We start from the raw sequence: 57,671 nt of genomic DNA, 5'->3' as shown, positions 1-57,671 counted from the left end.
CAAATCTGGTAAAACGATGCTTCGTGTTTGACATTGTAGATGACCTCCTGTGTATGTCTATCTATTCCTCTTCCGCCGGCGGAAGTTAAAACCCGTAAAGTCCTTTATCCCTTCACTGCGCCCAGCATCATCCCTTTAATGAAATAACGCTGCATGAACGGATATATAAACAGAATCGGAAGCGTGGAGACCATCAGCGTCGTCATCTTGATCGCCTCCGACGAAATCGTCGTTTTGTTTTGCGACATTCTCATAATTTGCTCGACCGTCGTCGCCTGCGACTCGAGGATGATTTTGTACAACAGCGTCTGAACGGGCAGCAGGTTCTGCTTCGTCACGAACAGCAGCACGTCGAACCACGAGTTCCACTGCGCCACTCCGGCGAAGATCGCCAGCGTGGCCAGAATCGGCAAGCTGGACGGAAGTACGATCCTGAAGAAGATCCTCGCTTCTCCTGCGCCATCCATGGCGGCCGACTCCTCCAGCGACTTCGGAATCTGGTCGAAGAACACCTTGGCCAGAAGCATATTAAACGTGCTGAACAGCGCCGGCAAAATATACACCCAGAACGAATTGGACAAGCCCAACTTCACGATAACCACATAGTAAGGCAGCAAACCGCCGCTAAAGAACATCGGAATCATGAAGTAGACGAGCCAGCCCTTCCTTCCTTTCAAATACCGCTTCGACAGTGCGTAGGCGACCATCGTGGTAACGATGATATGAGCCAGCGTACCGATGACTGTCCGGGCCACGGAGATGCCGAAGGCGTTCAGGATGCCGCTGTTCGTCAACACGACCTGATAATTGTACAACGTCGGCTTGACCGGGTAGAAAGTCAGCGTTCGGGCCGAAGCGGCCACGCTGTCGCTGATCGAATACAAGAACACGTAAAGGAACGGATACAGCATCAACAGGCATAAGACGGCAAGCGCCGCATAGTTGAAGATAGCGAACCATCTATCTCCGCGAGAATACGTTTCCATCTGTTTCACCTCGTTCTACAGCAGTTTGGTCTCATTCATTTTGTTGGAAAAGAGATATCCGATGACGACCAAAGCCGCCGCGATCAGCGAACGGGCAAAACCGATTGCCGTAGCGTACGAGAAATGAGCCATCTGCACGCCTGTCCGATAAATATACGTATCGATCACGTCCGCCTTCGACTGTACGAAGCCGTTCATGAGGTTAAATACCGCCTCGAAGTTCACGGTGAACAACGAGCCGAGCGAAAGGACGAACAAAATCGCTATCGTCGGCAGGATGCAGGGTAGCGTTATCGAGATCATCCTTTGGAACCTTCCGGCTCCGTCGACCATGGCCGCGCTGTGAATTTCGGGATCGATGCCCGTAATCGCCGCCAGGTAAATGATTGTATTCCATCCGACGCTCTGCCAGATCGAAGTGACGATCAAAATCCCCCAAAAGTAATCTGGGTCCTGCATAAAGTTGATCGGCTCCAGCCCCAGCTTAACGAGCAGCAAATTGACGATGCCGCTTTCCGACTCCAGCAAGCGATAAACCAAGCTGGAAATAAAAACCCATGTTATGAAGTGCGGCAAATACGTAATCGACTGCACCAGCTTCTTAACCCTCGTGCTTCGTACCGCATCGATCATCAAAGCAAGAATAATCGGCGCGGGGAACCCGAATAAGATCATCAGGCCTCCAATCGCAAGAGTGTTGCGAAGCGCGTTGTAAAACTCGGGATCGGACAGAAAATTCCGAAAGTGCTCCAACCCCACGAACTCTCCGCCCAGAAAACCTCCCGTCACCTTGTAATCCTGAAACGCGATGATCAATCCGACCATCGGCGCATAGGAGAACAACAGAACGGCAACCGCTCCGGGAAGCAGAAACAAATATAGAACCCGCTGCTTCCACAACATCCTCCAAAGCTCCAAACTTCTCCTCCTCCAGTACGACTTGTTGTCATACCGTAAGTATAGAGGCGGAGGGAGGGCGGAAACAGATCACGATTCACCGATCGGCAGTCACATTTCAACGCTATGAAAGCGCATTATTCAAGTGACGACTCGTACTCGGCAGGCAGCCGCAGCGTTACCCTCGTTCCCGCTCCCGGACGGCTCTCCACCTGAATTCCGTACTCTTCGCCGAGGCCGAGGAGAATCCGCTTGCGCACGTTCAGGAAACCGTAGCCCCGATAGCTTGGCCTGGCCTGTTCCGAACGATTGATACGGTCCGTCTGCTCCGGAGCCATGCCGACGCCGTCGTCTATAATCTCGACGATGATTCTCCCGCCTTCCTTCGTTCCGCGGATCAAGAGACTTCCCTGTGCCTTTTTCGGCCGTAGGCCGTGAACAACCGCATTCTCCACGATGGGCTGCAGCAGCAGATGAGGAATTCCCATCGCCATGATGTCCTCCTCGAACTCGATTGTCTCTTCGAATGCCATATTGTACGTAAACCGGAGAATCTTCGTATATTCGCCAATCAAACGCAGCTCCTGCCCGAATGTTGAACGACTGTCTCCATGATTCAGAAAATGCCTGAAAAAGCGAACGAGCGCCTCGCTTACGTCGCTGATTTCCAAGGCGTCCGCTTTCTTGGCTTTCCACTGGATCGTCGCCAAGGTGTTGTAGAGCAAATGCGGATTGATCTGTGCTTGCAGCAGCTCTACTTGCAGCGACGACTTCTGCACCTGCAAGCGCACCCGTTCTTCCGTCGTGATTTTCAAAGCCTGAATCAATTCGTTAAACGTAGCGTCCAACTGCCCGATCTCATCGCGCCCGGCAATGAGCTGCAGCGGTTCGTTCCAGTTCGATTTCACGCGGTTCATCTTGCGGATGACCAGCTGCAGCCTCCTTGTCGTCAGGTGGGCGATAAATACGATCAGCACGAGCCCCAGCAACAGACTGACGACAAGAATCAAGGCGACGGCGTAACCGATCGGCTTCAGCGGCTTGGTCACGTCCGAATAAGGCATCAGCGCCGCCAGATGCCAGCCGGTTGCCGTCGATTCGATCGACGCGAACAAGAACTCCTGCCCTTCGATCGTTCTTTTCTCGACTTGCTCGCGACTGTCGCTAGCGCGAAGCAGCGCGACATCCTTCTCCGGCAGCATAGCGCCGGATCGGCTGCGAATCTCGTCGCCCGAGTCGCCCAACAGAAACAGCACCGAGCGGGAACCCTCGTTATTTTGCTGAAGCAGCTTGACGAACACTTCTTCCGGAATATGAATCGATAGTACGCCCAGCTCTTTAAGATCGATGAAGGAGGTCAGCAGACGATGGATGGAAATGTATTTGCGGCCGCTCTCTTCGTGAACCCATTGCCACTGGTACTTTTCCTTGGATTGCCTGAGTTCCTGTACCCACGTTTTTCCTTCGATTTCCTTAATATCTTTAAGAATTCCGCTGTCCTTCGGCAGCGTCTCGTTCGGGGTATAGATCGTGACGTTGATCAGCTCGCTGCCTTTCGTAGAAGCGTAGGTCATATCCATTAGCACCGGCTCGAGCACTTTGGACAGCTGGTTCTGATAGGCGTCGTACACGCTGTACAGATCGCCGTATTGGGTTCTCAGGAAATTTTGCAGATGGGTGTTGGAAAAGATAATTTCCGATTTGAGGAAGTAGGAGTCGAGCTTGGAGTCGATTAACGCTCCCGTTTGCTTCAAGTTTTGCAGCAGAAGCTGCCTATTGGTCTGCTCCAAGCGGTTCTTGGAAATCGTGTAGATGATCAGACCGGATGTGACCACGACGAATCCGATGAGCAAAGCGAAAGCGAGGATTAACTTGTGCTTTAACCCCCAGTTTCGAAACCGCCTTAACAATCGATCGCTCATGTAAGCCACTCCTGTTCGTTCTGGATGCTAACGCTTGGACTTCTCTCGATATTCCTTGGGAGTCACCCCCGTATAATGCTTGAAAACGTTGCGGAAATACGTCTCATGGTTGTATCCGACCGCCGTCGTAATGTCGAGCACCTTCCTGTCCGTGTCCGTCAGCAGCGCTTTCGCCTTCTCAACCCGAACCTTCGTCATATATTCCAGAAGCGTCTCTCCCGTCTCCTGCTTAAACACTTGGTTCAAGTAATTGGGGCTATAGTGGAGGTGATCGGAAATTTTTTTGATCGTGATCGCTTCTTGATAATGCTGTTGGATATACGCTTTGGCTCCTTCCGCGATCCCGCCCGGCCCACCGCTGTCGCTTCCGATCAAACGAAGCACGGAAGTCAGAAAATCCGTCAGCCATTCCCTTGTCTCCTGAAGCGTTCCCGCGCGAACAAGGCTTTCCCAGGAAATCGATGCGTCGCCCCTTCCCGCGAACGGGTCGACCCTGCGCTCCCCGAGCCATTGACCGCAATACGCGATCGCCGCAAAACAAACGCCGCGGATTTCCGCTGGCGAATGGCGATCCGCTTGCGCGAAGAGCCGGCCGACAAAACGCTCGACCTCCTCCGCATCGCCTTCGTTCAAGACGCGAAGCATTTGCTCCCGCAAATTGACCGGCCAGCCGGCTTCCGGTCCGACCGACCTCTCTTCGATATCGCAAGCGCGAATCATTTGCCCGTATCCTCGATAAAATTTGTGCGACAGAGCTCGGATCGCTTGACCTACCGCTTCGTCGGTCTGCGCCAGCCGCCCGAACGGTTCGCCAATGACAACGGAAACGGCGACATTCTCGGCTTCCATACTGGCGATCAGCTTCTCGGCCCGGCGAAACCCCTCTTCCAAACCCATTTCCGGAGTCGTCTCGCGAGAAAAAGCGAGCAGTACGATCCAGCGCTCGTCTCCGTAGCCCGACCATAAGCTTGGGCAATCCGCAATGCTTGAGGCGACGAGCTCCCCAAGGCGCAGCGTTCGCATTTCGCGGGCGTCCGGCGCTTCGGCCGTTTCCGAATGCGGGCGGTCGATTTCAACCCCCATAATCAAATAAGATCCTTCCGGAAACGGCAAGGAGTAGAAGCTTAAGCTGTCCCGAATCCGTTCTTCGTTCCAATGCCGGCAAGCTCCCGAGAACAGCTCCCTCTTGAATTTGTCCGCCAGCAGCGGCAGGCTTTCGCGCAGCCGCTCCTTAAGCCGCATTTCCCGTTCGGCGGCTTCGCTTTCTTTCCGTTTCTTAGCGATAATCGAATTAAGCTCCGCGAGCAGTTCTTCCTTAAAGATGGGCTTCAGGATAAAAGAAGCGGCCCCGAGTTGCACGGCGCGTCTCGCATATTCGAATTTCTCGTAAAAGGTGAAAAAGATGACGTGAATATCGGGATACTGCAGCCGGATGCGCTCGGCCAGCTCCAGCCCGTCCATAAGCGGCATCTCAATATCCGTAAGCACGAAATCCGGGCGCTGGACCTCAATGGCCTCAAGCGCCTCCAGCCCGTCGTCGGCTTCGCCGGTGATGACGAGGTCGAGATCGGATTCCCCCACCATTTCCTTCACATTCTCCCGTTCCACGAAAAAATCGTCGACCAAAAGCAGCTTATAAGGTGCCATGTTTATCGCTCCAATCGATTCTATTTCGGGATGATTTCAAATAGCCGGGTTTCGTGCAGCTTCATGTGGATGGTAAATTCCGCTGCATCGCGGCTGATTAACTCTCCGTTCATCGCGTCATGCACTTCGTGAGGCTCATTTAGGTACAAGGTTTTTAAACCCGGCGTTGAGGCGTGGATACAGAGATAGGAAGCGCTTGCATATATGACGTCGTCCGTGTCCGTATAGAGGTGAACGCCCTCCCGATAGGCGATCGCACGCAGCAGCGACGAAGGCAAATCCGGGGCGGACGAGAAATAGCGGGTTGCTCCGCCGGACGTTTTGGCGGCAAGGCCGCAGTCGCCCGTTCCCTGAATTCGGCCTAGAGAGACCGCTTCCGGATCGTCGACGGCCCAGATCGGATCGATCGGCATACGCAGCCCGTATTCGTTGAATTCCAGCGGCACATTTGGGAAAAAGCGATCTGCCTCGGGATGCTTCTCAACGACGGCATGCGGATGGTTCGAAGAGTCGATTCGCTTCAATTGAAACCCGGTCCAACGGTTGATCTTGTCTTGCTCGCAAGCTTGAATATCCTTCGCAACAAATGCGGTCGAGTAGGTCCAAATAATGCATTTTCCTTGTCCGGCAATGCTTTCCGCCGCCTGCTCGAATTCGGGGGAAACGAGCATTGTATTCAGAAATAGATAGATTTTATAGTTCCGTTCACTAGCCGCGACCAAGTCCGAAATATCGTAAATATGATAGGGTGCCCCCATCAACCCAAGACCCTGGCGCTGCAGGTAAGTCCAAGCGTTGGCGAGGCCCGTACCCGGCCGAAGATAGGCATAGGCTTTCTCGTCCACAATTACGGCGATTTCCGCGCGAAGCCTTCGATCCGGAAGGTTCAAAGAGCTTTCCCCGATGCGCTGAAACTGCGCCATCATCGCCATGATCGCCGAATCGGCGAACCAACCGCCCCACATGTCGAACCACCACTGTCCTACTCCAGCCGTTAAGCATTTCCCGAAATTCTTAAGCAGCAGATCGAGAGAGGCTTGGAGCGTCGCAGGCCCTTCCCATACGCCTCCCTCGTATTTCCCCGGCGGGCAGATCGAGGGCCGGGCCTCGCGCAGCGGACGCGTGAGGAACGTGCGCGTATCGCATTCCATCCATAACATTTTACCATGCAAAGCGATAGATTCGGCGACGGACATAAACGGCCAATCGATACCGGGCCGCCTGACTCCGAGATAGCTGTTCGGGCTGCTGAAGAAATCGATGGACGGCTCGCGCAGCAAGCTCCGCAGATCGTGATGGCCCGCGCGCGGATCGGTGATCTCCAGCGAATAACCGTAGAAGACGCCTACGATCAGCCGATCGTTTAGTTGACGCTTGACCAGCCGGGCGAAATAAGCGATCGCGTCCGCGACCACTTCGCCGAGAAACAGCCGGTAATCGATGAGCAAAACCTCCTCAGCCGGGCTTAGCAGGGCGCTTTGTTCGTCATCGTCCGGAAGGGTCAATGCCGCGATAAGCTCTTCATCGGTTTGCGTAGTCCGTTCTCCATGCCGCTCGGGTCTCCACGCTCGGAAAGCCTCAAGCGCACGTGAACTGAAATCCGCGTTCGGCCAGCCGTGATACGCCCATTCCTCGGTTCCTCCCGCCGCGATCTGGTACCCGATAATGTGCCGACGATACTCGCTCTGCTCGAGATAACAGATGATTTTCGTCAAGGCGACGCCTGCGTCCTCCCTCCACCGTTCGGAAACGAACGATTGCCTTAGCTTGACGCCGTTCGCTAACCGGTTTAGTTCATTGGGACACTTCTCATCCCACCATTCGGGCATGTCCAGATCGATTCGCGGAAAGATAAGCGCCTCCGGATTCGCTGCCAGCACCTGTCTAAGATCGTCCTCCAATGGCGAGAAATTCAATTCCTTCTCGCAGTCCCATAGCCCCGTGCGAAACGGGCCGATATTGGAATCCGTATTGATTCCTCTTCCCGCAAGATACACCGGAACAGAGTAAATTCGGATACCCGCCGCCGCAAAATCCTCATAACGGGCGCGATCGTCGAGGTAAGATACATACGCATTGGCATATACCGGCTCTCCGTTCACGAACAGCGTCGGAACGCCGCCGAGCCGCTTGATTTCCGTATACATTCGTCGCTTCTCCTCCTCGCGCGGAGGCTCCTTTTCGGAGACCGTCGAACCTTCCGCGTCTTCGTGAAGAAAATGTACCACCACTTGCACAGTCGAACAACCTCGCAATCCCTTCGATTACCCTACAGATTCCACCGATCTTGCAGCGATTTACCGATAATGAGGAAACGCCTCCCAAAGCCGAACACGATGACGTGTTTCTTTGCGAGGCGCTTTTAGGCTATGAGTTGGAGGTTTTATAAAATCGGAGAAAGAAGCCGCGACACCGACTCTTTGATCCGAATCCTTCTGGAACGCTGGCCGTATTGTTCCAGCGTCAACGCTTCGGACACGTTGATGTCCTCTCTGAACGCATCCGCCAGCTTGCCGGAAACCTCCTTGTCGTAGAGGAAGGCGTTCACTTCGAAATTCAGCTTAAAGCTTCTAACGTCCATATTAGCCGTACCGACGGAGGCAATCTCCTCGTCAACGACGATCGTTTTGGCATGAATAAAACCGTTGCGGTACAAGTAAACGGAGACGCCCGCCTTGAGCATCACCCCGATATAGGACATAGTGGCCCAGTAAATAAACGGATGGTCCGGCTTGTCCGGAATCATGATACTGACCTGCACGCCTGACAATGTGGCAATGCGAAGCGCGTCCAAAAAGCCTGCATCCGGCACGAAGTAGGGCGTCTGAATGAAAATGGAATGCTTGGCGGAAGAGATCATTTTCACATATCCGTTCTTGATGTACTCCAGCTTCGACTCCGGGCCGCTGGCCACAATCTGCACTCCCGCCGCCCCGCTCTCCGCCTTCGCCTCCGACTCCGGGAACAGCTCCGTGCGGTAATGAACCTTATCGTGCGAGGCTTGATTCCAGTCCAGAATGAACCTCGCCTGCATCGCATGCACAGCTTCGCCCCGCATTCTCAAATGCGTATCCCGCCAATAGCCGAATTTCGGATCCAGGCCCAAATATTCGTCTCCTACATTAAAGCCGCCTACGTATCCGATTTTTCCGTCGATCACAACCAGCTTGCGATGATTCCGATAATTAAGCCGGAAATTAATCAACCTGAACTTGGAGGGAAAAAACGCCACCGCAATTCCTCCCGCATCGCGAAACTCCTGCAGACTGCGACGGTTCAGCCTTCTTGAGCCTAGCTCGTCATACAGCAGCCGAACGGTTACCCCGGCCCGCGCCTTCTCCGCTAGCGCTCGGATCAGCCGGCCTCCCAAATCATCCTTCTGAATGATGTAATATTGAATGTGGATATGGTCCCTCGCCTCCGCAATATCCTGAAACAGTCGGTCGAATTTCTCCCTACCGTCCAGCAGCAGCTCCACTTCGTTATTTTCGGTATATAACGCTTGCCTTGCTTTAAGATGCATCACGATCAAGTCCCGGTAATCGTTAGCCGCGGAATTGCGTATTTCATATTCCCCCGCGCCGACGCGACTAAGCTGCTCTATCGCCGCTTCCCTCAGGCCGGTTCGGTCGATCTCCTTCCACTCGAACAGCCGGGTTCTTCGATAATTTTGCGCAAAAAACAAATAAAGCACAAACCCCAGCAGCGGGATAAAGTAAAGCACGAGCAGCCAAGCCCACGTCGAGCCGATATCTCTTCTCTCGCGAAAGATGATTACCGTCGCAAGAGTCATATTCAATACCAAAATTGCAGTTAATAACCATGAAAGCACATTCATGTGGATAACCTCCGCGTCCCAACCTGCCGCAAATGCGGTCTTAATCGATATTAACAGTTACACTGGGGGAATATCTAGAATTTTCGTTTGTCCACATAGTTATCAACAAAATAGCCCACATATCCACAGACATTTCCACAGTTTACACACAGTTAACACTCGGTTTATGCACAGGAACTATACTTAACAATGTAATCCGCCTATCCCATAAATCGAACGCACGTCGCCTGTTCATAATGCCGCTTTTTTGGAGAAACGGGACTCCAAATGGTATATTATACATATCAAGCTCAAAAGGAACGGGATCGCTATGATATTTCAACGAAACGAAACGTTTAGAGGCTACTTGAAGGCTTATCCGGTAACTTCCTTCATTTTGGCCATGAATTTGGTCGTTTTCCTGCTGGACCATTGGGTTCTCGATAGGATGCTGTCGGAGTGGGGCGCCTTCGTTCAACATCCTTATTACGAAAGCTACGGTCTCTATGGTCTGGGCGAGCCTTGGAGATACATCACCTCCATCGCGCTCCATGCCGGTTGGGACCATCTGCTGTTCAACAGCTTCTCCATCCTGATCTTTGCCCCTCCGCTGGAACGATTGCTGGGCCATTTCCGATACATCGTCTATTATCTCTTGGCCGGAATCGCCGGCAATGCGCTAACCGCAATCGTCAACGCTGGCTCCGTATACGCCTCCCTCGGAGCGTCAGGCGCGATCTACGGCCTGTTCGGCGCTTATCTGTTTCTTGCTATCTTTCGTAAATTCGCATTGGACGAAGCCACCCGCAAAACGATCTTTATTTCCATCGTATTCGGCGTGACCTATTCGATCCTCGTCCCCAAAGTCAACATTTGGGCGCATCTCGGAGGCGCGTTGGCCGGATTCGGGTTGATGGGACTGTTCGTGGCGAGTAAAACGAGAAAATACAAGCGCGGAGTCTGACAAGTTGTGACAATTCGGTAGCGGTTCGCCGTTCGAGGGCGGAATGTCCGACGGATGCGGTTGAACAAATGTCGAATTATGCTAGAATATTGGTTGGCACTTTCTGGATGGACTATCTGCCGGAACGGATTATGACGAATTGAAAGGATTGCATTATGAGCCGTATCAACCATACGTTACGATTCTTCAAGGTTACGGGAGAACTGCGCAAGGATAAATGCGAATTCACGATCGATCCATGGAAACTGCTTCTGGAAACTCAACGCTACTACGAGATCAGACCCGAGAACGGCGCGGTAAAAAGGATCTACAAAGAAAAGCTTAATACGACGGTTGTCGAAACGAAACAATACGCGAACGGTTTGCTGTGCTGTTCGGCCTTCTGCACGGAGGACCGCATCGAAGATCTGCAGCGCCTCATCCTCAATCAGCTGCAGACAAGCATCAAGACGTATATGGAGGACCTTAAGTTGAATCTTGTGGCTCTGAGCCGCTATTCGTCCGGGCTCTAGCCGTTACTTAAAAATCCGGGAGGAATGAACTTTGGAAATCATCTACCACGGACACTCTTGCATTCAGATCGTCACAGAAGGCAAGTCGCTGCTGTTCGACCCGTTCCTGAAAGGCAATCCCCTGGCGGTAACACAACCGGAAGACATCAAGACCGATTACATTCTGCTCACCCATGCACACACCGATCATATTCTCGACGCGGAGCCGATTGCCAAAGCGAACGACGCCACCATCGTCGCTACCTTTGAGCTTGCTATGTACATGTCCCGTAAGCAGCTGAAAACGATCGACATGAATATCGGCGGCACGGTCGATTTAGGATTCGCCAAGGCGAAAATGATTCAGGCGTTCCACAGCTCCGGCATTTTCCTGGAGGAGGGCCAGATCATCTATGGCGGAATGCCGGCCGGCTTTATCGTGCAGGTTGAAGGTTTGACTCTACTGCATGCCGGCGACACGGCGCTGTTTTCGGATATGAAAATGATCGGAGACAGGCATCCGATCGATATCGCTTTCCTGCCGATCGGCGATCACTATACGATGGGCCCGGACGATGCGCTGCAAGCAGCCGAATGGTTCGGCGCGAAGCTTGTCATCCCGGTACACTACAACTCGTTCCCTGCTATCCGCCAAGACTCCGATGATTTCGTACGGCGTCTGGAATCGCAGGGGCAGCGCGGACGCGTGCTCGCACCGGGCGAGAAGCTGGAGATTACGGCGGCTTCACTGAAAAAGCTGGTTGCTCGAGACGGCAAGTAATTAGCGCCGTTAATCGCGGCAACAGAAGGCTCGGTCGGGGCGGGTCCCTTTAGCCCGCCTCGCGTACTTATTGGCACAACTCCGCTCCAGACCAACCACATTGGACCGCCACTACAGATACCTCAGATGTAATCGCAAGGTTTCCGAGGATAGCCCTAACTTTCCCGGAGTGACCCCAGACTTTGTACAGCCGGTTTCTACTTCAAACCAGCCTTGTACTCACCCGGAGTCATGCCGTTGTATTTCTTGAACACTTTGGAGAAATAAGTGCGATCCGAATAGCCCAGCTTCATCGACACCAGCTCCACCGTCTCCTCCTTGCTGCGAAGCATCTGCATTGCCAGCTTCATCTTAAAGCCATGCGCATAATCGATAAAGTTAAGTCCCGTCAGCTTCTTGAAATAACGGGAGAAATAGCTGGGATTCAAGTAGAGCTTATTAGCCATCGTCACCGACGAAATATGCTCCGTTAGATGATTCAGAATATACTGGTCGATCGCCTTAAGCTTCGGCTCCGGCAGCGCCGCAGGCGCGGAGCGAAGACGGACGAGCGCTGTCGCCCTGTCCAGCGTCAGCCGGGTCGTCTCCTCCCAGCGCGAGGTATGGCGAAGCAGCGAATGGAACATTTCCTGCTCCTGATCCGGCAGCGCATCCCCGCTCTCGTCCTCAAGCAGCCGTATCGCCTCCGAGCAGCTTGCCGTCCATTGGGCGGCCGGCATCCGGCTGTCCCGCGCATGCTCAGCCGCCTCCGCGATCAGCTCCGCCACCTCCCGTTCATCCCCTCGTTCGAACGCCGCAAGCATCGCGTCTCGCTTCTCGCGCAGAGATACGGACTCGCCCTCCGCTTTGTAAGCTTCGCCAGTGAAGCCGGCAATCGCTCTCCCCCGATTCCCGTCGTAATAGTGAGCGCCCAGCTCGGAGCGCAGCTTCTTCAACACTACCGGAAGCGACTGCACCCCCGAGAACAGCCCGCTGATTTCGTAGCGGGTATCCAGCTTCAGAAACGTCCGCGTCTTGTCCTGCAGCTCCGCCAGCGCGCTCTCCATCCGCTCGCTCGGGTTAACCGCCAAATCCCGTTTATAGTTGCCAATCAGCACGAGGCGTGTCGGGTCGTCCATGAACACGGAGGCGCTGCCCGTCTGCTCCAACACTTCGAGAGCGATGTTGTACCACGCGTATTTCAGCAGCTCGACGTCTTCCAGCCGATACTGCCCGCTCAGCGAAGCCAGATCCATATAGCCGAGGCCGACGATAAACTCCGAATGCCGCCATTCAATTCCCAGCTTACGACCCATATCCATCGCGATGCCTTCGCCCCTGTCCGCCTCCAGCTGGCGCAGAAACGTTCTTTTCAGCACATCCTTGTGCCGTTCGACCTCCTCCCGATAAGACAGCTGCACCTCGTGGTCCGCCATCGCCCGCGCCAATCGAATCGACTTCTTCACGCTGGCCTCCAGCTTATCCGCGGTCAACTCGTCCTTGATCAGATAGTCGTCGGCTTTAAGCTGTACAGCCTGCTGTGCGTAATGAAAATCTTCATGGCAGGTCAGAAAAACGATGCGAACCTCCGGCTGTTTTCTGCGAAATTCCTCGGCCAGCTTAATCCCGTCCATCTGCGGCAGGCCGATATCGGTAATGACCAGGTGCGGCCGGATCTCGTCAAACTGCTTCAGCGCCTTGACGCTGGAATGAACGGCTCCGGAGATTTGGCAGCCGATCTCTTCCCAGGCCAGCATTTTCTGCAAATAGCGGAGCATCGGAACATCGTCGTCAATCAGCATTACTCTGAACATCTGGTTGCCCCTTCCTAACGCATAGTTCCGAACGGGATTGTCAAGACGACCGAGGTGCCATCCTCGCCGCTTCGCAGCTCCATTTCAGCCTTTGGCCCATAAGTCAGTTTAAGCCGTCTTCTAATATTGCCGAGGCCGATGGATTGACTGTCCGCAGCGGCTTCCGCCGTCTCCAAGGAGGCCGCAACCTCTGCCAGCTCGCCGGCTAACATCCCTCTGCCGTTGTCCGCCACCTCAATCTCGAAGCCCGTCCCTCGATTACGCACATCGACCCTAATTCGATCCCCATCGCCGCTCTCCTCGAAGCCATGAATAATCGCATTCTCCACCAGCGGCTGAAGAATCAGCTTAGGCACGCTTACGGTCTTCAACTCGTCGGGCAGCTCGACGACAAGCCGAACCTGCATGCCGTTGCGCATGTTCATAATGTCCACATAGTCCTGAAGCAGACGGCATTCCTCCTCCAGCGGTCCCGGCTCATGCACGCGCATATACGCCCGCAGCAAGTGCATTAGAGCGTCGATCTGCCGGCCATTGTCTTGGTCGTCCGACATCAGCAGGTTGCATTTAATGGAGTTAAGCGTATTAAGCAGAAAATGCGGCCGGATTTGCGAAAACAGCGCCTGCAGCTCGATCATGCGTTTCTCTTCCTGCTCCTGCTCCACATTGGCGATCAGGCGGTTGATCTGATCCAGCATTTTGTTGAAGGCCGCTCCCAGTACCGCGACCTCGTCGCTGCCCCGGGTAGGAAAGCGCACGAGCCGATTGCCGCCTCCGAACTGCTCCGCCGTACGTTTGAGGCGGTGCAGCGGACGATGCAGCGACCTGGCAATAAACACGGAAATGGCGAGAAACAGCACGATGCACGCTCCCAGCAGCAGCGCAAAAAAGCGGAACAGCTGCGCAAACTCCCTCGTAATGTCTCCGCTGGACGTCTTGTGAACGAGGCGCCAATCGACTTTGGACACCGTTTTCTCGTATTGAATATCCTGTTTCTCCCCAGCACGGGTCTGAGCCTCTTCGCCGGCAGTCGAATAGAGAAGTTGGCCCTCCTTGTCGTACAGCTCGAACTGGCCGCCGTCTTGCGCCGCAAATAACGAAGCGAGATACTGCATCGGGATGCCGACGTACAGAGTGCCGAGCGCTTGGCCCGACACCGGGTCGGCAATGCTCCTCACCGCAAAATAGTACGTCTCCTTAAACGGACCATAGCTGATCTTCAGCGGCTCCGATCGGATCCACCTCACCGCGTTCGGATTGTCCGAGCGATCTACAGCCGCCCCCGGCTTCGCTAACCACCGCTTTAACGACTGGTATTCGAGCGGGTTGTTCACGCCATAAATAACATAACCGCGATTGTTGACGAGAAATACCGGCGCATTTAAGCCCGAGGTTTTAGAAAAGGCGATATCCATAAATTCCGAGATGTTCTGATGGCTGCGATACTGTGCGGAGGTAGCGATCTTCGCGACGTCCTTGAAGCTGCGCAGATCGGCCGTCAGACTGCTGCCGCCGTAGCCGATCAAATTCATGGCGTACAAAATATCCTCGATATTGCGGCCCAGGTTATCCGCCATAATGCCGACGACGTTCTGACGGGAATTGTTCACCTTGTCGACGACCAGCTTCTCTATCGTCCCGTAAGAGAGCACGGATACGGCCGCAAGCGGCAGCAAAATAAAAATCCATAGAGAGAGCTGAATTTTCGTGTAGTAATTGAAACGCCGCATGATCCCCATCGATGGACTCTCCCTTGAGGTTATTCGACTTCATGCCAGGGCGTGTCTGCATACTCCGAGGATAGCAGATTTTGCCGAATTTTTGTTCCATGCAAGGAACTTTTGTGAAGGCGTACCGGGGGTACGTCAAGCAAAAGTGACGCAGCAGGGGAGGTGAAAGATGCCCCCGAGCGGGTTTGCAGACACGCCCTAACGCCGCAGGCCGCCGGGGAAGCGCAAAACGGCGAAGGAAGGCGACCGTCCGGCCGCCTTCTCGCTTAATCTATTTTAATTTCTTCGCTTCGTCCATCATATATTGCTGAGCCTCTTCCACGGACAAATTATCCAGCAGGAACTTGCTCATTCCGTCCTCAAGCACCTTCTTCATTTGACTGGACGTAGGCGTAGACAAGCTTGCGTCGTAGATCGTCTTAACGCGGGCGTCGTACATGACGTTAACGAGCGAATCGACGTCGATCAAGTCCTTGTTGTCTCCGATCAGCTTGTCGATGACGAGCTTCGCATCGGCTTTTTTCCAGCCCGGCATATCGCGGATGACGTCCATCTGCGTCGACAGGTAGCGCAGGAACTGGTAAGATTCCTTTTTGTGCTTTGAGCTGGACCCTACAGCTCCAAAGTTGCCTCCGATGTAGGACAAGCCCGTCTCCGCATCCTTGGAGGATTGCGGAAGCGGCGCGAACACCGTCTTGAAGTCGTGCGGATTGTTCTCCCGATCCATCAACTGGCCGAGGAAAAAGGTTGCCGTCGGGACCATCGCCGCTTTGCCGTTCACGAACTCCGTCCGGTAATGCAGCTTGGCGCCAAGCGTGTCGGATAACGGGGCCGCCGACTTGTCCTCCTGCTCCATCGCTCTTCTCAGATTAAAAAATTGCGCGTACGACGGATCGTCGAAAATCGGCTGCTTATCGGCGTTGACGAACGGATGTGGTCTCTCCGTGTAGGCGATCAGATTGTCGTACTCTCCCCAAGTATGGAAGAACGCTCCGTAACGCTTCTGCTCTCCTTCGCCCTTCGTCAGCCGCTTGGCCAGGTCGCGGTAATCGTCCCATGTCCAGCCCCATTGCGGTACGCTCTCTCCGGCTTCCTTCAGAACGCTCTCGTTCAGCGCGACGAGCCAGAGCGAAGCCAGATCCTGAACGCCATAGATTTGCCCGTTGATCATCGGGTTGATGTAGTACTCAGCGGCAGGATCGACGCCCTCTTCCTTATAAAACTCGTCCAGAGGGGCGAGCACGCCGCGAGCGGCGCGTTCAAGCAGGAAGTCCACGTTCGGGAACGAGGCGATATCCACCTCTTCGCTGGCCGCCATCATCACGTCCAGCTTCTTCAAGTAGTCGGTGCTGTCTCCGTTCGTGACGAGCGGCACGTATTCCACCTTGATCTCCGGGTGATCGCGCTCAAAGTTGGCGATAATCAGACGAAGATCCTCTTCTCCCTTATTGTTCAGCCAGCTGTGATACTTGATCGTCACCGGGTCCGCAGCCGGGGCGGGCGAATCGTTCGAGGCGGAAGCGCTTGCTTTCTCAGACGGAGAAGACTCCGACGCCGGCGACTGCGAAGCCGCCCCGTTGTTGTTGCCGCAAGCGGCAAGCATGCTGAACACCAGCAATGTCGATAACATGACCCATAACCTTTGTCTCATTTCGTAACCTCCAATGGCAAGATGGTTGCAAAACCAGTATAGAGAATCAATTTTCTTGCAGGTGTGCATTTTTTTGCTATATGTGTGCAAGATTTTGTCTATCCTTTAACTCCGCCTACCGTAATCCCCTTTACCACCTGCTTCTGAAGCACGATAAACACGAGCAGCAGCGGCACGATCGCCGACAGCGACGCCATCATCAGCGCGGCATAGTTATCGCTGTATTGGTCTCGGAAGGACTGAATGCCCAGCGTAATCGTGAACAGCTTCGGATTGTAGAGGAAAATAAGCGGGCCCTGATAATCGTTCCACGTCCATAGAAACTTCAGAATGCCGACGGTCGCCAGAATCGGTTTGCACAGCGGCAGCATAAGCTGCCAGTAGGTGCGGAAATAGCCGGCTCCGTCGATTTTGGCCGCCTCCATAAACTCATGGCTGATCCCCAGCATATATTGACGCATGAGGAAGGTCAGCGGGATGGAGAAAGCGCCCATCAGAATCAACGATTCGTGCGTATTGTACAAGCCCAGCCATTTAATCATAATGTATCGGGGCACTAGTGTCGCTTCATTCGGGATTAAGAAGAAGGACATGAGCGCTGCGAACGCCATAGCTTTGCCCGGAAAACGAAGCTTGGCGAAGGAGAACCCCGCCATCGACGAGAACAGCAGCGTGCACAGCGTCATCAGTACGGACAGCTTTAAGGAATTCCAGTAAAACAGATCAAACGGCACCTTGCCCATCCATACGGTCTTGAAGTTCTGAATCAAATTCCACTTCTCCGGAATCCAGCGCACCGGATACGTCATCACGTCCTTGTCCAGCTTCGAGGCCGCCGAGAACATCCACAGCAGCGGCGCGAAGAACAGGAGCGAGAACAGACCCATAAGCGCGGTCAGCACCGCATTCGTCAATAGCTTCCGTTGCATTGCAATCCTCCTACTCCTGCTTTTTCTGAACTTTCCAGGTGATGATCGTGATGAAGGCGATAATGAGGAACAAGGCCCAGGATAGCGCCGAAGCATATCCCATTCTAAAACGTTGGAACCCTTCCTCGAAAATGTAGTACACCATCACGTTCGTCGAATTGTTCGGCCCCCCGGAAGTCAGGAATGCGATCAGGTCGAACACCTTAAAGGAGGAAACGATCAGCGTGATGCTGAGGAAAAAGGTCGTCGGAGCGAGCAGCGGAATCGTAATCTTCCAAAATTGCTGCAAGGACGTAGCTCCGTCGATATTCGCCGCCTCGTACAGCTCGTCGGAAATGTTGGTCAAGCCGGCGAGATAGATGACGATATTGTAGCCGATCGATTGCCATACGGCGATAATAATGATGGCCCACAGCGCAAAATCGGTATCCCCCAGCCACTTGGGCGGATCGGTGATGCCGAGCTTCATAAGCGTACGATTGATCGGGCCGAGCGAAGGATGGAACAGCGCCGACCATACGGCAGCCACCGCGACGGTCGTCGCGATGTAAGGAATAAAGAATACAACCTTGAAATATTCCTTGAGAAACAGCCGGCTATGAATAATGACCGCGAACACGAGCGCGATCGCCATTCCTACGGGAACGGTCGCTGCGGTGTAGACCAGATTGTTCGTCAGCGCCTTCATGAACTTGGTATCCTCAAACAGCGACTGGAAATTGTCCAGGCCCACGAACCGGATTGAGCCTAGTCCGCCAACCAGATCCCAATCGGTAAAGCTCAAATATAGCGAAAACAATAGCGGAAACGCGCCAAGCAGGACGATTCCCAGAAATTCAGGCAATACGAACAGCCAGCCTACAAGCGCTTCCCTGCGCGCCTGAGTCCATAGCGGACGAACAGCGCCGCTGCGCCCCGCTCGGTCGGACATCTGTGGAGACGTCATGCGCTCACCCCTTATCAACTTCGATTCTAGATTTGATTATAGGGGCGGCACAGCAACGTGAATGCGGACGATTTGTACCAGAACGTGCACTATTTTGACCTTCGCTTTGGGGAAGCCTCCGGAATGATGACAGGCAGCGGATGCCGCAAAGCCGACACAAAAAAAGCCGTTGTTTTGTTGTTGATGCCAACAAAACAACGGCTTTTCCCGTGCTCAACTGTCGAGAACAATTCGCCGTTGGCGTATCGTTCGCGTTACCCTTCCGTCCGGCGCAGAGCTTCCGCAAACAGCAGCAGCGTCAATCCTTGACCGTATACAGTAGGAAATATCGGAACCTTGTTGTACGCCGCTACACTTTCCAGCACCGGCGTTCCCCCGGAAGCTCCGCGAACGGCGCCATTGTCGCTTATGTACGCAACCATCGCCAAGACCGTCCGGTCTGCGCTCTCTTTCAAGGAGGCCGGGGCAAGTCCCATTCGAGCAGCCTTGTAAATGCCGCAGGCAATCCCCGCCGAGCCCGACGTTTCCTCATAAAAATCGGGGCGATCCAGTACGGTAGGCCACAATCCGTTTGCATTTTGGCGTAGCGCAAGAGCGTCAATGAGCCGCCGGTACCTTATCTTAATCTCGGTCAGCGTCTCATTTTCGCCGAAGTCGAAGCCGCTGCTCGCCAGCTCCTCCAGAATCATCGGAATCCCGCAAGCGTTCCAGGCATTCGCTCTGTTCCAGCGCGCAGCCGACATCCAGTCGCCCGCCTCGCAGTTCCATCCGTGGAAGAGCAAGCCCGTCTCCTCATCCTGCAAGGCGCGAAGATGCAGCAGCACCTGTCTCAACGCCTCGTCTGCCATCCCGCGATCCGACAGCAGCCGCGCGGCGCGGGCAAGAAACAGAACCGCCATGAAGATAGTATCGGCCCATATCTGTTCGCGGAACGAGGCCCTCTCCGTCACGGTATGCTCGAAGGCGCCGTTTCTCGTACGAGGGGACTGCGCCGCCATCCACTCCGCGATCTCTTTTGTTTTCTCTCTATAGTATGGATTGTTCTGCCTATTGTACAATTGCGGAAAGACGGCGAAAGGCGCCATTGCATTGATCACCCTGACAGCTTCGGACTGATCTCGATTTCGCGTTACCCAAGCCTCGACCTCGCCAATGACACGCTCCTCTCCCGCCGCTCTCCCGTATTCGGCTGCCGCAATAAGGCCGACCCCGGCATTCCAATCCCACCGATCGATATTCATCGCCCAGTCGATCCATTCATGATTGCCCCACTGCGTCCGTTCGCTGTGCATCATATATTGATAGACTTGACGCGCCTTCTTCTCCAAGGTTTCTCTATTCATGCCAAGCTCCTCTCTCCCCATCCCCGTTACAATAGTTGGTTGCGATACTCCGTGGGCGTCAATCCGTAATGCTTTTTGAAGCTCTCTCGAAAATGATCCAAATCTGTATAGCCGATCCGGCCGCAAATCTCATTAATCCGATTCGCAGGATCTTTTAATAACCGGGCAGCTTCCTCCATCCGAAGCCGAATGATCAGATGGTTGATCGTCATACCCGTCACTTCTTTAACGAGCAGGTTCATATATTTCTCGCTTAGTCCGACGGCAGCAGCAACATCGGATAAGGCCAAATCCTTGCGCATATACTGCTCCTTCACATACTGTACGGCTTGCTCGACCAACTTTTTCTTCTTCAAGTTGCCGGACAATTCCCCGCCATGAAGAAGCTCGGACAGATTCGGCAGCTTATTCCTGGATACCCGCTCCGCCAAATCCAGCTCTCGGCGTTCCTCCCGTTCTTTCTTCAGCGCTCGCACTGCGCGCGCCAGAACTTGCTCGATCTCGGCCGGGTCGATCGGTTTCAAGACGTAGTCGAGCACTTGAAGCTTCAAGGCCGTTCTTGCATGCTCGAAGTCGTTCAGCCCGGATAGGATGATACACCGAATATCGGGCTTGCGTGCTTGCACCGCCTGAATCAGCTCCAAACCGTCCATCTTCGGCATTCCGATATCGGTTAAGAGCAGGTCCGGCTCCTCCGCATCCAGACGGGCAAGCACCTCCTCTCCGTTGCTGAACGCACCGCTCATGACAATCCCCAAGCTATGCCAGTCTATAGCGTGTACCAGCGTTTCGCGTACGGTTTTGACATCCTCGGCAATAAACAGCTTATACATTCGCCAACTCCTCCTGACCCGGTATTCTCTCTGCTATACGGAAGGGCATCTCAATCTCGACGCAGGTTCCCGTATCTGCAGCCACGTATCGCAAGCCGTAAGCCTCTCCGCAATGCAATTGGATTCTCCGATGCACATTCAGCGTGCCGTAGCCGGATCGGACTCCGCCTGCTTTCCCGCCGGAAGCAATTCCCGGGTGATCGCGCAGCAGCCGATTCATCCTGACGGGGTCGCAACCTTGCCCGTTATCTTCAACGCGCAGCACAAGCCCCTTATTGGTCCTGCCGGCCGTTATTCCGATGCAGCAATTCGAGACTTGGCCCGCAAACCCGTGCTTGATCGCGTTCTCCACGAGCGGCTGAAGGGATAAATGAACGACACTGGCCGACATTAGCTCGTCCGGCACCTGAATATCCACTTGCAGGTTATCCATCATCATCTGCTGAATATGAAGATAAGCCTCTACCTGGTTCACCTCGTCCCTCAAGGAGATCCAGGCCTCTCCCCGGTTCAGGCTATGGCGGAAAACATTGGCCAGCGAACGCACAATGTGGCTCGACTCCCGATCCCCGGCCATAATCGCGCGGCAATTGATCAGATCCAGCGTATTGTATAGAAAATGAGGGTTGATCTGAGCGTGCAGCAGCTCCAGTTGAAGCTGGCGGCGTTCCATTTCCTCGACGAAGGACTTCTCGATCAGCGCATGCAGCGTAACGAGTATAGACGAAAATTTCTGGCCCAGCTCGTCCACTTCGTAGATCCCCGAATTTTGTTCCGGCAGCGGCTCCTTAAATTCCAGCACCTCCGGACGATGCATCGCCGAGACAAGCCGTGTAATCGGAACGGTGACTCTGACGACGATTCTGCGAAGAATAACGCCTGCGACGAGCAGAGCGGCAATCGCCGTAGCCGCGCCAATCGCCGATATGGCGAACGTGTATTGAGTAAAATGACTTTCCGGCACAACCGTCAGCAGCTTCCAGCCATTCGTGAACGTATCGAACATGACGCGATGCTGCTCGCCGTCCACCTTCGCCACCTGCGATCCTTTAGCGCCTTCCAATTCGCGAATAAACGGCAATTCTCCCACCGATTCCAGGAAGCCGTACCGCTCGCTGTAGATGACCCGATTGTTCTCGTCCAGGAGGAGATGATAGCCCTTCTCCAATTGCGCATTCTCGAATACGCTGCGAATACTGCCCGTATCCGCGCCGACGATGACGACTCCGACGCTGCGGCCGTCTTTAATGCTCGTCTTTATTCTCGCGGAATAGATCATCGCAGAATTGGATTGTCCCGTCCGCTGCCCCCACCATTCCGTCTGCCGTGTCCCGCTCTTCAAGCTGCGATACCAGATTTGGTCTTGCAAATCTTCATATTTGTAGATCCCCGGTGTCGGATCGAAATGATCGGTTGCGATGCCGTATAACCCGCTTCCCGGCTCCAAGGCAATCGAGATGGCATAAGACTTCTGGGCCGTACTGCGCGAACCGGTATCATTCAGAAGAGATAGCAGGGACAAATTTTCCAGATTCGTCTGCAAAGCGAAATAATCCCCGACCGCATCGTAAGCTTCCTCGTATCTGCGATCTAGCAACCCCTCAATAGAAGGATTGCTCAGAATAAAGCCTGCCACATTATTCATCGTTTCGAACTGATACCAGATGTTTCTGTAGACGAATTTCATTGATTGATTCGCCATATTTAACGTATGGTCATTCTGTACCCGAATAAGAATGTAACTGGCTGCCGTAGCGAAAAAAGCGATAATGATAACGATCAACGCAAATATAGGAAGACTGAGCCGCGATAGCAGCTTTGCATGACGTGCGATCATCCTGACCAGCCTCCTTAGCCAGATGCGATTGTAGGAGCCCCCACAGCCGACTTCGGCCGGATGAGGGGCTCCCTACTTCATTATCCGTTAATTAAATTGTAAATCACTTGCGCAGCCTCCGCGCGAGTTGAATTGCCCTTCGGTATGAATCTACCTGACGCACGGCCTCGAACCAGCCCCAAAGCCGCCGCCTCCTGTACATCTTCAACCGCCCAGCCCGAGATTTGCGCCGCATCCGTAAATGCCGCACCCGTATCCTCCATCGCTCGACCGCCGATCATTCGATAAGCCTTCATCGTCATCACGACCATCTGCTCCCGCGTAATATTGCCGTTGGGATTGAATGTAGCTGCGCCCGTGCCGTTGACGATTCCCGCTTCGTATGCGATGGATACCGCCTCCGCATACCACTTATCCGCGGGCACATCCCCGAACGGCATGACGCCTGTCTTCGTCAGCTTCAGCGCTTTCACCAGCATCGCCGCGAATTCCGCCCGCGTAATCGTCCGGTTAGGCTCGAACTTCCCGGCGCTTGTTCCTTGAACGATCTGCTTTTCCGCCAATTCCCGTATGATGGCATAAGCCCAGTGACTTGGCTTCAGATCGGAGAATTCCTTCGCGGGATTAGCAGGCGTTTCAGTGGTATTCGTGCCGTTACCATCAGGCTTAAGGGGCGTCTCCGGTTCAGTTGTCGTTACAGACCCGGAAGACGCCGGAGGCTGATTCCCCCCCGATGTCGGAGGCGTTGTGGATGGATTGCCGCCCCCATTGCCGCCATTCCCTTCGCCCTCTCCGCCGCCTGGAGTCGACGGATGGTGATCGATGAATTCGAATCGATCGTAGAGCGCAGGACTTTTCGAGTCGGCCGTTCCCTGCGTCCACTGGATAAAGTTGTCCCGTCCGTTCTGGTAGTCCGCATCGTTGACGGCGACATTAAAGCCGATCGTCTGACCGAGCGCCGGACCCAAATCCTTCACGTAGGCGCCCGGAATCATTAATTCATAATAGGTCATGCCCGCCGCTTCGTCCCGAATCGCTTCAAAAGGGACTTGTCCGCTTACGTCGCCATTCGGATTGGGCGGGGCCGAATAGAAAATATTCACCAGATGTCTGCCGTCATCCCCGAGCGCAAACCCCCATTCGGTATCGGCGGCGCCGTAAGGGGATTCCCGTCTATTCAACGGATCCAGACTGATCTGGATGGAATCGTTCTTCCACAGGTTCGCTGCATTCTCGGATTGCTTGTGTACATTGTCCCGCACAGCTATAGCGAAATACATCCCGTCATCTGTCCACTTCGCATACGCCGTCGCCTCAAGGCCGTTCGGGTCGTGGAACCCTGCCGCATTCTGATCATTCCTGCGCAAGTGTACAGGATAGGCATCGCTCCAGTCCTGCAAGTTTCCATCCACCGTGATATCGCCCGACGACTGAATCAAATTAAAGTCCAGAGGCATGGCCTCGTCGTGGAAAATGACTTTGCCGCTCGCCGACTCGTTCACCTGCAGATCGACGAAATAGGCATTAAAAGCCGCAGGCTGACGATACGTCCAACGGAAATCCAATTGTATGCGATCACCCTTCTTCAGACCGCTAAACGTAGAGGAGGCGACCGGTTCTAATAAAGTGCCGTCCGGCCCTTTCAGGGTAACTTCCCCCGCCTTCTCCGCAGAGGATGTGCCCGTCAACACTACGGATACAACATCCAGATTTTCAATCGTCTGTTTAACTGGAAGAAGCTTCGCGGCCAGTCCTTCCTCAACGGTTAGCTCCACTTTCTTCGTGTCGAACGCCGATCCGTTATGCACGATCGTAAACTCAAGCTCATAGCGCCCTTTAACAGTTCCTTCCGGCACAAGCACTTGCAGTACCTGTTCAAGCTCGCTTTGCGCAGGAATCGTCAGATCCAGGCTATCAAGCTCGGTTTGCGCAGCTTCCCATCCATCCGGCAGCTTTATATGAACCGTTACCGGCTGCGGAGCGTTCGTACTGTTCACGAAGGATAGATTAAACACCGTCGTATATCCGGCTTCACCGTTCACCTGGGTCGGCGTAACGTTGGCCAGCACTCCAATAAATTTAGCCGGCTCGGATCCGACCATCGTCTCAACTGTTCCCGCAAATTCCCGCGCCAGCAAATTATAGGCATAGCTTTCCGCATAGCTGCCTCGCGCGAAAGCCGTTTCCGCCAGTCTGCCATATCGGTTCAGACGAAGCACCGCCGATTCGGATACGGGCATGACGTTATAATCGCCTTTCTTGGCATGGAATACAGCAGCCGCAGCTTCCGCTGCATGACTGTAATCCAAGCTATTCGCGCCTATGCCGGAGAGCGCGTACACTAACGCGACCGAAGCGCTCTCCGCCCAATTATATAGGGCCTCCAGCGCAACATAACCGGGAGCGCCTTCGATGGAGCCATTCTCGATCTGTCCGGCGATTTGCGACATAAGCGAATACACGGACCGGATGCCCTGCTCCAATTCCGCAGCCTGATCTCCATTGCCGGCTACCGTCTCGAATTGAGCAGCAATGCGCTCGATTTCGGCCACATCGTCGGCAATAAGCGCAGCGTTTTCCACAGTCTGTACCCGGTTCAGCTTGGTTACGGCTTCTTGTTTCTTGTCTTGCAGCAGCTTGGCCGCAGCCTGGAATACAAACTCGGCCGGCGCTCCCGTCACATAGACCGGCGAACCCGATACATTCAGTTGTACGCGGCCGGCAGCCTCCGATACGGGAACGTCAACGCCGTTAATATCCGTCACCTGCACACCCGCCGCGCCGAAGGGAAGCGTTAGGGTCGCGGTTGGCGGCTTAATCGCCGGGTTGTCCTTATGGTCCACCTTCTTCCAGGCTGTAAGGACGGGCTGTCCGTCATTCAGAAATAGATGAACGGCAACATCCGGATTACCGGTATCCCAGGTTCCGATGTAACGCGCTTTATCCAATTGGGTCATCAATTGGTTAACTGCGGCATAAGCGAGCTTCGGCCGCCCATTATTGTCGGTAATTCCCCAGAAAATATCGTAATAACGGTCGTCGGTTCCGTCGTTTTTGTAATCGTAATACTCGTATGCCTTCACCTGGTCCGTGATCATATAATTCAGGAAGGCGCGAACGATATAGTCTCGTTGAACCTCTTCCGATACGGATGGATAACCGCTCTTCGCAGTCGGCCAGCCGCCCTCGGTCAAATAGTAATCCTTCCAGCCGCCGTAAGCGTCTACCAGGCCTTTCACGGCGTTAACGAGATTTTGCAAGTTGCCGTCCGGCATGGAGTTGTATACATAGGGATGATAAGAATAAGCGTCCGCATAATCGTATGAACCCAGTTCAAGCTCTTTCGGCAGGACGCTCAGTACGCTGGAAGTATGATCGCCGGCGAGCAGCATCGCATTCGGATCGGCTTTCTTCATGTTGAGATAGGCAATCTTCTGCAGTTGAACGAATTCCGCGGGAATGTACGGCTTGGAGAAAATCTCCGGCTCGTTCGGCATTTCCCATTGCCTGATCCTGTCCTTGTATTTGGCAACGACATTCGTCACGAAATCTCCCATCGCTTTCAAGGAGTCCGTCCTATTGATCGTGCCGGACTGATAGTTGGCGTTCTTGTCGATCGACAGCACGGTGATCTGATTGAATCCGTAGGAGAACAGCTTGTCCAGCTGCGGCTCCACTCGGCTGTAATCGTAGATGGGCGCTCCCGATAAATCCTTTACGTTTCTGTCCACATCCTCCCACGAAATGCCGGAGCGATGATGCCGGGCTCCCATCTTGCGGGCTCCATCGATAATATCGTCCTTCCAGTTCAGCGCATAATGAGTGTTTAATCCGAACTTGCTTTCATTGTCCAGATCCAGCTCTCCGATCGGCGCCGCGTTCTTGATAACCGCAAGTCTCATCCGTTTCGACAAGTCCGGCCGAATCGCGCCATCCACTATGAAATCGGTCGAGACCTCATAGGTTCCAATGGCATACAACTGCGGGTCAAACGGCAATACGTCAAAGCTGGATGCATAGGCAGCCAACGGATAGCTTTTCGTACCGGATGCGACGATCTCCCGGGCCCCATCCGCGCGGTTCACCGTATAATCCATCTGCACAACGTGCGCTTGCGATCCGGAATCCAAAGCGAGCGCTAGACTGGGCACTTCGTCCTGCGTGTAAATTCCCGCATAATTGCCCGACGGCTGAAGGTCCACTACGAAAGGCGACTGCATCGGCTCGATCGAGAAGTCGTCGATCATCAGGTTAATCCCGCCGACTACGTTCCACTGAAAATAGCCCTTGATAGGCGCGAGCGCATCGGAATCCTCGCCGCTGGCGATTTCGACGCCGTCAATGAACAGCTTGTGCGTAATTCCGCTTACTCGAAGCTCGTATTCGTGCCACTCGTCCAGCAGCGACTTGACGTAGTTCGCCACGTAGTAATTGCCGCCCAGCGTCGTCTTGCGCATGATAAAATACTTGGAATTATGCGTCGCCCATTCCATCGCATTGTTGTTCGCGTCATCCGTTGCCCGGTAACGGAACCGCCATGTATTTTGCACCGCATCGCTTGTTCTGGCATATTTCACTTTGAATTTGGCGATGAAATTGTCCACGTTCTGGTACACGGGAAGGTTCAGCTTGGCGCTGCCCGATCCGTTCAGATTAAGCACCTTATTGCCGTCCGACAGCTCGACGACTCTTGTATTTCCCCCCACGGTCCAATCTGCAGGAACCGTATTCGCCGGCACAGCGTCGAAATTGTTCAGGTACGGCTCAATCTGTCCGACGGCGACCACAACTTCTCCGGACTCCGGATAGCGTGCGGCATTGCCTTCCTCATCCTGAACGGCAATAAAATACCGGATTTTATCGGTTCGGTTCGAACCCGGGATCACTCCGGAATAGACGCCTTCCCCAATCTTAGGAGGCTGTAAAACAAGATCGAGCGAATCGTCACCGTAGCCATAGTGGATTAACGCTGTCGCAGAGGCTGTAGCATTCGCGACGGTAAAAGCTACAGGCACGTCGGCATTGTAGGGTACCTCTATCATCGGCGTGTGCGAGATTGAGTATGGGTCTGTCGCTGCGGCAACCGGCTTAACCGATACCTGCTCCACGTTGAGATAGACAGCTGTGCTCGCTGTCAGACTTTTTAATGAAAAGCCGATTCCCCCGGAAAGAAGAGAAGCATCGGAGAAAACGGTTACAAGAGAATTGTCGATATAGAGCTTAAATTCAGCTCCCTTCACTTCAATTCTGTACTGGTGCCAATCCGTCAGATTAAAGCCGGGCAGGACAGCGCCGATGTTCACAGGCGCTCCGACCATTTCTGTTGCCGAGGAGTTCGGATATTTCCACAACTCAACATAGCTGGCATTTTTGAATTCCAGAAAATAATAGCTTGTGCTGGACGAATAGCGGAACATCGTCCTGAAGCGATCGCCTTGCGCCGTAAATTCGAGGTTGTAATCCGCGGCCGTGTAAGGCAGCTGCGTCTGCTTCACTACGGCACGCTGAGGCCCCGTCAATGACGTCGATCCTTGCAACTGGGCTTCCGTTCCGGTTCCTTGAACCTGCCATGCCGCGCTGCCGAACAAATCCCAATTGCCCAGCCCTCCGGCAAAATCGTCTTCGTACAGCGAGGCCGGATCCGCCGCTTTCGTCGCAGCCGGGAGCATCGGCAGAATCATAGCAACGATGACCAATATAGACAGGCTCCGTATAAGCCTTCTCATCCGTTAACCCCCTTGAATAATAGTTTGAATGGGACTGTCCCATAAGCAGAGTTGCTTGAAATGATCGATGGATAAAGAAGGGGTATGTACCTCCCGGAGACTGCCTCATACGCTCCTGAAATCACCTTGCAACGGGTTTCCCAATTCAAATTTCAGGAGCGTATAGCATCGGAGGGAGGTACATCCCCCTGTCACCTTGTTCATCGATTATCTTTCTGAGCAACTTGGTTGGCTTATGGAACAGCCCCTTCGTTCAAGCTGTTATTTTCCCGACTTCACTTTGAAGGAGGCTTCGAGCTCGCTCAAAATTTGCGAACCGCCTTGCGATTTCCACTTTTCCACGAAGTCGTCGAACTTCTTAATATCGCCGCCCATAATGATTTGCGTAAATACGGAATCGCGCATCGTGTTCAACTCGACCAGCTTGGCGATTTTCGTCGGAGATTCCAAGTAGTTGGAGGCGTCTCTGATCTGATACTTGTTATTGATCGCCGTGCCCAGCGATTCTGCAAATCGCAGCGGCAACGACTCCAGATAACGCGGCCAGCCGTTCAGCCCTGGAGCGAACAGATAGCTCTGGATGCCGCGGAAGTGTCCGTCCGGATCCTTCATCGTGGTCGGATCGACCAGATCGGTTACCGCCTTCATCGTGCCGTTCTCGACCTTGTAATCTTCCCCTTCGATACCCCAAACGGTCAGCATTTGGTTTTCAGGGGATAGCGACTCCTCGATAATCGCCAGCACTTTCTTGGGATCTTTCGTCTTCACGCTGATCGCGTTCATCTGGGAGAACGGCGCTCCGGCCGGCGCCACCGCATTCCCGTCCGGACCGACAAGCGAATCCGTCAGCGTCAAATATTTGTACGGTTCGTTGGATTGATCCGGGAGCGTGCCGTCCGCCTTGAGATCGCCGCTCTTGATCAGCATATTCGTCTCGATCTGCGTATCGTATCCGCCCGGCGTAGACCACCAGCCCATCCAGGAGAACAGCTTGCCGCTGTACAGCTTGGTTCGCAGCTGCTCCTCCTTGATCGTCGCAAACTCCTTGTCGATCAGCCCTTCCTTATACATTTGCTGCAGGAATAGAAGCGCTTCTCTCATTTGCGGCTCAATGTCATAGTTGCTGAACTTGCCGTCCTTCTCCGTGAAGAAGCCCGGAGTGACGCTGAATGCGCCGAAGATGTTGTCAAAAGAGTTGTTGGCGTATTTCACGTCGCCGATCTGTGCCGTATATCCGCCAAGCGGAATGACGTCCGGATACTTCGCTTTGATCTGCTTTAGAACGTTGTAATACTCATCCAGCGTTTTCGGAGTCTCGGCGCCGATTTCCTTCAAATAATCCGTTCGCATGACCAGGTCCCAACGGTAACCCGCTCCCGGCCCGCCTTGGTAAGGGATACCGTAAATTTTGCCGTTTACCTTCGCCTGCTCGAACGCTTCCTCCGATACTTCACGCATAATGTTAGGCGTATCCGTCTCATTGATCAGATCCGTCAGATCGACGAACGCGCCCTGCTGCGCATACTTCTGGAAATCGTCGGCGAAATCGATTCTGACGACATCCGGAATATCGCCGCCTGCCATCTTCAGATTAAGCTTCGTTTTATATTGCTGGACATCTACCATCTCGGGAATAATTTTAATGTTGAGCTTTTCCTCAATCGCTTGCTTAACGACATCTTGCGCAGGATCGTAAGGCTTGGAAATATCTTGCGCCTTCAGCCACTTCAGCTCATAAGGCTCCTCCGCTTGGGGCGTTTCCGACGCCGAGGCAGACGGGGAAGACACCGACGATGCCGACGGCGACGGAGTCGCGGACGGCGAAGCGTTGCCGCTGTTATTGTTGCTGCATCCCGTCACCATCAGTACGCCGGTCAGTGCGGCAGCAACGACGCCATAAGACCATTTTTTCTTTTGCTGAGACATGAACAATTGACCTCCTCATATAAAATCCGCTTGATTTATATTTACCCTTGTGGGGATAAACCGGAAGTACGGTAATACGGACGAACAGTTAACCTTTTACGGACCCGATCAGCATCCCTTGTTCGAAAAAACGCTGGACGAACGGATAAATCACCATCATCGGCAGCGCCACGATTACGATTGCGGCCATCTGAATGCCGATTGTGGGCGGGGGAGCCGAGCCGGCCGCCTCTAGCAGTTCCGGCGGAAGGCTGGAGCTGGCGATGATGGTTCGCAGGACAAGCTGAACGGGCGCTTTGTGCCAATCCGATACGTAGAGCAGAGCATTGAAGAAATCGTTCCAGTACACGACCAGGTAGAGAAGTCCGACGGTTGCAATAGCCGGCATGGATAAGGGCAGCACGATCCGCCATAAAATGGTGAACTCGGAAGCGCCGTCAATGGCAGCCGATTCTCGCAAGCTTTCGGGAATGCCTTCGAAGAAGGTTTTCATAATAATCATGTTGAACGCGCTGTAGGCCATGACCAGGATGAGCACGATATTCGTATTCAACAATCCCAATTGCTTGATCGTGATGTAGGTAGGAATCATTCCGCCCCGAAAGAGCATCGTTAACACAAAGTACACCATGATGATCCTTCGTCCCGGCAGCTTCTTCTCTGCCAGCGCATAAGCCGAAGTCACGGTAAGAAACAGCGCCAGCGCAACTCCCCCGACCGTGTTCCGGATCGTATTTCCATAGGACTGATAGATCATCGAGCCTTCCTTCAACAAGTACTTGTAATACTCCAAGCTGAAGCTTGAGGGAAAAAGGATCATGCCGTTCTTCTCGCTGAATTGGGAGTACGGCGTAATCGACACAGTTAGGACATACCAGAAAGGAATCACAATAATTAAAGTCAACAGTGTAAGCACAACGTAGTTGGAGGCGACGAATGCGGATTCCCCTCTTGTTAGCTTCACGGGTTCCCCCTCCTTGTCAGAAAATACCGGAATCATTGACTTTCTTGGCAATCTGATTGGCGACGAGCACCAGTACGAATCCGATGACGCCTTTGATGACGTCGGCCGCGGCGGCAAGGCTAAGGTTGAACTGCTCGATCCCTACCCGATAGATGTAAGTATCGAGAATATCCCCCACCTCGAACACCATCGGATTGTACAAATTGATGATCTGATCCAATCCGGCGCTCATCACGTAGCCGACCCTTAAAATGAAGATGACAATGATCGTCCCGGTAATTCCCGGCAAAGTAACGTGAAGCATCTTCTTAAACCTCGTTGCCCCATCCACTGTCGCCGCCTCGTACACCTCCGGGTTAAGTCCCGCGATCGCTGCGATATAGATAATCGCCGCCCAGCCCATCTCCTTAAGCGCATCCGTAACGACCAGAATCGTTCGGAAGTAATTAGGTTCAACGAGCAGGTAGGCCGGCGTACCGCCGAAAAACTCAACCGCCTTGTTAATCAAGCCCGTTTCCGGGGAGAGCAGAATGGTAACAATCCCTCCGTATACGACCCAGGACACGAATCTTGGCAAGTAAACGGCCGTTTGCAGCGTTTTCTTAAACCAGCGCTTGCGAATTTCGTTTAGCGAGAGCGCCAATACGATCGGGGCCACGAACCCGCTGATCATTTTGTACAGGCTGATAATCAACGTATTCTTAAAAGCGTTGCGAAACATTTCGGACTCGAAGAGCGCATTGAAATGCTGGAATCCGACCCAACGGCTCGCCGGAAATCCCTGCACGATGTTGTAGTCCATAAACGCGATTCTGATCCCGTTAAGCGGGAGGTAATCGAAAATGAACACCCATGCAAATGCGGGAAGCAGCAATAGATACAGCAGCTTGTACTTCCAAATCTGCTTGAGCCTCCGCCTCGGCAGCGGCGTTTGTTTCTTGGATATCCCGGCGGCAACTCGCTCCATCTTGCTTTCCTCCTATCCTCTCTCTTAAGCCGTCTCCGACGTCATGAAAGTGTTTACAGTGCTAGCTTATCTGAAAAGATAGGGCCGGAAAACCGGAATGGAGAACGATAATACCCGTGAAAAATCCTATTTATCGGATCGGCCGGCCGCTAGAATCATGACCCCTGCGGGAGGAATCTCAAGGGCATGAATGCCTGCGGACAACCGCAATTCGGAGCTCTCCACAACGTTGCCCATGCAATCTTTGATTTCCATCGTCCGACTCTCGATTTCCGTCATAAGCTCGATATATACGCCCCCGCTCCTCGTTCCGTTAACGATGATCATCGCCTGCGACTCTTCAAGGTCAATCGTAAGAACCGTACGGTGGTAAACAACGGCAATCCGCTTGTTCGCATCGCTTGCGACAACGAGCGGGTATAGCAGCTCGGGGTGATACGGCTCCAGACGGCCATTCAACAGAACGGAGCGATACTCGCGCCAGAAGGGCAGCCAGTAGGCGATCATCTTGACATGGTCCGCCGGCAGGCGATCCAGCTTGACGGAAATTTGCGGCACCGCAAACAACACGTTGATCAACTGCAGCGCTGCGCTTTCCACAGGGTCTTCCGGATGCCACATCAGCATATCGGCGTGAACCGCGGTATTTCCGCTCAACAGACGGATGTCCAGGGTGCGCACTCTATTTTCCAAGGAGTCGTTCGGACAGTCCGCCGCCCTGAACATATTGCCGTATTTGCGCATATAGGGCCCGATATAGCTCTGGCGAAACTCGATCATGACCTCCGGGTTAATGGCGCGAAGCCGCTCCATCACGTCGGACATCAACCGATCGACCGCCTCCGGCACGGAAACAAAATCCCGTCCGCCTCCGACTTCGCACTGCTTGCCCTCTGGCAGGTTAAAACTGTCAACAAAGTCCAGCTTAAAGCCGTCCAGCCCCCATTCCCGCATCGCCTGCTCGTAGATTCCGATCAAATAGCGCCTGATCTCCGGGAAACGCGGATCGACGACTCCCCAGCCGCGCGATTCGACCGTGTATAGCATTTTGTCGCGGAATCGTTCCCAGGCTTTGCTGTGCATGCCCACATAGGGCACGGAATACCACAGCATGTATTTCATACCAAGACGATGAACCCGATCGACATGGGCTTTCATATCGGGTATTTTGTCCGCGTTAACCTCCCAATCTCCGCAGTAGGCATATCCGCGCGCATTGTTGGCGGTTTGCCAGCCGTCGTCTACGATGACCGTTTCGCAGCCCAAATCTTTTGCCAGCCGGCACTGCTCTTCGATGGACTCCGGCTCTACGTCTTGATGGAAGCTGTACCAGGTTGAATACATCGGTTCATAGGCAGACTGTGGTACAGGTGATGGGAGTAATCCCGGAAGTCCGCTCCACCATTGCTGAACCTCGCTCAAGCAGTCGTAGTAGGGCAGATCCCGGTAATCGACTCGCAATGTCTCTTCATAGCAATCAATTGGCGGCGTCGGCTCTTCGAACAGACGGATCGCGCAGTGAAACTCGGCCGATTCCTCATGGACGCCGGCTTTGCAGACAATCGGGTTAAGCGTGTCCGAGAACGCAAAGGTCATTCGACTGCGTCCATTGCCGCTGAACAAACTGACGACAGGCGCCGAATTTGTTGAATTGCTTTTATAACCGCCTGTCCAATCCGGGGCCAACCCGCGATTGCGATAACCGTTCGGATGCCATACGCCGTGAATATCCGCAATCGGATGCTTCCAAATCAATTGGAAAACGGGCGGCGTCTCCGGCTCGCTCGCCGTTACCCGGATATGAACAAGAACGACGCCATCCTCGGGCGACTCTACGTTAACCGTTGCCTGAAAATTGCCCCCGCCTCCGGTCAGTTGATAAGCATCAGGTCTTAAATGGTTTGAAATTGGCATACTTGCGGTTCCTCCAGCCTGTTTTAGACAATAAGAAAGTTAGCCCGATTGCAGCATGGCTTCATCCGGCATCGTTTGAATGATTGTGGAGCGGATGCCTCCCCTAGCGAGGATGGCATCCGTCCTAATTCTATTGCAGGCTGATCAGCCCGTAAATCATTTGTGCGGCTTCCGCGCGCGTCGAGTTGCCCTTCGGCATGAACCGACCTGACGCCCGGCCTCGAACCAGCTCCAGCGCTGCCGCCTCCTTCACGTCCTCAACCGCCCATCGCGAGATTTGCGCCGCATCTGTGAATGCCGCGCCCGCGACTTCCGCCGCTGGGCCGTCGATCATTCGATACGCCTTCATCGTCATTACAACCATCTGCTCCCGCGTAATATTACCGTTGGGATCGAATGTCGCTGCGCCCGTTCCGTTGACGATTCCCGCTTCATAGGCGATAGACACTGCCTGCGCATACCACTTATCTGGGGGCACATCTCCGAACGGCATAACGCCTGTCTTCGTCAGCTTCAGCGCTTTCACCAGCATCGCCGCGAATTCCGCTCTCGTAACAGTCCGATCAGGCTCGAATTTCGTCGCGCTCGTCCCCTGGATAAGCTGCTTTGCCGCCAGTTCCTGAATCACCTTGTACGCCCAATGCGCGGGCGCCAGATCCGCAAAGTCCTTCTTCACTTCAAGAACGGCGTATTTACTGAAGTGATGAATAAGCGCGGTCATCTCGCCATTGGCGTATTGTCCGCCGATCCATTCAAGCTGACCCTCGTCGGCGATGTAATAAATGCCTGTCAGCTTCGGATTCATCGAAGCTTCGACCTTCAAGCGAATCACGATCGGCTGATCGAATGTCGTCAGCTTCTTGGTTGTGCCGCCTGCCGTTGTAAGGGTCAAGCTCAGCTCGTATATAGCGCTGCCTTGTTGGATGGCTGCGTTAGAGAATGGCTGCCCCTTGGCAAGAAGCTGTTGCCCATCGGAAGGCTTCAACGGCTCAAGCTTCAGCGAGATGACGCTGCCTTGCAGCTCTGCAGCAGAAATTTGCCCTGCCAACTGCTTGAACAGCCCTGAGGGAATTTCAAGAACCAGCTCATCCGTCTTCACTTCAAGCTTGTTCTCCCCCAGAAGCGCTGCCGCATTCGAGGGAAGCTTAACCTCCGTCGTATTCGCCGGCAGTTCAACGACGCTTCTGCCATTGGAGCCGTTCTTGAGCGAATTCGCCGGAACGGTTACGATTCCTTCGGATGCAGCCGGAGGTGCCGACGGAACGGTAGTCGTTCCAGTCGCAGGCCCCTGAGGAGTTGACGTCTGACCGCCTCCCGTTCCAGGCGTTTGCCCCGAACCGTCATCCGGGCCTTCGTTTCCGCCTGGCGAGCTATCGTTTTTAGCCGTTACGGCGACAACGCAGGTTTCTCCGAATTCGCCGTCGACTGTCGTTACCGTAACCTCGGCAGTACCCGCACTAACAGCGGTTACTTTGCCGTTGCTGTCCACGGTTGCAATCAACGGGTCGCTTGTCTTCCAAGTAACCGCTTTGTTCGTTGCATCGGCCGGATTGACTGTGGCAAGCAGCGTCGCCGTATCGCCCACATTAAGCGCTAATGTATCTTGATTCAGCGATACACCGGTCACCTCAACCGTCACCGGAGCTGCGACAATCGGCATAATGCGAACCTCGTCTACGAGCAGGTTAACTTCCGGGCCGACGCTTTTCAGAGCGTATCCAACCCCTCCGGCTTGCAGCGATGCATCGTTAAAAGTCGCGATCAAAGTATCGTCAATAAATAGCTTGAACTCGTTCCCGTACACTTCGATCTCGTATCGATGACTCTCCGTCAGATTAAAATCCGGGATCATCGCTTGGATATCCACAGTCGTCCCCACCTGAGACGGGCTGGAGGAATCCGCGTACTTCCACATTTCTACAACATCGACGTTCACGTTTCTCTTGAATTCCAAGAAATAATAGTTCGTTCCGGAAGTATATCGGAACATCGTCCGGAAGCGATCCGCGGTTGCAGTGAACGCAATGCTGTAATCCTGCGTCGTGTAGGGCAGCAGGGAGGCTTTCACCATGATGCGCTGAGGCCCCGTGAGCGTTGTCGAACCCGCTAGCTGAGCTACTGCGCCGCTGCCCTTGATCTGCCATACTGTGCTGCTGTACGACTCCCAATTGGCGAGTCCCTCTTGAAAGCTGTCGTCCAGAAACGGTTCCAGGACTACAGTGACCGTACAATCCGCAGTGAAGGAGCCGTCTTCCGTCGTTACCGAAATAACTGCCATTCCCGGCGCGATCCCCGTCACCTTGCCGCTTGCGCTAACTGTCGCAATAGACGTATTGCTCGAATTCCAGGTTACGTTTCTATTCGTGGCATCCACCGGCTCGAAAATGGCTTTTAGGCTCGCCGATTTCCCTGCGGCTAACATAAGTGTCGAGGGGCTCAGCGTAACGCCGGTAGCATCGACAATGACATTCGGATCTTTATTGGAGATCGTCCAGCTCGCAAAATCATAAGTTAAGGCCTCGCCGCCCTGACTTGCGGTAAATATCTCCGAATCGATATCCTGCTGCAGCCACGGCGTGTCAAAGAGCTTAAACGAAGCATAGTCGATCGCCGTTCCGTCGATCTTGTGCGTATTGTTGTAAGATCCCGAAGCTAAGTCAAACGTAATGTCCATGACATGTCCGCTTAAGTTCGTATACATGAGCCGCGGGTTGGCATCGTCGATGTGCGAGCTGTCCAACGTCGTCCTCGTAAGAATCGCATTCTTGAAGCTGTCCAAGTCCGGATATTCCGAGGCATCGGCCGTCTCCAGCACCCAGCCGTTCTTGTCCGCCTGACTGCGAAGAATGTTGTAGCTGTAAGACAGCTGCGCGGTCGGATGCAATTGAGCCGTCGTCTTGACTTTGTTCGACGGATCGGTAGGCGTCTGATAATACCAGGAATACGGCTTGATCATCTTAAAGGCAAAGTACATCGAACCCGTATCGCTAAACACCCATCCGGATTGCTCTTCCTTCTTCTTGATCGACCCCGTATCCGGGTACATGGCGTTAAGGAAATTGTCCGTCGCGCCCGGTGCGCTTAACGATTTGAACACGCCCACAGCCGCTTTTTCATCCTGCATAATTCGGTGGTTCTCCGGCTGGTCGTAGTTCCCGATCGGGCTGGTGCCCTGATCGGCGTTAACTCTGAATAAGGAAGCCGGCGAAGAGGAATGCCAGCGCAAGGCGACCGGAATATCTTCGATCCAGTTGTCCACCCGGTTGTACGTCACTTCCGTCGCCAAGCCCCAGGTCGGCTTAACATACGCTTGGCGGTAAGTTTTCAGATTGCGACCGCTCGAGTTTTGCAGGTTCGTCTTGCGGTAAGTGTAATCTTTGTCCGCCAGCTGTCCGATTCGAATCGCCATATCCGGCGGCGTATAGGTCATGCTTGGCGCATAAACCATGCCCAGATACTCGAGATACGGCCGGTAAGCGGAGGGCACCATCGCATCCGACTCCCCGATCGTTTCCTGCGCGCGGTGTGCGCCGAAGTACATCCAGGACAGAGCCGTATGGTCAACGCCTCTCCAGGACGGATCGCTTACGGATACGCTGTCGCCTTTGGCCCGATTTGACGTGGAAATAAACTGGCCGTCGATCCAGTCGTTCGCCCACTCAAACCACATCACGTCCATGGCCATTTTTACCTTTTGCTTAAAATCCGGCTCATCCGTATATTGGTAGATTGCGTTCAGGCAAAGATAGGTCATAAACGTGTATTCCGGACTCTCGTATTCCGCCCAGCCATCATGTACGCCCGCGTCTATCATCTCTTCTATATTGGCTCTGTTCATCGCTTTCAGCGTTGCCCCCGAGTTGCCTCCCCCTTCGTTATAAGGAACGGTCCGAGGGTAGGCGCCTACGAGATCCACAACGTCCGGCAGGTACTGGCCTACGAGATAGCCCGATACATAGTTGCTCATCCTGAGATTCTCAGTCTGGTTCAGCTTGGCGTATTTATATCCTGCGAAATAATCTTTGACATGCTGCATCATCGTGCTGTCGAACTGATCTCCGACCAGCAGATAGGCATACATTTTGGAAACCGTCTTGTACTCCTCCCAATCGTGGGTTTTGTACATGTCGTCCAGCTTCTTCAAGTTTCCGGCTACATTCTGGCCATCGAGAATTTGCGCCACGTACTGAACAATGTTCATGGGTCCGCCGACTTCCGACATCGCCTTGGTTTTGTTCCATAGCCATTGCTTGCGGGTTTCGATCGTTCCCGGAAAAGGGGAATAATTGCTCTCCTGCGGCGGTACGTCTTCGATGCTGACATCGCTGAATTCCGTCACGCTCAGCCGATTAACGTCGTGACTCGTCAAAGCCAATCCGAAGTAAACGGTTTCAGGCAAACTGACGACTTCTTTCTTAACCAATGTCCAGTTCTCTCCGTCTGCGGAATCGTACGCGCTGATCACATTGCCTATACGAACCAGCTTCACCCAATAAGGAGCCGGCGCCGCGGCGCCCGTCGTTAAAGTCGAAGCTCCTCCTGGCGTTAAGCGATCCTCGAATACAACGCCGTTGGAAGGCGAGACCGCCATCATAGCATGACGGGATTGAGGCGATATGCTTTCGCGAATCATGACGCCGGCCTTGGTCCATGCAACCGTGTTCTCCATATTGGCGACGCGCGCAACGATTTGTCCGTCGCCTACCCATGGTCGGTACATATAATGGAAGGAATCGTCAGTGCCCCATATGTCGGCTCCGGAAGCTTTAAGCGTGAACGTTGCTGTAGACTCATCGTAAGTCGCGCTTCCCGCCAATCTGACGCTGCCGATGTCCAAATTACCGAACGGCTCCGGCAATCCGCCAGCGGAAGGATTCGTCGTCACCGAGATTTCATTGCTGGCACCCGAGATGTTGGCGACCGCGTCTCTTGCCTTAACCGTATATTGATAGGTCGTATTCGGAGTTAACCCGCTTGCGGTGTAGCTGGTCAGCAATCCGCCCACAAAGCCGATCAATTGGCCGTTCTGGTATATATCGTACCGGGTAACGCCGACGTTGTCCGTCGCTTCCGTCCAGGTCAGATTAACGCTCGTATCCGTCTTGCCGGACTCCGTCAAGTTGGCGGGCGCCGTCGGCGGCTCGGTATCGACCTCCGCCGCATCCTGCATGACTTCATATACAGCCAGGTCGGTGACCGCAATCGCTTCATCCGTGCCGCCCGAATTGACGCGGACGGAAAATTCCAGCTTGAAGGTCGAGATCAACCTCTGACCGCCGTTCGGCACGATTGTCATCCGGTAGCTGGCGATATCGCTATCATTCACAGTCAGCATTTCATTCGGCGCCGCGTTCTTGTAGGCCGCCGTATTTGTTATGGTCGACTTGTCCGGTACAGGGAAACGGGGAATCAGCACATTGTCGTAATTGCCGAATTGCACCCGCGCGTAAATATCGTTGTTGATCGGTTTATCGCTGGCAGCGGTGCGTTTGAGCTTATATTCCAATACAAACTCAACCGGCGCGGACCCGACCGGCAGCGCATAAACTTGGTTGATCCGGGAGACAAGCGCCCCGCTAGCCAATTGGTAATAAAAATAGCCGCCCTGGTTTTCGTTGTTCACCGACGAATCGCGAAATTCAACGGCATTTTTGCCATCGATCTGCACGATTTTCTGAGAACCGCCGTTTGCGCTGTTTTCCAAGGTAAAAGGACTCGTTCCGCCGGCAAATTGCGTATCCATATCTTGAGCGAGCAAATTCACCCATATTTCGGACTCGCCCTTCGCGGCTTGCAGCGCAGGCATATTGGCGAATGCAAGCACAAACGCCAGAAGCGCGCTTACGATTTTCCTGCTTTTCATAACCATCCTCGAGTTACCTCCATTGTTTAAGAGAATTAGGGTAAAACGAATGATAAGAAAGCGCTTTACAAATTGCTTGAGGCTGGCTGCTCTACACCTCCGATAGGAAGTTGAGTATTCGCTTGATCAAGCCGAATACTCAACCTGCCATCTCGATCCGTCTCTATTTCTTCAGAAACTCGTCGATTTGCTTCTGAAGCTCGGTCTGGATTTTCTTCAAGTAGCCTTCCCCTTCGGATTTCAGCTCGTTCCAGGTTTCCGTCGGGTCCATCACTCCGTTAAATAAAGCCGAATAATACTTGTCCTCGATTGCGCTGTACAGAGAAACCTCGTTCGCGACAGGCTCCGGATCGAAGGAAAAGCCGGTCAATACGCTTGCGATCAAGTTGTCTGCATTGGCGTTGAACTTGTAATGCTCAATCGACACGGGGTCGAAGCCCGCATTCAAGCGATCCAGCGTCGGGTTCCATACCCATGCATAAGGGAAGAAGCCGTATTTGCTATCCGGGAGAGACTTGTATTGGTCGTCGCCAATCGCTTCGTAGTTCCTTCCCTCGATCCCATAAGCAAGCAGATCGTAATTTTCCTTCTTGGCCGTCCAGTTCAAGAACATCATGGCGCGTTCCTTGTTCTTGCTCACCTTAGGAATCGCCTGGAAGTTCGCCTGCTTAAAGTTTGTCGTGACTTTGCCCTTCTCCAGCGGCATGAACGTTACGGCTTCCACTTCGGCGCCAGGCGTATTCTGCGAGATTGCCGTCGAGATTTTGGTAGGCACGCCGAAGTCGTTCGTGGCGTAGATCGCGATATTGCCTGCCTCGAAGATCGTATCGGCATCCTTAATCGCCAGCACGTCCGGATGAATCAGCCCTTCCGTATACAGCTTGCGGGCCTCTTCGATCCATGACCACACCATAGGGTCCATCTCGTCGAACAAGTTGTACACCTTGCCGTCATTGTTTTTGTAATGCAGAATAATGCTCTGTCCCAAAGCGTCCGATCGCAAAATCTCGGGACTGAAGGTCATGAACGATCTGTACGCGCCCCACGCCTGATCCTTCTGTCCGGGAAGACCTTTAGCCAGAATCGGGATGATATTCTTTTCATTCTGTTTGATCTTGTACGCAAAATCGATCAGCTCTTCATAGGTTTTAATTTCCGGCACGCCGTATTTTTCTCTCAAGTCTTTGCGAACCAGATAGGTTCTTCCGTTCAGATGCGAGTTGCCGAGCGGAAGCGCGTAGATTTTGCCCTGGAATTTGTTCGCATCGAACATTTGCTGCGATCTGACGGCTACGGCGTCTTGTCCGTACTTCTCAAGCAGCTCCTCCAGCGGCTCGTAATAGCCCGCGGCAATCATTTGTTCCATGTGCAGCCACGGCGCATCGAAGATCAAATCCACATTCTCGCCGGATGCCAGCATGACCTGCGTTTTCGAAGCAAGATCGGACCAAGGTATGAATACAATATCCAGCTTCACGTTGATCGTGTCCGCCATTCTTTTCTCGGCTTCGGCAATAACCAAATCCATATCCGCAGGGCGATCCCCCGGAATGATGATCTTCAGCGTGACCGGGTCAAGCTTCGCGCCTTCGACGGCAGCCGGGCTTCCCGTCTGTTCGGCATCGCTTTCGTTGTTCGAGCTGGAGCTGCAGCCGAGCGCGATCTGGACAAGCAGCAACATCATGAGTACTGCCGCAATTGACTTCTTCATCTTGCGTATTCAACCTCCCATAATAGTTTGTATCTATGCTCAACCGAACGATCTCGGTATAAGCCTACCCTTTTAGCGCGCCAATCGTAATGCCTTTCACAAAAAAACGTTGAATAAACGGATACAGGAAAATAATCGGCCCAATCGTCAAGCACACGGTCGCCAACTGCACGCCGTATGTCGGTATGGCCTGGGAGTAAGTCGTCTGACTTCCTCCGACGTACGAATTGATATTTACATTCGAGATGATTTGCCGAATCATAATCTGCAGCGGATGGAGATTATGGTTGTCGATAAACAATAACGCCAGATAGAAATCGTTCCAATATTGCAGCGCATAAAATAAGCTCACTGTCGCGATAACGGGCTTGGATATCGGAATAATGATTCTAAAAAAAATGGTCAGGTCGTTGGCCCCGTCGATTGTCGCCGCCTCGTTGATCTCGTAGGGCAGGGTGCGGAAGAACGACACCATGATAAAGGCGAAAAACGGGTTCAATAGATAAGGAAGAATGAGCGCCCATAGCGAGTCCTTCAATCCGAGCGTATTCGCGACCAGAATATAGAAGCCGACGAGCCCGGCGCCGAATACCATCGTAAAATATGTCATGAAGGATAAGTAATTGCGGTATTTCACTTTCTGGTGGGCCAGTACGTAGGCGTACATCGATGTGATCAGGATGGCCAAGCAAGTTCCTATTAACGTCACCGAGACTGTGACCGCATAGCTGCTCGCGATCTGTTTGCCGGCCATCGTGTATTGGTATGCATACAGCGAGAAGTCTTTGGGGATGAGCTGCATCCCGTGCAGTTTAATGCTGCTTTCCGTTGCAAACGAGTTCACTACGACCAGCCAGAAGGGAATGAAGCAAAGAAGAGCGAATACGCCCACGAATACGTAAATGCCGTACACAAAGCTTCTTTCCCACAGCGATCGATCTTCTTTCACGCGATTCAAATTCATGGTGCTCCCCCTTAGAACAAGCTCGAATCCTTGTCGATCTTCTTGGCGATTTGATTAAAAATAACGATTGTAATCAGGCCCATCACCGACTGATACAGCACGACGGCGGAGGATTTGCTGAAATCGCTCAATACGCGCAGCGCCCGATAGGTGTACGTATCAATGACATCGGTCGTTGAGTACAAGGCGCTATTGTCGCCGATGATGCCGTAGATCATCCCGAAATCTCCGTAGAAAATGCGGCCCACGCCAAGCAACCCGAGCACAACGACAACATTGCGGATTAACGGGAGCGTAATGTGATAAATTTGCTGAAGCCGCGTCGCGCCGTCTATTCGGGCGCTCTCGTAATATTCCCCGGAAATGCCCGTTATCGCGGCCAGAAAAATAATCGAATAGTAGCCTGCGAACTTCCACACGTAGATTAGCGTCAAGATTCCCGGCCATACTACAGGCTTCAGGTACCAGTTCACAGGGTTTAAGCCGTATGTCTCCAGGGTTCTGTTAACCACGCCATCCGTCGTGTTCAGGAAGGCGAACGTCATCATGCTGACGACGAGCCAGGAAATAAAATAAGGAATGAAGATGAACGATTGGGCAAGCTTCTTATAGAGGAGATGGCGAATTTCGTTCAGAAACAAAGCCAGCACAAGCGCAATCCCCAGACCGAATACGAGGAACAATCCGTTCAGGAAGATCGTGTTTAACGTTACTTTGTACCAATCGCTGCTCATAAAGAAAAACTTGAAATTGTCCAACCCGACAAATTGACTTCCCCACAACCCGTCCGCCAGCCTGTATTTCTTAAAAGCGATTAAGTGCCCCGTCAGAGGCAAATACGCGAATACGATCAGGAAGATCAGGCCCGGCAGCGCCAATGCATACAAATACTTATTTTGTCTAATCTCTCTAAAAAAGCTCATCGTGTCACACCTGCTTCAGTATGTTGTGTGTGTCCCTCGTCAGGCTTAATCATAGGCCGTCATGCAAAGCAGCGTACAGTCCTCATCCTGGAATTCGGTGCTGAAATCGGCGAAAATACGGGTTCTGATTTCGGAAGCGAGGTTGTCAGAACGGAAATCGGCCTTGAACGGCAAACCAAAAAAGCGCTCTGGCTCTAGGCCGGACACGCTTTTGAGGGTGGTGCGTTGATTTGGACTACTGTCTTTCGCGATACTGACTTGGGGTCATCCCGGTTGCTTTCTTAAAGGCGGTAAAGAAGTTGCTCTTCGTCTGGAAACCCGATCGCTCGCCGATATCGGTTACAGTCCAATCGGTCGTCTCCAGCAGTCCTTTCACTCGGCTAATCCGTTGTTCCATAATATAATCCGACAGGGTGGTCTCGAATACTTCCTTGAACAGCTGCCTAATATAGCGCGTCGACAGCGATACGTGCTCCGATATCTCTTCGATCGTCAGCATCGGCTCATGCAGATGCGTCTTCACATAGTCTACAATTTCCGTCACAATCTCATCGCGGCGGCTTGAACCCTTCTTATTGCTCAAGTCGTCCATCATTTCCTTTAAGCCCTGTCCAAGCCAGCCCCTGATTCCGCTTAACGTATCGAATCTCTCCAGAATATTCTCGATCCCTTCTACCGATTCGACCGATGGCAGCTTATTAAACGTTTTGAACAGCGTATACAAAATCAATGACAACTGAAACTTGCTTTCGGCATAATGCATCGTTTGCAGATGTCCGAAGATTTGATCCAGGCTTTTGGTCACCTCGTCCGCTTTGCCCATCCGGATTCGCTTGATCAGCTCCTCCAACATGTTATCGTCCGGCAGCGGCTGAACGCGCTGCATATAAGCTTCAAAATCCTGCTCGAGATAGACCTTATCTTCTCCGGATATGAATTTAAGCATCGTCAGTTCGTGAACATAGTCGTAGATGCCGCGCAGATCGTCGCCGAACGAATTGGCCCCGCTTAAAGCAACCGTTACGCGAACCCTTGTCCACTTGTCGATCTGTTTCCCGACCTCCTGCATGACCTCGTCAAGCTCCTTCATCGAAATGTCGGACCCGGATATCAGCAGCGCAAGATGATCGCCGCCCATATCTACCGATTCCGCCTGCCAGTGCCGATTAAGGATTTCCTCGGCAATGTTGCCGATTGCGTATTTCATCAGCTTGCGGGAGGCGAAATTGTAGCGCTCCTGAAATATGCTGTATTCATTAATTCGCAGAACGCTGAGATGCAGCTTCTCTCCTCTGAACAACGCCGTCTCTTCGTGAAGATAGCGCTCGACCGGCGCGATCAGCTTGCCTTGGACGATCCATTGTCTAAGATACTCCGTCTTGATCAAGCTCTTGTGCTCCCGCATAGAGATGTCCAGTTGGTCCACTTGATTCGTCAGCAGCTCGATGCCATACCGAATGACCTTGTATTCTTCCCGCGGACCGTCATTGGTCTCGCTCTTGAGCTTTAAGCCGAATTTCATCTCCAACTGATCGGCTAGTTGGGCATATGGACGATAAGTACGTCTCGAGTTCCAGAACAGAATCCCCAGCAAGAGGACGGCGAATAAAGCCGCGATCAGAAGCATCCTGTTCCGAAATGAATTGAAATCGGCAAGGATTTGCTTATACTTCGCCGTATTGAACAGCGTCCAGCCTTGCGGCTCGATATGGGCGTATTGAACGGACAGCAGCTCGCCCTTGTAGGTGTGCTTAAAGCTGCCGGCCGTGAATTGTTGGGATTTTTGGGCCAACTCGGCGTACAAATCCTCGGAACCGTTCGCTCCGAGTACGGTTTGCCCGTCGCCGTCCAGAACGAACGATTTCGTTCCCAACTGCTGGTCGTCCTTGAGCAAATATTGCTCCAGCAGCTTGTTATCCATCAGCATAACCAAATACCCGAACGATCGCTGTCCGGACGGCACGGTCGGAATGATCAGCGCCAGCATCTTCCGGCCCATCGTTTCGTGCACAATAAAATTCAGATAGGATTTTCTCGGCTGCTGAATGATCGCCAGCATCTCTTGATCGGAGAACCGCTTGAACGAGGATATCCCGTATTTTAAATTGATCGCATTTTCGGTGCGCATATTAAATAAATAAACATTGGCGATGAACGGTTCCGTGGACATATAGTTCGTTGCCGATTCGATCGCATCGACCTGGTGCGCGGAATTCTCGGTCATGTCCGTCAGCCACAGATTAATGCTTTTATTCTGGTACATATTCAGGCCGTATGCGATCATTTTCTTGAACAGAAACTTGGCGTTCTCTTGCGAGTGAACGACCTCGGTCTGACTGGCTTTATCGATTTGCTTCATCGCATACGCGGAAAATTGCCGGGAAATCAAATAAACAAAAGGAATAGAAACAACGGAAAAGAGAATGCAAAGCACCAGGAAAATCCGCACGTATTTCTGCTTCGGAATTAACCGCTTCATTGCTGCCACTCCTCGGATATCGGATGCCAAGCTCGGTTATCTCCGAAAAAGTATAGATTGTCCCCATTAAAGTTACAAGTATTGATACCGGAACTCCGGTCCTCATTGCGGAACTTTCCGACGTTCAGGAAGCCGTACCGGCGGTTGAGCCTTCCGGGAACAGCAAGAGGACCGTCCCTCTAAGCTCCGGGACGGTCCTCTTGCTCTTTATTGCAGCGTCTCCTCGCGAGTCGCCCTGCGCTGGCCTCCGGGGCGAGCCTCCGCCGGGACGATAACGGGAGCGCTCTCTCCCGCTTCGGTCATTCTGCGGAGCAATCGGCCCCGCATCGCCTCGGCCACCTCGGCGTGGGAATCGAGGCCGATCAGATTGGTTAGCTCGTACGGATCGGCCTGAAGGTCGTACAGCGACGTCTCCGCATAGCGATCCGACCCGCCGTCGGCGAAGCCGTCCTTGTCCGGCGCCGTGACGCCGTATTTCCAGCGCTGCGTCCGCACGGCGCGACCGACCTCGGTCTCGCTGATCTGAACGAACACCTCCTCCGGCCATGACGCGGCATCGCCCGCAACAAGCGGCTTGATCGACCGGCCCTGCATAGGCTCCGGAACGGGAATGCCCGCCCCGTCAAGCAGCGTCGGAGGCAAGTCGACCAGGCTGACCAGTTCGCGAACTTGACGTCCTCCGGTAAAGCCCGGCCCGGTAATCAGTGTCGGAACCCGGATCGAGGCGTCGTGCAGGGAACGCTTGTATTCGCCGTTGCGCGTCTTGAAGTGGCAGCCGTGATCCGAAGTGAACAGCACGATCGTATTGTCGCGCATGTCCAATGATTTGAGCGCGTCCATCAGGCGGCCGAACGCCTCGTCCAACCGTTTGACCATGCCATAGTAGCCCGGTAGATGCTGGTGTGCGGTGCCCCCGAGCGCCGCCAGGTCGGGCGGCAGCCAACCTCCCGTATATCGCTCCCGATACCCGTCCGGGGCCGGATAGTCGTCGAGATGGTTCTGATGGTGGGGCTCCAAATAAGAGAGAAACAGATAAAACGGATTGTCCTTATGATCGTCGATATAGCGAATCGCGGCATCGGTAATCGCGTCCACCCGATAGCCCGGCAGCTTCACCGGCTCGTTGTCGTTGTTGTACATGACCGTATTGTAGGCGTCGGAGGAAAACTCCAGCACGTTGGAGGCCAGCCAATACTCGTAACCCCCGCGATACTTCTCGCTTACCGGCTCCTCCGGCGCTAGATGCCATTTGCCGATATAGCCCGTATCGTACCCGGCCGCTCCGAACGAATGAGCCAGTGTCGGCATATCCTCGGGAAGATGAATGCCGTTGGCGTAACATCCCGTCTCTGTCGCATATAGCCCGGTTTGAAGACAGGATCTCGCGGGCCCGCATACCGGCTGGCACGTGAAGGAATGCGTCAGATGCGTGCCAAGCAGCGCCTCCCGGTCGAAATTCGGCATCAGCCCCATCGGATTGCCGTGCAATCCCGACGTATCCCACCGCTGTTGATCCGTGAAAAACACAATGACATTCGGTTGCTTGGACATCCCCTATCATCCTCTCTACTCTTTGACTCCGCCGGCGGTAAGCCCTTCGACCATGTAGCGCTGCAAAAACAGAAACGCGATCAGCAACGGCAGCGTCGCCGTCACGGCCGCGGCCGTCGCGCCGGACCAGTTGTACGAATACTCCCCAAGGAACGTAAGCGACAGGCCCGGGCTTAACGTTCTCTTGTCGAGATCGCTTACCAGCGTCAAGCCGAACAGGAAGTCGTCCCACGCGATCAGAAAAGTATAGATGGCGATCGCCATAATGCCCGGCTTGGAGAGCGGTACGATAACGGTGAACAGCACGCGGAACCGGGAGGCTCCGTCGATCTCCGCCGCCTCCTCCAACTCGCGCGAGATGCTGTTGAAGAAAGTCCGCATCAGCATGACGCTGAACGGCAGCGCCGTCGAAGCCGCCGCCAGCACGAGCACGAACAGCGTGTTCAGCAGGTTCATTTTCTGATACTGGGAATACAGGCCGATAACGAGCGTAACGGTCGGAAACATCTGCGCCGACAGCAATAGCAGCGCAATGAGATTGCTCCCCTTAAAGCGGAATCTGGACAGCGCGTACCCCGCGAAGATCGATACGATGATACACATAACCGTCGCTCCGGCCGCAACCAGGAACGTATTTTTATAGAAGGTCAGAAATACGGAAGATTTCAATATATCGACATAGCTGCTTAAATCGATATTAAACGGAATCCACTTCGGCGGCAACTTCATCAGCTCGCTGTTGCTTTGCAGCGACGTGACGAACATCCAATAGACGGGGAACAGAAATCCGACCATAATGACGAGCAGCGCGACATACGTCAGGCCTTCCTTGCGGAACAGCAAATATTTGACTCTATCCATAGGCTCTTCTCCTAATGCTCCGAGTTTCGATTCATGTAACGGGTGAACAACACCGAGAAGACGAACAGCAGAATGAGCCAGATCACGCCGATGGCCGAGCCTTTGCCGAGCTCATATCTGGAGAATGCCGTCTCGTAGGTGAGAATGGCGAGCGAGGTCGTCGAACCGGCCGGTCCTCCGTTCGTTAAGGTAAAGAACAAGGTGAACATCTGAAAATTGTTGACGATCATAATCAGCGTAACGCTTGTAATGACGGGCTTTAGCAGCGGAAGCGTCACGTGCAGGAACATTTTCCAGCCGCTGGCCCCGTCGATTCTGGCTGCCTCGTACAGGCTGGCCGGGATGTTCTGCAGTCCGGCGAGCAGCATAACGCTGACCAGCGGCGTCTGCCGGAACACGGCCACGACCGTGATGGCCGCCAGCGCCCAGTCCATGCTCTGAAGCCAGCTTACGTTCTCGCTCATCAATCCGGAGCGAGTCATCATATAGTTCAACACGCCGTAATCCGGCTGGTAGATCCACAGGAAGATCAGCGCGGTTACGATCGTAGGAATGGCCCAAGGGATCATGAACAGGCTGCGCAGGAAGCTCCGCATCCGGATGTTGCGGTTGAGCAGCACCGCCGTAAGCAGACCGAGCAGCAGATCGATCGTGACCGCGGCCGCGACGTAAGTCAGCGTAATTCCGAACGAATGGTAGAACTCGGACGAGCCGAGCAATTCGGTATAGTTGCGAAATTGGTTCCAGGAACGATCCGGGTCCATCAGGGAATAGTCGGAAAAGCTTAACGCAATGGCGCTCACCAGCGGAGCGATAATCGTCAGCATCATAATGACGAATACGGGCAGCAGCAGCACGGTTGCGAACGCGATATTTCTCTGCGTCCGGCTTAGTCGGAAGAACATCGGCTTCACCTCATTTTTCATGTTGTCGTCGAATGGAGAGGCTGTCTCATAAGCAAAGTTGCTCTAGATGATCGATAAAAAAGAGGGTGTATATACCTCCCGGAGACTGCCTCATACGCTCCTGAAATCACCTTGTCACGGGTTTATCTATTCAGATTTCAGGAGCGTATAGCAGCGGAGGGAGGTATATACACCTGATATTATCGATTATCTTTCCAAGCAACTTGACCTGCTTATGAGACACTTCCGCCTATTGGTCGTACAAGGCTTTGATCTTCGGCATGACGAGCGTGATCGCTTCTTCCGTACTTTTGTTTGAATCGGTCACAAGCACGATCATGTCGGACGACTGCTTCATCGCGTTATCGAACTTCGGATTGGAGGCCGGAAGCGGCGAAGCCGTCTTCATCTGCTCGTTGAACACGCTGGCATAGTCGTCCTCGTTCATCTCCGGCAGCGAGGCTACCGATGTCAGCGAGGACATGATGCCGTTCAGTTGATGGTAGATCAGCATCGCGTCCTTGGATACGAGATACTTCACGAATTCCGCGGCCGCTTCCTTATGCTTGCCGCCTGCCGGAATAATGAGCTGATGCTCGGTGAATACCGTCTCGCTTCTGCCCGTCTTGCCCGGAGGAACGATGACGACTCCCCATTCCTTGTCGAAGGCCTCGCCTTTGCCGCTCATATTGCGGAAGTTCGTCCGACCGAAATCCCCGTCGATCAGCAGGCCCATTGTGCCGTTGGCGAACATGCCGCGCAGCGACTTCATATCCGAGCCTTTGGGCGAAATGCCGCCGCCAATCATTTCCTTCATATAGCCGAGCGTATCCGTCAATGCAGTCCCTTCGTCCCAGACGATCTTGCCCTGCTCGTCGATGAACTTGCCGCCATACGACAACGATGTCCGCAATAGCATGTTGCCCGTATAGGAGTCCGTGGCGGCCGTCTCCCCGATGCCGTAGATCGGATTGCCGTTCTCGTCCTTGCCGAGAGCAGCGACGGCTTTGGCGGCTGCGATCATTTCGTCCCAAGCCGCCGGCGGCTTCTTGGGGTCGAGGCCCGCTTTGGCGAACAGGGTTTTGTTCCAGAACAGAGCGCTCGGATGCGGCGCCCAGGGCATCGCCATCACCTGTCCGTCGTATGTCACTCCGGAGCGGCTGCCTTCCACGATGTCGTTCACGAGGTCCGCGCCCACCAGCTCCTCGATCGGCGACGCCACCTTCGCTCCGACGAAAGCGGCGGTGAAATTCTGATTGGCCATCGACACGTCGGGGGCGTTGCCTCCGGCCGAGTTGACCAGCACCTGGTCCTTGAACTGCTGGAACGGAATGCCAAGCGATTTGACCTTGATGTTCGGATGCTTGGACTCAAAATCGGCAATCAATTGTTTATAAGCTTCCTTCGTTCCATCCTCGACCGAAATCCAGTTCGCGAACGTAATTTCCGTCACTTCGCCTTTCGGCGCTTCCGAAGCGGAGGAAGACGAGCTTGAGCCGGCTTCCGGCTTCTCGTTCGATCCGCACGCAGCCAGCATCGACACCAGTCCGACCGTCAACATCCCTTGCGCGAGCTTTTTCCACGGTTTCATACAGCGACCACCCTTTTCAGTGATAATGATCATTGACAGCTGCGACTGCCTTGATATGAGTATATAAGCATCCGCTTTTGGCGTTTTGCCATATGTTCGGGTGATTTAGTCCTATTTTCGTCACTGACAAGCAAAAGCGCCTTTGGCGTCCTCTAGACGCAAAATCGAGTTTTTGTCGGCGATGATTCAGATAAATATAGCGAATTTTATACTTTCTGAATTACGGAAAGAGACCCCGTCGGCTCGCAAACTCGCGAAACCGTCGGCGCCTCCTATTTGTTCGCGCTCATTTTATACTCCAGCGGAGTCATCCCGGTTGCCTTCTTGAACACCTTCGTAAAATAGCTCGCATTCGGATAGCCGACCAGCTCCGCGAGAGCCCCCATCCTCGCTTCCCCAGCGCGGATCAGCTCCTTCGCTTTACCGATGCGAACGTCGGTCAAATAATCGTTAAAGCTGATGCCGGTCTCCTTCTTGAACAGCTCGCTTAAATACGTCTTGTTCAAATGAACATGATCCGCCACCTGTTGCAGAGAGATGTCCTCGGCATAGCTGGCGGCCAGATAGCGGAACGCCTGCCGAATCGGCTCGCTGTAAGGCGGACGCAGCCGCTTTGCCTCCCGGAGCAGCTCGGCGACTTGGCCGGCCAGCCAAGCTTTGACCTCCTCGAACGTGCGAAGCCGATTCAACTCCTCCGCCGGAGAGAACGACTGGTAACGCGCGAGCGTCTCGGATTGCGGATCGAGCTTCCGAACCTTCTGCAGCACCGTATAGAGCAGCTCCAGCCCGAAGGCTTTGAACCCGCTCTCCGACAGCTCTCCTGCGCGCAAGTCGTTGTCCATACACGCATGCAGCGCTCGCAGCGCCTCGTCATAGCTTCCCGTCTCGACATAATAGGCGATGTCGCTGACGATCGCATAGGCCGTCTGGGAAGGCTCGCCGAAGCCGGTCAGCTTCGTATCGGGAAACCAGACGATATTCCGTTTGCCGTAGAAGCGCTGGCGTCGCAGCGCTTCCATGCCCTCGCCAAGCTGCCGACCCAGCGCGGACAAATCGGGATACGGCTCGCTAATGCCGACCGACGCCGGTACGCGCAGAAATTCCCGCAGATTGTTGGACAGCCGGTGCGCGCAGCGCAGCGACTTGTCGCGGATCGATTTGCCGCCGAAGCCGTCCGCGTTGCACGCGACGACAAACAGATTTTCCTCGTACAGGAAGCTGCAGCCACCCCCCGTCTCCCCGCGGACCGTCTCGTCCAGAATATTCAGTATCGCCGACTCAAGCAGCTCGGGCGTGCGAATTTTTGCCTCGCTCAGGCAGCTCGGATAATCGTCCAAACTAACGGTCATCAGCATCGGATGCTTGTCGGACAAGGGAACGTCCAGCCAGATCATTTTGTCGCGAAACTCGCGCATCGCAGCGGGCTGACCCTTCAGCAACTCCTTGAAATAGATCGCCCGCAGCGCATAGCGATTCTCGTTCAGCCTGCTCTTCAGCGAATGAACCTCGTCCTCGCGCCGACGCTCGACCGCCATCTGCGCTTGAAGCTTGCCGATGACCTCGCGCAGACCGTCCACCGTCACCTCAGCCTTCAGAATGTATTCGGACGCTCCCAGCTTCAACGCTTCGGAAGCGTATTTGAATTCGTCGTAAGAACTAAGAATGAGCGAGCGGACTCCCGGCTGGCGTTCGACCAGTTGACGAATCAGCTGCAGACCGTCCATCACCGGCATTTTAATGTCGGTAATGACCAAGTCCACGGGATGTTCCCGACAGAACTCCAACGCCTCCTTGCCGTTGCCGCAAGCGCCCGCCACGTTGATGTCCAGGCCGGTCCGCTGCAGCAGCGTCTCGAACCAGCGCCGAATTTGCGCCTCGTCATCCACGATTAAAATATTCATGCCGTTAATTCCTCCGGTCCCCGTATCGCGGGCAAAGATAGCAGCACGTCCGTTCCGCCCTCCGCTCGGGCAATGACGATCAGATCCGCGCTTGCGCCGTAGTGCAGTCTCAGGCGGTCGCGGATGTTCCGTAAGCCCATACCCGAGCCCTGCTCAATCGCCAGCGCCGTAATGTCCGTATCGACTTCGGGCCGAGGAAGCTCGGAATAACCGACTCCGTCGTCGCGGATTCGAAACCAAACCTTGCCGTCGCTTAGACCGCCCTGCACAAGCACCGTTCCCGGCGAAGCCTTCGGCTCGATGCCGTGGAAGATCGCATTCTCCACGATCGGCTGCAGCAGCAGCTTTAACGTCTTGAGGTGCATCATTCCCTCGTCCGCTGCGAATTCCACCCGCAGATGCTCGCCCTGCCTCGCCTCTTGGATTCGCACGTAATTGCGCAGGTTCTCCAGCTCTTCGGAGATCGGGATAAACTCGCCTTCCTCCGTTAACGTTCGCTTAAGCAGCCGAACGAGCGCCACAATGATCGAATCCACCTTTTCCGGAGGTTCGGTCGGCAGCATTGAGCGGATCGAGGCAAGCGTGTTGTACAGAAAATGCGTATTGATCTGCGACTGAAGCGCGCGGATTTCCGTACGCCGTTTCATCTCCTGCTCGGCCAGTACGCGGTCGTGCAAATCCTCGATTCTCCCTACCATACTGTTGAATTTACGGGCCAGCTCGCCGATCTCGTCGCTGCCGGACACCGCCGAGCGCTCCTGCAGGTTGCCCATCTCGACCTTCTTCATACTGATGAACAAACGCTGAATCGGTATGGACAGGCGGCGTGCGATATAGTAGGAGACCAGGAAAGAGACGGCCAGCACGGCCAAAAACAACAGCACGGTCAGACGCTCCAGCTTGCCGATGTCGGCGTACAGCTCCGTAAGCGGCGTATATGCGACGATCCGCCAGCCCGTCTTAGCCACCGTATCGTAAGTGATCAGCAGGTTGCGGCCGTTCAGCTTTGCAACGAAATGACCGCTCTCCCCCTCCAGCTCGTCCATCCCTTCGCCGAAGCTTCCGAGCGAGCTGCCGATCAATTGCTTGTCGAAGGCGGAGATGACGATGCCCCGGTCGTCGATCAGCAACGCGTTCTCGTAATCCTCGAAGGCGCTGCGGTACTGCTGATAGAGGAAACCTTCGCCGACGCTGATCAGGAAAACCCCGAGCCTCGCCCCGGTCTCGAAATCTTTCAGCAGGCGAACCGCCGAGACAAAATGGTTATCGTCGACGGTCGGAATCAGCTTCTCCGACGGATCGGAGATCCAGACGATGCTTCCGTCCGCCCGCAGCACATCCTCGTACCACGACTCGTCCTTAACCGAGCCGATACCAATTTTCCGACCTTCGTAAAGGGTGTGCAGCTCGAAGCCGTTCTCTCCGAACAGCGTCGTATTGTAATCCATCCAAGTATAAGCATATTTGTAATTGATCATCGTCTTGGCCAGAAAATCGCGTTTGGCGATTTCCTCGTATATCCCCAAGCCTTGAGGCGGCTTCAGCAGCTCGTATAGCCCGCTGTTGGCAAAATAAAGGTTGGAAATTGCGGTCAAGTCGGAAGCCATAATGTTCAGCTTGTCGGCAATCTGGTTCAGCATCTCCAGGTTGGAGGTAATCTCCTTCTCCTTTAACGTATTCTTGGAGATCGTTAGGGAGACGTAGCTGAACAGTCCAAGAGGAAGAACGATCAGCAATACAAAGGAAGTCAGTATTTTGCGCTGTACGCTGCTTTTCTTGTTGAACAATCGTTTCCACATCTGCGCATTTCCCCTTAAGGCTCGGTTCGCGGCGACGGCTCGACGACGAGTCCCCGTGCAGCCGCGCGGTAGTCGGTAGGCGTCAAGGCGTAACGGTGCTTAAATGCACGCGTAAAAGCATACACGGACGAGTAGCCGAGCGAATAGGCGATCTCCGTCACCGATGCCGCCGTGTCCGCGAGCATACGCTTTGCTTTGTCCAGCCGTACCTGAGCGATGTACAGTGCAGGCGACATGCCGGTATGCTCCGAGAACGCCGATGAGAAATGCGTACGGCTCACTCCGGCCGCTTCCGCCGCCTGAGTGACGGAAATTCCTTCGGCCGCATGAAGCTCGATATATTCCAGACTGCGCTTGAGCCAGCCTTGCTGGGCTTCTTCAGAGTCGGCTGGCTCCGACCGTCCTTCCGCCAGCTTCGCGAATAGCCGATACAACAGGCTCTGCAAGCGGAGAACCGCGGACAGATCCCCTGGGGACGGATTGCGCAGCAAGCTCAATATTCGCTTCAGCGTCCCTTGCGCCCTCGCCCCTGGGCGGCCCTCAACGAACGGCGTCTCCGGCTTAAAGCCGATCATATCCAGCATTCCCTCTGCGCCCGGGCCGTCCAGCACAAGCCAGGACATTTCCAGATTTTCCGGGCTTGGGACAAAGCGGTACGTATAGGTTCGCATCGGATAAAGGCAGAACGCGTTCCCGGCATTCAGCACGACGCTTCCTCCCTCGTACTCCAGATGAACCTGTCCTCTGCTGACGAAATGCAGGCTGTAGCTTTCGATTTTTTTCGGACCGGCGCTATAGCCGGGCTTGGTGGCCGTTGTTCCCGCGCGAACGGGCCACAGGGCGCAGCGCTTGTCTGCGGTGCCGGGAGCGTAGTAGAGAAACTCCGCGATTTCGTTGCCGTAGTCCTTCATGAGGGCTCCCCCTGACAAAATGATAAACGAATCGGACATACCGCCATTCTCCGAATGCCCGCTATTCCCTACAATGTAGGGGAGAGGAGGCGTTGCCGCAATGAGTAAAAAGCCAAACATTTTGTTAATCACGAGCGATCAGCAGCATTGGAATACGATCGGCGCCTTTAACGACGAGATCCGCACTCCGAATCTGGATCGCCTCGTTCGGGAAGGAACCGTTTTCAATCGGGCGTATTGTCCGAATCCGACATGCACGCCCAGCCGCGCATCTATTATAACGGGGCAATATCCGAGCCAGCACGGCGCATGGACGCTGGGCACTAAGCTGCTGGAGGACCGCCGCTGCGTCGGAGAAGATTTCAGCGAGGCCGGCTACCGGACGGCGCTGATCGGCAAAGCCCACTTCCAGCCGCTGCGCTCAACCGAGGAATATCCGTCGCTTGAAGCCTATCCGGTGCTTCAGGACTTGGAATTCTGGGACGGCTTCGAGGGGCCCTTCTACGGCTTCGACCATGTCGAGCTTGCGCGCAACCATACGAACGAAGCCCATGTCGGACAGCATTACGCGCTATGGATGGAGGAGAAGGGCTGCGCCAACTGGCGCGATTATTTCCTTCCCCCGACAGGAACGATGGACCGCTCCGTCACCTACAAATGGCCGATACCCGAACAGTATCATTATAATACGTGGATCGCGGAGCGCACGAACAACCTCCTGGAGCAGTATCGGGACGAAGACTCCCCGTTTTTCCTGTGGGCCAGCTTTTTCGATCCGCATCCCGAATATCTCGTTCCCGAGCCTTGGGATACGATGTACGATCCCGAGTCGTTGACGATTCCCGGACTTACGCCCGGGGAGCATGACGCCAACCCGCCGCATTTCGGCAAGACGCAGGAGGATAATCCGGACTTCTCCGACCTGCTCGAAAGCGGGTACGGCATCCACGGCTACCGCTCCCATCTGTACTACGAGTACGGGGACAAGTTCAAGCTGACGAACGATGATCGTAAAAAAATCGTATCCACCTATTACGGCATGATCAGCATGATGGATCGCGATATCGGTAAAATCTTGGACAAACTGGACGCGCTCGGGCTGGCAGAAAATACGATTGTCGTGTTCACGACCGACCATGGGCATTTTTTCGGTCAGCATGGCCTGCAAGCCAAAGGCGGCTTCCACTACGAGGATTTGATCCGGCTGCCGTTTATCGTTCGCTATCCGGGGCAGGTTCCCGCGGGCGCGACGTCCGATGCCATTCAGTCGCTGGTCGACCTCGCCCCTACGCTGCTGTCGCTATGCGGGCTGCCCGTTCCGCACGCCATGACCGGCGTTGATCAGAGCGGCGTATGGAAGGGCGTCTGCGGATCGGCCCGGGATCATGCAATCTGCGAGTTCCGCCACGAGGCGACAACGATCCATCAGAAAACGTACGTAGACCAACGCTACAAAATTACGGTCTACTACAATCAAACCTACGGCGAATTGTTCGATCTGTTGGAGGACCCCGACGAGCTTCGCAACCTGTGGGACGATCCCGCGCACCTGGCGCTGAAAATGGAGTTGCTCCTCAAATACATCTGGGCCGAGCTCGGCAAGGAGCCGATGCCGATGCCTCGTATCTGGCACGCTTAGACGACAACCTTGAGACAAATGTCGAAGCGTAAGTATCTCCAGCCGATGGCTAGAAGGAGATACTTACGCTCTATTTTCCTACGACTGACCTGCTTCTAACGGTCTGGGAGACCGTTGCACAAGCAAAATCGAGCGGCTGGTTGCCTTTAACGGTCTGGGAGACCGTTAAACGAGCAAAACCGAGCGGCTCACTGCCTCTAACGGTCTGGGAGACCGTTACACGAGCAAAATTGAGCGGCTCACTGCCTCTAACGGTCTGGGAGACCGTTACACTAGCAAAATTGAGCGGCTAGCTGCCTTTAACGGTCTGGGAGACCGTTGCAAGAGCAAAATCGAGCGGCTAGCTGCCTCTAACGGTCTGGGAGACCGTTGCGCAAGCAAAATCGAGCGGCTAGCTGCCTCTAACGGTCTGGGTGGACCTCTGTCAAGAAAGTGGACACTCTTTAAGCGCAATTTCATTTCTATTTTTGTAGTACATTTCCTCGAATCGGTCTGGAGATTCATAACCT

The 57,671-nt window shown here is 54.0% G+C and carries 36 protein-coding genes (1 of these 36 running past the window's edge); 4 read left to right on the top strand and 32 right to left on the bottom strand.

Going from position 1 to position 57,671, the window contains the following annotated elements:
- The 7 genes from DFP98_RS31225 to cls all read right to left on the bottom strand — a co-directional run.
- Positions 1-34: the start of a type 2 periplasmic-binding domain-containing protein gene (locus DFP98_RS31225; protein WP_116064562.1), read on the bottom strand. 1,769 nt of this gene lie to the left of the window's left edge; only the first 34 of its 1,803 coding nucleotides appear in the window; it begins with the start codon at positions 32-34; the stop codon falls past the left edge of the window.
- Between the two features lie 70 nt (positions 35-104).
- Positions 105-986, bottom strand: coding sequence for a carbohydrate ABC transporter permease (locus tag DFP98_RS31220; protein WP_116064561.1), 882 nt, complete (start codon positions 984-986; stop codon positions 105-107).
- A gap of 15 nt (positions 987-1,001) precedes the next feature.
- Positions 1,002-1,889: an ABC transporter permease gene (locus DFP98_RS31215; RefSeq protein ID WP_220377196.1), complete on the bottom strand. Its 888-nt coding sequence runs from the start codon at positions 1,887-1,889 to the stop codon at positions 1,002-1,004.
- A 131-nt stretch (positions 1,890-2,020) separates the two neighbouring features.
- On the bottom strand, positions 2,021-3,805 hold the full coding sequence (locus DFP98_RS31210; RefSeq protein WP_116064559.1) for a cache domain-containing sensor histidine kinase: 1,785 nt from the start codon (positions 3,803-3,805) through the stop codon (positions 2,021-2,023).
- Positions 3,806-3,832: 27 nt separating this feature from the next.
- Positions 3,833-5,452, bottom strand: coding sequence for a response regulator (locus tag DFP98_RS31205; RefSeq protein WP_116064558.1), 1,620 nt, complete (start codon positions 5,450-5,452; stop codon positions 3,833-3,835).
- A gap of 20 nt (positions 5,453-5,472) precedes the next feature.
- Entirely contained in the window at positions 5,473-7,599 is a 2,127-nt protein-coding gene (locus tag DFP98_RS31200) for a hypothetical protein (RefSeq protein WP_147310308.1), read from the bottom strand.
- Between the two features lie 236 nt (positions 7,600-7,835).
- Positions 7,836-9,290: a cardiolipin synthase gene (cls, locus tag DFP98_RS31195; RefSeq protein WP_116064556.1), complete on the bottom strand. Its 1,455-nt coding sequence runs from the start codon at positions 9,288-9,290 to the stop codon at positions 7,836-7,838.
- Between the two features lie 310 nt (positions 9,291-9,600).
- On the opposite strand from cls, the gene DFP98_RS31190 reads away from it, so the two are divergent.
- The 3 genes from DFP98_RS31190 (at position 9,601) to DFP98_RS31180 (ending at position 11,505) form a co-directional block, all read left to right on the top strand.
- On the top strand, positions 9,601-10,233 hold the full coding sequence (locus DFP98_RS31190; protein WP_116064555.1) for a rhomboid family intramembrane serine protease: 633 nt from the start codon (positions 9,601-9,603) through the stop codon (positions 10,231-10,233).
- Between the two features lie 155 nt (positions 10,234-10,388).
- A complete protein-coding gene (locus tag DFP98_RS31185; RefSeq protein WP_116064554.1) occupies positions 10,389-10,745 on the top strand; it encodes a hypothetical protein in 357 nt (118 codons plus the stop codon).
- A gap of 31 nt (positions 10,746-10,776) precedes the next feature.
- Entirely contained in the window at positions 10,777-11,505 is a 729-nt protein-coding gene (locus tag DFP98_RS31180; protein ID WP_116064553.1) for a metal-dependent hydrolase, read from the top strand.
- A gap of 197 nt (positions 11,506-11,702) precedes the next feature.
- On the opposite strand, the gene DFP98_RS31175 is transcribed toward DFP98_RS31180, so the two are convergent.
- From DFP98_RS31175 to DFP98_RS31055, 25 genes are all read right to left on the bottom strand, one after another.
- The gene (locus DFP98_RS31175; RefSeq protein WP_116064552.1) at positions 11,703-13,298 is read right to left on the bottom strand and encodes a response regulator transcription factor; all 1,596 of its coding nucleotides are present in this window, start codon (positions 13,296-13,298) and stop codon (positions 11,703-11,705) included.
- Between the two features lie 14 nt (positions 13,299-13,312).
- Positions 13,313-15,037 carry a cache domain-containing sensor histidine kinase gene (locus DFP98_RS31170; RefSeq protein WP_116064551.1) on the bottom strand — a complete coding sequence of 575 codons (1,725 nt, stop codon included), beginning with the start codon at positions 15,035-15,037 and terminating at the stop codon, positions 13,313-13,315.
- A gap of 262 nt (positions 15,038-15,299) precedes the next feature.
- A complete protein-coding gene (locus DFP98_RS31165) occupies positions 15,300-16,679 on the bottom strand; it encodes an ABC transporter substrate-binding protein (protein WP_181918049.1) in 1,380 nt (459 codons plus the stop codon).
- 98 nt (positions 16,680-16,777) lie between these two features.
- Positions 16,778-17,608, bottom strand: coding sequence for a carbohydrate ABC transporter permease (locus DFP98_RS31160; RefSeq protein WP_116064549.1), 831 nt, complete (start codon positions 17,606-17,608; stop codon positions 16,778-16,780).
- A 10-nt stretch (positions 17,609-17,618) separates the two neighbouring features.
- Entirely contained in the window at positions 17,619-18,554 is a 936-nt protein-coding gene (locus DFP98_RS31155) for a carbohydrate ABC transporter permease (protein WP_116064548.1), read from the bottom strand.
- A gap of 254 nt (positions 18,555-18,808) precedes the next feature.
- Positions 18,809-19,897: a glycoside hydrolase family 88/105 protein gene (locus tag DFP98_RS31150; RefSeq protein WP_116064547.1), complete on the bottom strand. Its 1,089-nt coding sequence runs from the start codon at positions 19,895-19,897 to the stop codon at positions 18,809-18,811.
- Between the two features lie 26 nt (positions 19,898-19,923).
- Complete coding sequence (locus DFP98_RS31145; RefSeq protein ID WP_116064546.1) at positions 19,924-20,730, bottom strand: response regulator transcription factor; 807 nt, start codon at positions 20,728-20,730, stop codon at positions 19,924-19,926.
- Positions 20,723-22,567, bottom strand: coding sequence for a cache domain-containing sensor histidine kinase (locus tag DFP98_RS31140; protein WP_116064545.1), 1,845 nt, complete (start codon positions 22,565-22,567; stop codon positions 20,723-20,725). Before DFP98_RS31140 ends, DFP98_RS31145 begins: the two co-directional genes overlap by 8 nt.
- An 80-nt stretch (positions 22,568-22,647) precedes the next feature.
- Positions 22,648-28,293, bottom strand: coding sequence for an S-layer homology domain-containing protein (locus tag DFP98_RS31135; protein ID WP_116064544.1), 5,646 nt, complete (start codon positions 28,291-28,293; stop codon positions 22,648-22,650).
- Positions 28,294-28,554: 261 nt separating this feature from the next.
- Complete coding sequence (locus tag DFP98_RS31130; RefSeq protein WP_116064543.1) at positions 28,555-30,219, bottom strand: extracellular solute-binding protein; 1,665 nt, start codon at positions 30,217-30,219, stop codon at positions 28,555-28,557.
- Between the two features lie 88 nt (positions 30,220-30,307).
- Entirely contained in the window at positions 30,308-31,183 is an 876-nt protein-coding gene (locus tag DFP98_RS31125; protein ID WP_181918048.1) for a carbohydrate ABC transporter permease, read from the bottom strand.
- Positions 31,184-31,199: 16 nt separating this feature from the next.
- On the bottom strand, positions 31,200-32,150 hold the full coding sequence (locus tag DFP98_RS31120; RefSeq protein WP_116064541.1) for an ABC transporter permease: 951 nt from the start codon (positions 32,148-32,150) through the stop codon (positions 31,200-31,202).
- A gap of 126 nt (positions 32,151-32,276) precedes the next feature.
- Entirely contained in the window at positions 32,277-34,064 is a 1,788-nt protein-coding gene (locus DFP98_RS31115) for a glycoside hydrolase family 36 protein (protein ID WP_116064540.1), read from the bottom strand.
- Between the two features lie 130 nt (positions 34,065-34,194).
- On the bottom strand, positions 34,195-39,933 hold the full coding sequence (locus DFP98_RS31110) for an Ig-like domain-containing protein (protein ID WP_116064539.1): 5,739 nt from the start codon (positions 39,931-39,933) through the stop codon (positions 34,195-34,197).
- A gap of 157 nt (positions 39,934-40,090) precedes the next feature.
- A complete protein-coding gene (locus DFP98_RS31105; protein WP_116064538.1) occupies positions 40,091-41,638 on the bottom strand; it encodes an extracellular solute-binding protein in 1,548 nt (515 codons plus the stop codon).
- Positions 41,639-41,702: 64 nt separating this feature from the next.
- Positions 41,703-42,602, bottom strand: coding sequence for a carbohydrate ABC transporter permease (locus DFP98_RS31100; RefSeq protein ID WP_246016904.1), 900 nt, complete (start codon positions 42,600-42,602; stop codon positions 41,703-41,705).
- 11 nt (positions 42,603-42,613) lie between these two features.
- Positions 42,614-43,525, bottom strand: coding sequence for an ABC transporter permease (locus DFP98_RS31095; protein WP_116064537.1), 912 nt, complete (start codon positions 43,523-43,525; stop codon positions 42,614-42,616).
- Between the two features lie 235 nt (positions 43,526-43,760).
- The gene (locus DFP98_RS31090) at positions 43,761-46,004 is read right to left on the bottom strand and encodes an AraC family transcriptional regulator (RefSeq protein WP_116064536.1); all 2,244 of its coding nucleotides are present in this window, start codon (positions 46,002-46,004) and stop codon (positions 43,761-43,763) included.
- 207 nt (positions 46,005-46,211) lie between these two features.
- Entirely contained in the window at positions 46,212-47,555 is a 1,344-nt protein-coding gene (locus DFP98_RS31085) for a sulfatase family protein (protein ID WP_116064535.1), read from the bottom strand.
- Positions 47,556-47,570: 15 nt separating this feature from the next.
- The gene (locus tag DFP98_RS31080) at positions 47,571-48,416 is read right to left on the bottom strand and encodes a carbohydrate ABC transporter permease (RefSeq protein WP_220377195.1); all 846 of its coding nucleotides are present in this window, start codon (positions 48,414-48,416) and stop codon (positions 47,571-47,573) included.
- An 11-nt stretch (positions 48,417-48,427) separates the two neighbouring features.
- The gene (locus tag DFP98_RS31075; protein ID WP_220377194.1) at positions 48,428-49,321 is read right to left on the bottom strand and encodes a carbohydrate ABC transporter permease; all 894 of its coding nucleotides are present in this window, start codon (positions 49,319-49,321) and stop codon (positions 48,428-48,430) included.
- A gap of 250 nt (positions 49,322-49,571) precedes the next feature.
- On the bottom strand, positions 49,572-50,912 hold the full coding sequence (locus DFP98_RS31070; RefSeq protein WP_181918047.1) for an ABC transporter substrate-binding protein: 1,341 nt from the start codon (positions 50,910-50,912) through the stop codon (positions 49,572-49,574).
- A gap of 272 nt (positions 50,913-51,184) precedes the next feature.
- On the bottom strand, positions 51,185-52,813 hold the full coding sequence (locus tag DFP98_RS31065; RefSeq protein WP_116064532.1) for a response regulator transcription factor: 1,629 nt from the start codon (positions 52,811-52,813) through the stop codon (positions 51,185-51,187).
- Positions 52,810-54,612: a cache domain-containing sensor histidine kinase gene (locus DFP98_RS31060; RefSeq protein ID WP_116064531.1), complete on the bottom strand. Its 1,803-nt coding sequence runs from the start codon at positions 54,610-54,612 to the stop codon at positions 52,810-52,812. The genes DFP98_RS31065 and DFP98_RS31060 overlap by 4 nt, the downstream gene beginning before the upstream one ends.
- A gap of 14 nt (positions 54,613-54,626) precedes the next feature.
- Positions 54,627-55,523 carry an AraC family transcriptional regulator gene (locus DFP98_RS31055; protein WP_181918046.1) on the bottom strand — a complete coding sequence of 299 codons (897 nt, stop codon included), beginning with the start codon at positions 55,521-55,523 and terminating at the stop codon, positions 54,627-54,629.
- 100 nt (positions 55,524-55,623) lie between these two features.
- Between DFP98_RS31055 and DFP98_RS31050 the strand changes: the two genes are divergently transcribed.
- Complete coding sequence (locus tag DFP98_RS31050; RefSeq protein WP_116064529.1) at positions 55,624-57,162, top strand: sulfatase family protein; 1,539 nt, start codon at positions 55,624-55,626, stop codon at positions 57,160-57,162.
- Positions 57,163-57,671 lie beyond the last annotated feature (509 nt).

The organism is Cohnella phaseoli (assembly GCF_003386235.1).
Classification (GTDB): Bacteria; Bacillota; Bacilli; order Paenibacillales; family Paenibacillaceae; genus Cohnella; species Cohnella phaseoli.
Note: the sequence above shows the minus strand (reverse complement) of the source record. Positions and strands in the feature narration are given on the sequence as shown.

What these genes read in the sequence shown, in the direction of transcription:
- DFP98_RS31220 (WP_116064561.1), bottom strand. Translation starts at nt 986, where the DNA reads ATGGAAACGTATTCTCGCGGAGATAGATGGTTCGCTATCTTCAACTAT.
- DFP98_RS31215 (WP_220377196.1), bottom strand. Translation starts at nt 1,889, where the DNA reads ATGTTGTGGAAGCAGCGGGTTCTATATTTGTTTCTGCTTCCCGGAGCG.
- DFP98_RS31210 (WP_116064559.1), bottom strand. Translation starts at nt 3,805, where the DNA reads ATGAGCGATCGATTGTTAAGGCGGTTTCGAAACTGGGGGTTAAAGCAC.
- DFP98_RS31205 (WP_116064558.1), bottom strand. Translation starts at nt 5,452, where the DNA reads ATGGCACCTTATAAGCTGCTTTTGGTCGACGATTTTTTCGTGGAACGG.
- DFP98_RS31200 (WP_147310308.1), bottom strand. Translation starts at nt 7,599, where the DNA reads ATGTATACGGAAATCAAGCGGCTCGGCGGCGTTCCGACGCTGTTCGTG.
- cls (WP_116064556.1), bottom strand. Translation starts at nt 9,290, where the DNA reads ATGAATGTGCTTTCATGGTTATTAACTGCAATTTTGGTATTGAATATG.
- DFP98_RS31190 (WP_116064555.1), top strand. Translation starts at nt 9,601, where the DNA reads ATGATATTTCAACGAAACGAAACGTTTAGAGGCTACTTGAAGGCTTAT.
- DFP98_RS31185 (WP_116064554.1), top strand. Translation starts at nt 10,389, where the DNA reads ATGAGCCGTATCAACCATACGTTACGATTCTTCAAGGTTACGGGAGAA.
- DFP98_RS31175 (WP_116064552.1), bottom strand. Translation starts at nt 13,298, where the DNA reads ATGTTCAGAGTAATGCTGATTGACGACGATGTTCCGATGCTCCGCTAT.
- DFP98_RS31170 (WP_116064551.1), bottom strand. Translation starts at nt 15,037, where the DNA reads ATGGGGATCATGCGGCGTTTCAATTACTACACGAAAATTCAGCTCTCT.
- DFP98_RS31165 (WP_181918049.1), bottom strand. Translation starts at nt 16,679, where the DNA reads ATGAGACAAAGGTTATGGGTCATGTTATCGACATTGCTGGTGTTCAGC.
- DFP98_RS31160 (WP_116064549.1), bottom strand. Translation starts at nt 17,608, where the DNA reads ATGCAACGGAAGCTATTGACGAATGCGGTGCTGACCGCGCTTATGGGT.
- DFP98_RS31155 (WP_116064548.1), bottom strand. Translation starts at nt 18,554, where the DNA reads ATGACGTCTCCACAGATGTCCGACCGAGCGGGGCGCAGCGGCGCTGTT.
- DFP98_RS31150 (WP_116064547.1), bottom strand. Translation starts at nt 19,897, where the DNA reads ATGAATAGAGAAACCTTGGAGAAGAAGGCGCGTCAAGTCTATCAATAT.
- DFP98_RS31145 (WP_116064546.1), bottom strand. Translation starts at nt 20,730, where the DNA reads ATGTATAAGCTGTTTATTGCCGAGGATGTCAAAACCGTACGCGAAACG.
- DFP98_RS31140 (WP_116064545.1), bottom strand. Translation starts at nt 22,567, where the DNA reads ATGATCGCACGTCATGCAAAGCTGCTATCGCGGCTCAGTCTTCCTATA.
- DFP98_RS31135 (WP_116064544.1), bottom strand. Translation starts at nt 28,293, where the DNA reads ATGAGAAGGCTTATACGGAGCCTGTCTATATTGGTCATCGTTGCTATG.
- DFP98_RS31130 (WP_116064543.1), bottom strand. Translation starts at nt 30,219, where the DNA reads ATGTCTCAGCAAAAGAAAAAATGGTCTTATGGCGTCGTTGCTGCCGCA.
- DFP98_RS31120 (WP_116064541.1), bottom strand. Translation starts at nt 32,150, where the DNA reads ATGGAGCGAGTTGCCGCCGGGATATCCAAGAAACAAACGCCGCTGCCG.
- DFP98_RS31115 (WP_116064540.1), bottom strand. Translation starts at nt 34,064, where the DNA reads ATGCCAATTTCAAACCATTTAAGACCTGATGCTTATCAACTGACCGGA.
- DFP98_RS31110 (WP_116064539.1), bottom strand. Translation starts at nt 39,933, where the DNA reads ATGGTTATGAAAAGCAGGAAAATCGTAAGCGCGCTTCTGGCGTTTGTG.
- DFP98_RS31105 (WP_116064538.1), bottom strand. Translation starts at nt 41,638, where the DNA reads ATGAAGAAGTCAATTGCGGCAGTACTCATGATGTTGCTGCTTGTCCAG.
- DFP98_RS31100 (WP_246016904.1), bottom strand. Translation starts at nt 42,602, where the DNA reads ATGAATTTGAATCGCGTGAAAGAAGATCGATCGCTGTGGGAAAGAAGC.
- DFP98_RS31095 (WP_116064537.1), bottom strand. Translation starts at nt 43,525, where the DNA reads ATGAGCTTTTTTAGAGAGATTAGACAAAATAAGTATTTGTATGCATTG.
- DFP98_RS31090 (WP_116064536.1), bottom strand. Translation starts at nt 46,004, where the DNA reads ATGAAGCGGTTAATTCCGAAGCAGAAATACGTGCGGATTTTCCTGGTG.
- DFP98_RS31085 (WP_116064535.1), bottom strand. Translation starts at nt 47,555, where the DNA reads ATGTCCAAGCAACCGAATGTCATTGTGTTTTTCACGGATCAACAGCGG.
- DFP98_RS31080 (WP_220377195.1), bottom strand. Translation starts at nt 48,416, where the DNA reads ATGGATAGAGTCAAATATTTGCTGTTCCGCAAGGAAGGCCTGACGTAT.
- DFP98_RS31075 (WP_220377194.1), bottom strand. Translation starts at nt 49,321, where the DNA reads ATGTTCTTCCGACTAAGCCGGACGCAGAGAAATATCGCGTTCGCAACC.
- DFP98_RS31070 (WP_181918047.1), bottom strand. Translation starts at nt 50,912, where the DNA reads ATGAAACCGTGGAAAAAGCTCGCGCAAGGGATGTTGACGGTCGGACTG.
- DFP98_RS31065 (WP_116064532.1), bottom strand. Translation starts at nt 52,813, where the DNA reads ATGAATATTTTAATCGTGGATGACGAGGCGCAAATTCGGCGCTGGTTC.
- DFP98_RS31060 (WP_116064531.1), bottom strand. Translation starts at nt 54,612, where the DNA reads ATGTGGAAACGATTGTTCAACAAGAAAAGCAGCGTACAGCGCAAAATA.
- DFP98_RS31055 (WP_181918046.1), bottom strand. Translation starts at nt 55,523, where the DNA reads ATGAAGGACTACGGCAACGAAATCGCGGAGTTTCTCTACTACGCTCCC.
- DFP98_RS31050 (WP_116064529.1), top strand. Translation starts at nt 55,624, where the DNA reads ATGAGTAAAAAGCCAAACATTTTGTTAATCACGAGCGATCAGCAGCAT.